General features: G+C 56.4%; 35 protein-coding genes and 1 tRNA gene (1 of these 36 only partly in view). 18 read left to right on the top strand and 18 right to left on the bottom strand.

Features of this window, described 5'->3' with window-relative positions; translation table 11 throughout:
• Window positions 1-108 precede the first annotated feature (108 nt).
• The 11 genes from BUB22_RS09575 to BUB22_RS09525 all read right to left on the bottom strand — a co-directional run bounded on the left by BUB22_RS09575 (window position 109) and on the right by BUB22_RS09525 (window position 17419).
• Window positions 109-1290 (bottom strand): hypothetical protein, encoded by a 1182-nt coding sequence (locus tag BUB22_RS09575; RefSeq protein ID WP_073114935.1) that lies wholly within the window; start codon window positions 1288-1290, stop codon window positions 109-111.
• A 71-nt stretch (window positions 1291-1361) separates the two neighbouring features.
• A complete protein-coding gene (locus BUB22_RS09570) occupies window positions 1362-2228 on the bottom strand; it encodes an NAD-dependent epimerase/dehydratase family protein (protein WP_073114934.1) in 867 nt (288 codons plus the stop codon).
• Window positions 2228-3688 carry a DnaA ATPase domain-containing protein gene (locus BUB22_RS09565; protein WP_073114937.1) on the bottom strand — a complete coding sequence of 487 codons (1461 nt, stop codon included), beginning with the start codon at window positions 3686-3688 and terminating at the stop codon, window positions 2228-2230. Before BUB22_RS09565 ends, BUB22_RS09570 begins: the two co-directional genes overlap by 1 nt.
• Window positions 3689-4075: 387 nt before the next feature.
• A complete protein-coding gene (locus tag BUB22_RS09560; RefSeq protein ID WP_073114933.1) occupies window positions 4076-5590 on the bottom strand; it encodes a hypothetical protein in 1515 nt (504 codons plus the stop codon).
• Window positions 5587-8349 (bottom strand): TIGR02171 family lipoprotein, encoded by a 2763-nt coding sequence (locus BUB22_RS09555; RefSeq protein WP_073114932.1) that lies wholly within the window; start codon window positions 8347-8349, stop codon window positions 5587-5589. Before BUB22_RS09555 ends, BUB22_RS09560 begins: the two co-directional genes overlap by 4 nt.
• Window positions 8350-8382: 33 nt before the next feature.
• Window positions 8383-11184, bottom strand: coding sequence for a TIGR02171 family lipoprotein (locus BUB22_RS09550; protein WP_073114931.1), 2802 nt, complete (start codon window positions 11182-11184; stop codon window positions 8383-8385).
• 35 nt (window positions 11185-11219) lie between these two features.
• Window positions 11220-11990, bottom strand: coding sequence for a transglutaminase family protein (locus BUB22_RS09545; protein WP_073114930.1), 771 nt, complete (start codon window positions 11988-11990; stop codon window positions 11220-11222).
• Window position 11991: 1 nt separating this feature from the next.
• On the bottom strand, window positions 11992-14004 hold the full coding sequence (locus BUB22_RS09540; RefSeq protein WP_083535485.1) for an alginate O-acetyltransferase AlgX-related protein: 2013 nt from the start codon (window positions 14002-14004) through the stop codon (window positions 11992-11994).
• 17 nt (window positions 14005-14021) lie between these two features.
• Complete coding sequence (locus BUB22_RS09535; protein ID WP_072811468.1) at window positions 14022-14474, bottom strand: hypothetical protein; 453 nt, start codon at window positions 14472-14474, stop codon at window positions 14022-14024.
• A 9-nt stretch (window positions 14475-14483) separates the two neighbouring features.
• Complete coding sequence (locus BUB22_RS09530; protein ID WP_073114929.1) at window positions 14484-15818, bottom strand: U32 family peptidase C-terminal domain-containing protein; 1335 nt, start codon at window positions 15816-15818, stop codon at window positions 14484-14486.
• 5 nt (window positions 15819-15823) lie between these two features.
• Entirely contained in the window at window positions 15824-17419 is a 1596-nt protein-coding gene (locus tag BUB22_RS09525; RefSeq protein ID WP_073114928.1) for a hypothetical protein, read from the bottom strand.
• A gap of 218 nt (window positions 17420-17637) precedes the next feature.
• Here BUB22_RS09525 and BUB22_RS09520 point away from each other — a divergent pair, with 218 nt between their 5' ends.
• The 4 genes from BUB22_RS09520 to rpsD all read left to right on the top strand — a co-directional run bounded on the left by BUB22_RS09520 (window position 17638) and on the right by rpsD (window position 25620).
• Window positions 17638-19788 carry a carbohydrate-binding domain-containing protein gene (locus BUB22_RS09520; RefSeq protein ID WP_254794706.1) on the top strand — a complete coding sequence of 717 codons (2151 nt, stop codon included), beginning with the start codon at window positions 17638-17640 and terminating at the stop codon, window positions 19786-19788.
• A gap of 291 nt (window positions 19789-20079) precedes the next feature.
• Entirely contained in the window at window positions 20080-23124 is a 3045-nt protein-coding gene (locus BUB22_RS09515; protein ID WP_175547279.1) for a glycoside hydrolase family 55 protein, read from the top strand.
• 12 nt (window positions 23125-23136) lie between these two features.
• On the top strand, window positions 23137-24843 hold the full coding sequence (locus BUB22_RS09510; RefSeq protein ID WP_073114925.1) for a hypothetical protein: 1707 nt from the start codon (window positions 23137-23139) through the stop codon (window positions 24841-24843).
• Between the two features lie 171 nt (window positions 24844-25014).
• The gene (gene rpsD / locus BUB22_RS09505) at window positions 25015-25620 is read left to right on the top strand and encodes a 30S ribosomal protein S4 (RefSeq protein WP_072811493.1); all 606 of its coding nucleotides are present in this window, start codon (window positions 25015-25017) and stop codon (window positions 25618-25620) included.
• 538 nt (window positions 25621-26158) lie between these two features.
• Here rpsD and BUB22_RS09500 read toward each other — a convergent pair.
• A tRNA-Arg gene (locus BUB22_RS09500) sits at window positions 26159-26232 on the bottom strand.
• 91 nt (window positions 26233-26323) lie between these two features.
• Here BUB22_RS09500 and BUB22_RS09495 point away from each other — a divergent pair.
• The 8 genes from BUB22_RS09495 (at window position 26324) to BUB22_RS09460 (ending at window position 34781) form a co-directional block, all read left to right on the top strand.
• Window positions 26324-28612 (top strand): penicillin-binding protein 1A, encoded by a 2289-nt coding sequence (locus tag BUB22_RS09495; RefSeq protein WP_083535483.1) that lies wholly within the window; start codon window positions 26324-26326, stop codon window positions 28610-28612.
• 150 nt (window positions 28613-28762) lie between these two features.
• Window positions 28763-29830, top strand: coding sequence for a dual-specificity RNA methyltransferase RlmN (gene rlmN, locus BUB22_RS09490; protein ID WP_072811500.1), 1068 nt, complete (start codon window positions 28763-28765; stop codon window positions 29828-29830).
• Entirely contained in the window at window positions 29830-30450 is a 621-nt protein-coding gene (locus BUB22_RS09485) for a methyltransferase (protein ID WP_072811501.1), read from the top strand. Before rlmN ends, BUB22_RS09485 begins: the two co-directional genes overlap by 1 nt.
• 162 nt (window positions 30451-30612) lie before the next feature.
• Window positions 30613-31110, top strand: a complete 498-nt coding sequence (locus tag BUB22_RS09480) for a YchJ family protein (protein WP_072811502.1) — start codon at window positions 30613-30615, stop codon at window positions 31108-31110.
• 10 nt (window positions 31111-31120) lie between these two features.
• Window positions 31121-32083, top strand: coding sequence for an N-acetyl-gamma-glutamyl-phosphate reductase (gene argC / locus BUB22_RS09475; protein ID WP_073114924.1), 963 nt, complete (start codon window positions 31121-31123; stop codon window positions 32081-32083).
• Entirely contained in the window at window positions 32083-33135 is a 1053-nt protein-coding gene (gene obgE / locus BUB22_RS09470) for a GTPase ObgE (protein WP_073114923.1), read from the top strand. The genes argC and obgE overlap by 1 nt, the downstream gene beginning before the upstream one ends.
• A 3-nt stretch (window positions 33136-33138) precedes the next feature.
• Window positions 33139-33612: an SsrA-binding protein SmpB gene (gene smpB, locus BUB22_RS09465; protein WP_072811507.1), complete on the top strand. Its 474-nt coding sequence runs from the start codon at window positions 33139-33141 to the stop codon at window positions 33610-33612.
• A gap of 17 nt (window positions 33613-33629) precedes the next feature.
• Window positions 33630-34781 (top strand): N-acetylmuramoyl-L-alanine amidase family protein, encoded by a 1152-nt coding sequence (locus BUB22_RS09460; RefSeq protein WP_073114922.1) that lies wholly within the window; start codon window positions 33630-33632, stop codon window positions 34779-34781.
• A 27-nt stretch (window positions 34782-34808) separates the two neighbouring features.
• Here BUB22_RS09460 and BUB22_RS09455 read toward each other — a convergent pair whose 3' ends face one another.
• The 4 genes from BUB22_RS09455 to BUB22_RS09440 form a co-directional block, all read right to left on the bottom strand.
• A complete protein-coding gene (locus BUB22_RS09455; protein WP_175547278.1) occupies window positions 34809-35864 on the bottom strand; it encodes a hypothetical protein in 1056 nt (351 codons plus the stop codon).
• A 195-nt stretch (window positions 35865-36059) separates the two neighbouring features.
• Window positions 36060-36806 carry a YebC/PmpR family DNA-binding transcriptional regulator gene (locus BUB22_RS09450; protein ID WP_072808032.1) on the bottom strand — a complete coding sequence of 249 codons (747 nt, stop codon included), beginning with the start codon at window positions 36804-36806 and terminating at the stop codon, window positions 36060-36062.
• 31 nt (window positions 36807-36837) lie between these two features.
• Window positions 36838-37578, bottom strand: coding sequence for a hypothetical protein (locus BUB22_RS09445; RefSeq protein WP_072808035.1), 741 nt, complete (start codon window positions 37576-37578; stop codon window positions 36838-36840).
• Between the two features lie 29 nt (window positions 37579-37607).
• Window positions 37608-39221 carry a phosphohexomutase domain-containing protein gene (locus BUB22_RS09440; protein ID WP_073114920.1) on the bottom strand — a complete coding sequence of 538 codons (1614 nt, stop codon included), beginning with the start codon at window positions 39219-39221 and terminating at the stop codon, window positions 37608-37610.
• A 305-nt stretch (window positions 39222-39526) separates the two neighbouring features.
• Between BUB22_RS09440 and dapA the strand changes: the two genes are divergently transcribed.
• Window positions 39527-40483 carry a 4-hydroxy-tetrahydrodipicolinate synthase gene (gene dapA / locus BUB22_RS09435; protein WP_073114919.1) on the top strand — a complete coding sequence of 319 codons (957 nt, stop codon included), beginning with the start codon at window positions 39527-39529 and terminating at the stop codon, window positions 40481-40483.
• Between the two features lie 121 nt (window positions 40484-40604).
• Window positions 40605-41309 carry a hypothetical protein gene (locus BUB22_RS09430; protein WP_073114918.1) on the top strand — a complete coding sequence of 235 codons (705 nt, stop codon included), beginning with the start codon at window positions 40605-40607 and terminating at the stop codon, window positions 41307-41309.
• A gap of 595 nt (window positions 41310-41904) precedes the next feature.
• On the opposite strand, the gene BUB22_RS09425 is transcribed toward BUB22_RS09430, so the two are convergent.
• The gene (locus BUB22_RS09425; RefSeq protein ID WP_073114917.1) at window positions 41905-43254 is read right to left on the bottom strand and encodes a POTRA domain-containing protein; all 1350 of its coding nucleotides are present in this window, start codon (window positions 43252-43254) and stop codon (window positions 41905-41907) included.
• A 114-nt stretch (window positions 43255-43368) separates the two neighbouring features.
• Between BUB22_RS09425 and BUB22_RS09420 the strand changes: the two genes are divergently transcribed.
• Complete coding sequence (locus BUB22_RS09420) at window positions 43369-43836, top strand: hypothetical protein (protein ID WP_073114916.1); 468 nt, start codon at window positions 43369-43371, stop codon at window positions 43834-43836.
• 67 nt (window positions 43837-43903) lie between these two features.
• Complete coding sequence (locus BUB22_RS09415) at window positions 43904-46492, top strand: ATP-dependent helicase C-terminal domain-containing protein (RefSeq protein WP_073114915.1); 2589 nt, start codon at window positions 43904-43906, stop codon at window positions 46490-46492.
• Window positions 46493-46581: 89 nt separating this feature from the next.
• On the opposite strand, the gene BUB22_RS09410 is transcribed toward BUB22_RS09415, so the two are convergent.
• Window positions 46582-49638 (bottom strand): CotH kinase family protein, encoded by a 3057-nt coding sequence (locus tag BUB22_RS09410; protein ID WP_073114914.1) that lies wholly within the window; start codon window positions 49636-49638, stop codon window positions 46582-46584.
• Window positions 49639-49779: 141 nt separating this feature from the next.
• On the opposite strand from BUB22_RS09410, the gene BUB22_RS09405 reads away from it, so the two are divergent.
• Together BUB22_RS09405 and BUB22_RS09400 are read left to right on the top strand one after the other, a co-directional pair.
• Window positions 49780-50979, top strand: coding sequence for a glycoside hydrolase family 18 protein (locus tag BUB22_RS09405; protein ID WP_073114913.1), 1200 nt, complete (start codon window positions 49780-49782; stop codon window positions 50977-50979).
• An 86-nt stretch (window positions 50980-51065) separates the two neighbouring features.
• Window positions 51066-52412: the 5' portion of a DUF4832 domain-containing protein gene (locus tag BUB22_RS09400; RefSeq protein WP_139258920.1), read on the top strand. 195 nt of this gene lie beyond the right edge of the window; only the first 1347 of its 1542 coding nucleotides appear in the window; the start codon lies at window positions 51066-51068; the stop codon falls past the right edge of the window.

Below are 52412 nucleotides of genomic sequence, written 5' to 3'. Positions count from 1 at the left end.
TGTAGTTGACTTTTGCCATTGTTTTACCTTTTTGGGGTTGCGCAATGAATATAGTAGCTTATGCTACCCTCTTATTAAACTCCTGCATGGTCCAGCTCGGCCTCTTCACTATTCGTACTCCGGAGCGATCCAGTCCTCGGGAATCGGGGGATCGTCGCGATCCGAATTGCCGTAGTTGAAGAACGAGCCGGCCTTCCATTTCGAGACGGAACCCATCACGGCCGGAGTGCACTTGCCACCCAGGCAGCCGGTCACCTTCATCAGCAGCTGGTTGCCGTAGACATCCCACGTTCCCTGCTTGAGCGCCTTGTTCTCGTTGCCCTTGAAGGCCTTCACCTCGAAGGTGCGGTCGGTGCGCAAGTCAAGAGACCAGGCGAGGCCGCCTTCATCGGACTCCCATTCGCCCTCGAGATCGGCCGCAGGCACTTCGTTATACTTCAATTCGCTCAACGTGCACGAGACATCTTCCGCTGATATAGTCAACGTCTTATAATCCGAACTTACGGAAGCCGACACCAGCGCATATACGGCACTGCTATAGAATAGCGGGCGCATCAGGAGTTTGCCGCGGTGGATGTCGTAATATCCGGCAGACCAGGATACAAGAGAATCGTTCGTTTTTTCGGCATTGCGGACAACATCGGTAGCCACATAGCGGCCCTTATAGAAGCTATAACCCGTAAAGGTATTCTCGCCGGTCTTGCAAAAGAGTTCCTTCGATGCAAGGCTGTCGCCGTTCCAGACTACCGAGGAATTCTTCTTGACGGAAGTCTCGCCAACATCCTTGTATTCCCCGCCATCCAGGGAATACTGCAGCTGGTCATCCTCGTTCACGATAAATCTCATGGAGTGGTCGGAATCCTTCTCCACCAGTTTTTCCATGGACTTAATCGCATCGTAATCTATCTTGATAGAAGTAATGGCACCCTGGCTGAATTTCAGCACGCCATCATCGAAATCGGACGGGGCGGCAAGCCATGCCGTATCGGGAATCCAGAGAGAGAACAAGCCGTGCTTCTCGCCCGTCGCTAGGTAGATGTCGCGCCCGAACAGGCCCTTGAGGGTCATATTCTTCTCGAGGTCGTCGAGGGTGGCCGCGCGTGCACCCTTGGGAATATCCTTCGAGACAGACGAAGAAGACTCGTCTTCAGTGACCGACGAAGATGATTCGGTCTTTTCGCCCGGGGAAGAAAGAATATCGTCTTCGGTATCGGACGGAGAACTGTCGCCACAGGCGAACAACGCTAACGACGCGGCGGCAACACCCGCCAACAGGAAAGAATGCTTCATATCATATCCTCTTTTACAGGGAATATACTTTCTTTTAGGGCAAAAATGCAAAAAAAAGCAAAAAAACAGGGCTAGAGAGCCTTTTCCGGGTTATAATCGAGGTCTTTTCGCGCGTTTTCGATGTCAGGAACTGCATCGTAGAGGAATCCGGCCAACGCCTGCTCGGCAGAAACGCGCCGTCCGCCAATCCAGTTCCGGAGTACCGCAAGCCTTTTCGCAATCCACCAGGGCAGCGGAACCATCAGGTGGCGTTTCCCCGCAGTTCGCAAGATGCGCGCCGCCATCCCGGCCATCGTCATGACCTCCGGGCCCGCAAGCGCATACGTATTCCCGATAGCCTCGGGAGCAAGGCCCGCGGTAGCAATGCCCTTCACGAGGTCGACACTCCGGACGGGCTTCTTGCGCGCCGTACCGCCCCCCGGGAGCGGGTAGACCGGGAACCTGCAGACAAAGTCCGCATACATCCTGAATTCCACGCCCCCGCCGTCACCAATCACGAGGGTCGGCCGCACGATGGTCCAGTCGAGCCCGGATTCCCTTACCGCAGATTCCCCCGCAAGCTTGCTTGCCCCGTAGGGCGTGAGCACCGGGTAGGTGACCGAAATGCTGGAGACATAAAGCAGGCGATGCACGCCCGAATCCTGGCAGGCAGAAACCACGTTGCGCGTTCCGCCCGCATTGATGCGTTCGAACGCGGATGCATCCCTCGAAAGGAGAATTGCCGCCAGGTGGAAAACGCAGTCCACGCCATCGAATGCGGGCCGGATGGAGGCGTAGTCGGCGACATCGCCATAAACAACTTCTACGCCTTCCGGGAGCAAATCCACGCCGGTATCGCCCGGGAGAGTCAGGACGCGCACACACACTCCGCGTGCCTGAAGTTCCCGGCAGAGCGCCTTCCCTACGACGCCTGCACCTCCCGTTACAAGGACCTTCATCAGGTTTCCAGCATGTAACGGAGGTCCTGTACCCTTCGCGCCAAAGCGGCGTCGGATTCCATCATGGATACAAGGGACCTTATGGCGGCGATTACCGTGGAATAATCGCGATTAAAAATCTTCCCCACTTCGATTTCGGTTTCGCTCGTGAGTTCGCGGCAGAGGAACATGGCCACCTTGCGCGGGATGGAGGCCCCCCTGTCCTGGCGCTTCGACGTGAGCACCACCATGTCGACATTGAACGAAGCGGCGACCGTTTCGCTGATGTTCTTCAGCGTGAGTGTCGCACCGTCATTCTGCGGAGATACAAGCAACTGCTTTACACAATACAGGCTCAGTTCCACGCCGTTCAGGCTGTGCATCGCATCGAGCCAGTTCAGCGTCCCTTCGATAAGGCGGAAGTTCGCACGCGGCGGGATGGAGAGGAACCTGCAGATTTCTTCGCGGTCGTCGCTTGCAAACGGCAAACGTTCCGACTTCTGGCGGATGACTCCCATACGCGTGTTCAGGTCGGGCTGGTCGACGCCCACCGCCACGCAGTTCTCGAGATGGTTCAGCAGGGCGGAGGTCAGCTCGGCCACGTCGGAATCGTTCGACGGGCGCGCACCTTCGGCAAGTCGCTTGAACGATGCGGGCTTGCGGTCGCTCGAGAGCAGCACCAGCTTGCCCTCGTTACGCATCTTGTTTATCGTCTTCGCGAGGAATTCCTGGCAGTAGACGCTCTTCTTGAGCAGTTGGATGTCGTCGATGACGAGCACGTCGCATTTCGAATAAAGTTGCTGGAACCTTTCGGCCAGTTTGTCGCGGAGTTCCCAGTTCTTCGCCTTCGCCGCCTCGAACACCGAAACCGTATCGCGCAGAAAATCGTACGCCTGGCGATAGACGACACGGAACTCGGGCCTATCCTGCACGAGCTTCGCCGCCACCGCCTGCAAGAGGTGGGTCTTGCCGAGGCCCGACGCACCGAAAACCAGCAGCGGGTTCATTCCCTTGTCGCCCGGGTTCTCGGCCGCGGCGAGGCATGCCTTGTATGCCGTAGAATTGCACGAGCCCACGACAAAGTTATCGAACGTATAGCGCGCATACATCGGGGAACCGAGAGCGCGGTTCTTGCGCGGGCGCGCAGGTGCAGCCGGACGCTTTACCGCAGGCTTTGCCGGCGTAAACTTCATCTCGGGAACAGGTGCGGACACAGCACGGAGGATCACGCGGTAATCGACAAACGCGCTACCCATGACGCTTGCAAACGCCTTGCGCAAAAGGGAACCATAGTGGCTATCGAGCCAGGTTTCACGGAACTTGTCAGGAACAGACAGGCAGACGATTCCATCTTCCATACCTTCGTAACTCACGGTATCGAGTATGGCCATGCCGAAATCGTTGCACTGGGAACGCACGTAGTCGAGCACGGACTGCCAGGGCGACGCTGATAAATTCAATAAGGTAACAGTATTTTCCACAATAAACCAGTAAAAACGAGAGAGGCAACTATTGGGTTGGGTCAAAAAAAATAGATAACGGCCCCTGCCGAAAAGTTCCTCTTTCGTAAGGTTTTTATAAGCCCCCCGAAAAAAGCCCAAAAACGGCATTTTGCCCCCCAAAAAAATTTATTACCGCTTCAATCCCCATTTTTGGGGTGTTTAATCACGCAGGAATCAAACTATCATCCCTACCCAAAGCACAACATATCAACAGAAAAATTTTGAACTATCCCTTGACAAAGAAAATAATGAACAAATTAGCACTATTTTGCCAAAAATCGCCATTTTTTGTCAAATTTCGGCAATTTTAAAGGTACAAAATTTCGTAACTCGTTGATATTGTTGTCGTTATGTGAGTTTAAAATATTATTTTTTGCAGAAAACGATATAGAAGTCATCCACATGGCAGGCATCCCATTCCGGGGATTCCCGGAGAACGCCCAGAAGTGCTCCCCAGCGGGCATAAAAACGCAGCGGAAACACGGCCCGGTCGACCCCCAGCGAGTCCGCGTCGCGCAGGAACGTTTCGGGCTCGCGGGCATAGCTCAGGTAGCGCGCGAAAAACTCGGCAGATTTCAGGATAAACCGACCATCCATATATACGGAGTCGCGCGGATTCACGAAGGCCAGGTAACCGCCCGCACGGTCATCGTTGAAAAGGCGACCCTCATGCGGGTGTTGCGCCATCCAGGCGGCCGCATTCACGGGCACGCGCTGGTAGGCAACCATCGTCTTGTCGTATGATGTTAGCGACTTTACCCAGAAGCCAAGCAGAATTGCAAGGATTACGATAGAAACTATTTGAGAGATCTTGGGACTAAAAGAATGTGGAATGTGGGATGTGTAATGTGAAATGCTTGGGGCGGGATGATGGATAAAGGCGGAAAGGAATACGGGGAAAAAGAGTACGAAGTTCCTTTCGGCCACAAGCGCAAGCACCGCAGTCACAAACAACGTTGTCCAAAGCACAAGCTTTTCGCGGCTACGGACTAGCCTCATGACGGCATATACCGCCCCGAAAGCAACGAGTACGACCATCAAGGCACTTGCAAGCACGTTTTCACGGGCAAGGAGGAGCGTTAGCGGGCTACGGTTCTCGGCGATTTCACTCGCAAAGATTGCGGCAGAAGGCGTGAGGCCGAGCAGGCGGTCGAGAAGCCCGAACGGGTAGAGGAAAAGCCGCAAGCCATCTTCGTGCAAGAAGGGCATCACGAACAGGAGCGCGACAAATGCGGCGGGCACAGCAACCGAGGCAACTTTCCGTGCGGGCAAGCGCGCAGGCCGGTTCCTGTACAACACATGTGCAAGGCACAGGAGCGCAAAGAGCGGGCCCAATATGTACAGCCCTTGGAACCTGCACCAGAGCCATTGCAATACGAGCAGGGCGATTGCGACAAGGCATGTCTTTGCGCATTCCGCGGCACGTTTATCGCCAGGTGTCGCCTTTTCGCCCGCAACAAGCCGGGCAAGCAGCCACGGCACCGCGTTCCAGTACACTCCAAGGAACAGCAGCGTAAATACGACCGGGCGCATCTCCATCTGGTAACGGAATACGAAGAGCAACACTGCCGAGGCTGCAACCGCGAGCGGATTACCGAATACGCGGGCATTCCTTCCCCGCCGCCCGACCGCGGGCACCAGGAACAGCGCAAAGACGCTCCCCCACAGCACCGCCTTGAAGGCGACAAGCAGCGGGGCACCGCCGACGCAGTACACGGCGTACACCACCTGCTGAAAGTATTCGTGCACGTTCACCACGGGGCCACGCACCGGCGTCCACGCGGTTACCCACTCCCGCGCGCACGCCATGTGCCACCAGATATCGGTATCGGTCAGCGGGAAAACGGCAAACAGTACCGCAAGCAGGAGCAAAAGAATCATTCAAGCGTTCCCAGGAGAGAATCCAGGCGTGCAGTCAGCTGGCTAGCCCCCTTCTTGCAAAGATGGTCCATGTTGAACGCCATATCGGGGCCGTAGTCATGGTTCCCCATCTTGTGCTCATCCATAAGGATAAAGTTGGGGTACTCTTCCTGGTACGCGGCCAGGGCATCCACAATGTTCTGCGCCTCCGCGTGGGTCAAGCCGTACCTTCCGTACGCTTCCGTCGACCTGTATTCCGGATTCTGCGGGAACACGATTCCTATTACAGTCACGTTCTTCTCCCGTGCGCTCCTGATTATCTCCACCAGACGCAGCATGTTGGCGTTCAGCAAGGCAGGGTTCAGCGAGCACCAGTTCACATCGTAATCGGTAGTGGGTTCCGCCCAGTCCTCGCATTCGACAACATGATACCCGCGAGTCGGCATATACTGCTTGTTGTAAGGTTCCGGAGCATTTTCCGTCATCTCGAGCAACCCTTCCGGGTACCCGTCACTCCAGTAATCGTGATTCTCGTCGTACACGTATCCGGGGTAGTTCCTGTATTCCTTATAGAAGAAGTTGTCGTAGTCGTTGTCGTACGTCTTGAACCACATATCAATATCGAGCGAAATCACCAGGTACTTCACCTTCTTCATGTGGAGCAACACGTAGTTTTCGAACAGGTAGTCCGAAACGAAAAGCGAGTTCGGCACGTTGGAAAGGTTCACCGCGAAGGCATTCTTTATCTGGCCGGGATCGAGACCGGCCTGCGGGCGCGAGGAACCGAGAATCACGAGGTCAGCCGAGTCACGGAACTTCCAGAGGTTTTCCATCGCGACGCGTATGCTCGCTGCCGCGGCAGAGCCCTGTGCCACGTAATACACGCCCGCACTGTCCGGAGAAAGGCCCGCATCTTCATCAATCACGCTGGTAGACTTCACCCACACGCACGGGTGCCAGATTTCTTCGCCCTTCAATATCTCGGTAACTTTCCCGCTGGAAAGGTCAACCAGCGCGACCTTCTCGTGCGCACCATTGGTATTCACGAGTGTCGCCACGAGCAGGTTCGGCGTCGAGGAGGTTCGCCCGATGGCCCATTCCGTATGGTCGAACGAATAGCCCGAAGGAGCGGCCACACTCGCGACAAGTGCACCCGTGCTGTCCATCACCAGCAGGCGTTCGTGGACCGCATACGACTCACCAACAAATTCGCGGCCTGTCGCCGATGCAAAATCGAGGAACGCCGTACGTTTCGAACCGTCCTTCGAGAGGCTCGCATTGCACGCCTGCTCGCCATTGTACCACACCGTATCGCGGGCGTCGATGTATGTGTTTGCACCCGCCTTCGCAATGTGCGCACGCAGGAGCCTTGCACCCGTAACAGCAAGCCGGCCGTCATCGCTTATGCCTCCATGATACGCGCCGTCAAAAAGTTTTTGCGGTTCGCCGAACTTGCCTCCCGAAAACTTCACCTGCCAGGTAGACTTCACTCGGAAGGATGATTCATCCTTGTTGTTGCCCGCATCGCTCACGTACACGATTGCCGTATCGCCGTTCTCGAGAACGCGCCAGCGCGGAATTGCTGCCGATTCCACATCGAGCTTCACAAGCCCCGTTCCCGAATCGTCGAGGTCGCGCACGTACAAAGCGGACTTTCCGGAAACACCCTCAAGGCCCGTGCAGAATGCAACACGCATGCCATCGGGCGATATGTCGGGGTGGTAAACCTGCATGGTGTCCGCGATTTCGTGAACCAGGTAACCCGCGACAGAATAGTCGATATACGCGAGATTCCCCGTAACGTCGTTACGGAAAGCAAACTTCGTCTTGAAAGTTCTCGTAAGCGAGCGCACCGTATTCGCCATCACGAGCGACGAAAAGCCGCCACCTACCGTAGGTTTCTCCGTCCCTTCAAACCACGTGGCAGCCGGGATATTCCCGAAGGCGAGCCTGAACCCGACATAGTTCGTCCTCGAAGCGGATGTAGTCGTATAGACATCCCCGCGCGTGACAAGCCCGACCGTCGAGGGTCCCTGCCTGTACGAGCCCCCCTTCAGCACCCGCTCCCCCAAGGGGCCGCCATCGGTAGCCCCCACATAGTTTGTCACCAGCGTGTCCTTGAAATTTCCCAGCCAGTCGTTCACCCATTCCATCGCGTTCCCCGCCATATCGCAGAGGCCCGCAGCACTTTCGGGGAGGGAGCAGACGGCGTGAAGGGTATTGCCCGCATTGCGCGACGTCCATGCATTTTCGGTATTCCATCCAATCCCTGCAGCATACACCCATTCCGCTTCCGTCGGAAGCCTGAACGCATCAACCGTCGGGTCGAACTTCAGGTCAGACAATCCCGAACAGCCTTCCTCTCCAAAAGATGCAACCGCATAGGTATAGGCGGTATCGTAGCCTTGCCGTTTCGACATCTCGTTCGCGAACAGGACTGCATCGAAATAGCTCACGTTCACTACCGGCAACGAGTCGCTTTCGCAATCCGGCAGATTAGCATAGGCGTCATAGTCCTTCAATACACTCCTGAAATCCCCGCAGGTCACCTCGTTCTTGCTGATATAGAACCTGTAATCGAGCACCACGTCCATCGAAGGCTTCTCGTTTGTTTTGGCCTTCTCGTCATCGGAACCGAGAGTCACCATCTTGTCCTTATCCGCGAAAACGACAAATTCCATCGAGCCGAACTTCTTTGTATCCGCAGAATCATCCGACACGGAATCCGCATTGGAACACGCCACCAGAGAAAGCAGGCTCGGCAAAACCAAACACAGCATCCACAACACAAGCAACTTATTTCTTTTCAACCGTTACTCCTTCCCCAACGTCTTTAGCAGTGAATCCAGGCGATGCGTCATCTGAACTGCGCCATCAAAGGCAAGATGGTCCGTATTGAGCGCCATACCGTCGGTGTAGTCATGCGCCCCCATCCTGTTTTCGTCCATCACGTAAAAAATCGGGTATTCCCCTGCAACCGCTCGCACGGAATCCAGCAGGGCACGGGCTTCGCCCCGCAACAGGCCATAGCGCCCGAACGAACCCGTTTCACTATACCGGGGGTTCTGCGGGAAAACGATTCCCACCACGGCAACGCCCTTCTCGCTTGCTGCCGCAACAAACGAGCGCAGGCGCTCCATTTGCCACCCGACAATTCCGGGCTTCGAGGAGAGCCAGGCGGAATCGATTTCTACAAGAGGTTCTCCCCAGGAGGCCGCACTGTTGTAGTGATAGCCGCGGCTCGCATAGAATACATTCCTGTTTTCCTCGCTTGCAGGGTACGACTCGTTCACGAAATCCACGAGCGATTCCGGCACGTCGGATTTCCAGAAGTCGTGATTCCTGTCGTAGGCGTAGCCGGGAGCCCCGGAAACGAGTTCATCCGTATATTCGTCCGCAATCTGCCACAGGTCAAAGTCCAGCGAGAACACGACCGCCTTCAAATTCCTCGCGTGATTGAGCGCGTAGTTGCGCGCCACGTAGAACGAGGCGTCCATCGAGTTCATCGGGTGGCCCATGTTGAGCGCAAACCCCGCAGTAAGCGAATCCGGAATCAGCCCGTCCTCGACACGCGAACTGCCCACAAAGATGTATTCGAGCCTCTCCACGTTGTTCCAGAAGAGTTCCATCTTCACGCGGAGCGCCTCGTGCGAGGCGTCGAGCCCCGGCACAAGATATGCGCCCGCACTATCTGGGTCCAGGAGAGCATCTTCAGAAGGAGAAACCCCTTGTTTCGCCCACAAGGCGGGGTGCCAGAGTTCATCGCCCTCGGCTAGTTCCACGATGGAAGAATCCGCGAGATTCACGACCGCAATCTTTTTGTGCGCACCGTCATTGTTTGCAAGTGTTGCAACGGCAAGCGCGACATTCCCGCTACCCGCCCATTCGCTATGGTCAAACGAATAGCCCGCAGGGGCGGCAACAGACTGCACCAGGTTGCCGGTAGAATCAAGCACCAGCATACGTTCGTGCGTCCCGTAGTCCTCGCCCACAAATTCATGGCCCGTCTCCCCGCCAAAATCGAGAAACAGCGTGCGTTTGCTGCCGTCCTTGGCAAGAGACGCGTTGCAGGCCTGCTCGCCATTGTACCACACCGTATCGCGGGCATCCCCGAACACCGTCGAACCGGGTGAAGCGATTCGCGCTCGCAGGAGCCTTGCGCCGCTCACCGCGAGAGTCCCGTCATCGCTTATGCCACCATGATACGCGCCGTCAAAAAGTTTCTCGGGTTCGCCAAACTTGCCGCCCTTGAAAGACACCTGCCAGGTAGATGACGCCCGGAAGGTTGCTCCGTCCTTGTTGTTGCCCGCATCGCTCACGTAGACAATCACCGTATCGCCATTCCCGAGTACGCGCCAGCGCGGTATGGCCGCAGATTCAACACGAAGTTGCACAGGGCCCAGGCCAGAGCCGCCAAGAGAACGCACATACACAGAAGACTTCCCGGAAACGCCCTCAAGCCCCGTGCAATATGCGACAAACCTTCCATCGGGAGATATGTCCGGATGGTACGCGCCGTAGGTATCCTGCAATTCGACAACGGACTGGCCTCCCGTAGAATAGTCCACATATGAAAGGAAACCCGTAACGTCGTTACGGAAAACAAGCTTGCTCCGGTATGTTCCCGTAAGCGCCCTGATTCTCGTGGAATTCGCCAGCGGAACAACTCGGCTTTCAGCCGCATAGCCATCGCGTCCGATCCAGGCGGGTTCGGGAATTGCTCCGAACGCCAGGCGGAACCCAACATAATCGGCACGGGTAGAAGACGTCACCGTATAGACATCGCCACGGGTGTATAGCGCAATCGAGGACGCAGCATTGCGGTAGCTGCCTCCCTTAACGACGCGCTGTCCAAGCGTTCCCCCGTCCGATGCGCCAACGAGATTCCTGTACCTCGACGAATTGTAGTTGCCAAGCCAGTCATTCACCCACTCCATCGCGTTCCCAGCCATGTCACAAAAACCGTCTTTTGCAACCTTCCCGCATACGGCATGCAGGCTATAACCCGAATTTTCGGCAGTCCAGCCATCCTCGGCATTCCAGCCCTGGCGCGCGGCAAGCACCCATTCGGCTTCGGTCGGGAGTCTATATGCATCTATTTCCGTGTGGAACGCAAAGCCCTCCAGATTCGTGCAATGATTCCCCGCATCAAAGCTGGCCGAGGCGTAAGTATAGGCGGTATCGAGACCTTCGGCCTTGCTGCGGGCGTTGGCAAAAAGTACCGCATCGTAGAAAGTAATGTCGGTCGCAGGAATGTCACCGTTTTCGCAGGCCAGTTCGAGACCAGCCGCTCCTTTCATCAGCGCGTTAAATTCACCACAAGTCACTTCATGACGACCCATCGAATAGTCATAAGAGAATTCTGCAATGGAAACAGGACGGTCGATCGGGCGGGAACTTTCATCCGAGCCCAAAATTACCGATGCGCCAGCAGCCCTTACACGGAGCATGCCTTCGAGAGTATCAGAGGCTATTTCGACCGATGCGGAATCTGCCGGGTCGTAGGGCATTTCCGAATTCGAACACGCACCCATGATGCAACACAGGAAAGCGCTCGCCAGGGCAAACGCACTCCGTACACCAAAAATGGCCTCGATGTTAGACACGGGTCGCATATCCCTAAAATAGATTTTTTAAAGGCGTGAGCCCACTAGAACTTGTCGGGAAGGCGGCTCTTCGCTATTTTCTGGTTCTCGGAGATTCCCGGATACTCGGGGAAAAGGTCTCCAGCCAGCCGGTACCAGCGCAGCGCGCGAGTCGGTTCCGTTTCTAGATACAAATTTCCCATGTCGAATGCGGCTAGGCCCGTAAACTGCGCAGGCGTAAGCGGTTTGAATTCAAGGCCGGTCCACCGACCCGCCTTGTACTTCTCGCGGTAATCCTCATCCGTGTAGGTATAGCCACGCCGGTTGGGTTCCAGGTTCACCGTTTTTGACGCAGATTCTGCCAGCACGCGGCCGTCATCCTTGCCGTAGCGCAAATAAACGTGCCCCGGCAGGAGAATTACCTCAAGCGGAATTCCGCGGGCTTCGGCGACCATCATCGCTAGCCACGAAAGCCCCATGCAGCCCGACTTCCGGGTTTCAAGTACCCGCAGCGGGAGTACCGCATCGTGGACGATGGACGCCTCGCCCGCCCCCGCAAATTCAATGTTCCAGAATTCCCACAGGAGAGCCTTCAGCGATGCAAGCGTATCGCCTGTTACAGACAAACTACTATCATAAAAAGCAAGACCCTCGTGCCAGTCGCGAACACTGTCAATACACGCGGGTGCACGGTTCTCGAACGTGCACGCCATCTCGGTATAGCGCACGTTTTCAGGGCGGCCCGTCCACAGCACAAGCGTGAGCGAAACCGCCAACAGCACGACTAGCAGAGGCCAGAAAAATCGGGAGAATATCGACGAGAGGCGTGCAAGCATCTTACCTTAGCGCGTCCCATTCCATCGGGGACTGCCAGAAATCGCGCGCGGTCATCATGTAGACGACAAGCCTCTTGCTCTGCATATCCTTCTTCATCTTCATCATGCGGTGGTAAACGCCCGGGCCTCCGCCCCAGCTGGTAAGCACCTGCACGTCGAGCCCCGTCGCATAGGCCAGCAGGGAACCCGGCCCGCCGCTCTTCTGGTCCACGGACTCGAACACGCCCGTAAAGGAATCCCCCATCAGGAGAATCGGCGCATTCTTGCCGCCCTTGTAGGGTTCTGTACCCTTGAAGATTTTCATCGCGGGCAACGTATCTGCAGTGTACTTCGCCTTCTCCGCATCGGGCAGGTGCGCCACCAGGTCGCCCTCGCGCATTGTCGTCGTCTCCTGCATGTTGAGCGAACCCGGCTTCGCTCCGGCATCGCCGTACCAGCTGTACTGCGTCACGCGGGCGGCAAGCTGTTCCATGGCGGCAAGCATGCCGGGGAGCGACCAGTGCGTATCGTAGCGCTGGTAGCTAAAGTGCGGGGGTTCGTCGCCCGCCTTGGCCGCCATGAGCGCCGGGTAAATGTCAAGCACGTCAAGCCCGGCGGCAAGCATCTCGCGGGTAAACTCGCGGCCCGCGGGGTTCACGCAGAGGTCGGCAGGCGTCCCTGCCACAAGGCGCTCGGCGTAAATTTCTTCCTTCACGGGAACGGGAACCACAAGCAGCTGCACCCCGATGGAATCCAGGTAGTGTTTAAGTTCCAGCAGGCGCGGGAGCGGGTTGTGCAGGCTATCCTGCCCGGTTATCTTGTCTGCAAGCAGGTAGTTTGCATTGCGGCGGAACCAGAGGAAGCTTTCCGCGGGTGTCGCTCCCGCTGTCGCCCAGGCGTTCTGCTCCTTCGGGAGTTTCGCAAGCGTATTCTCGAGCGTAGCGCGGAACTTCGCGGTTTCCGCATTCGCGGGGCAAGAGCCTTCCAGCGAGGCAAGCGTCTGCAGGCGCGCATCGGAGGTCGTGTCGAGTGCGCGGTTCACCGGCACCACCTCGCCCGCCGCAGCAAGCGAATCGGCAACAGCCTGTGCACGGAGTTGCTCTTCCGAAAGAACAAATGCTGGAACCTCGAACGCTACCCAAATGGGGCTCCCCATCGGGTTTCCTCGCATTACAGCAAAGGGGGCTTCTACGGCGGGTGAATCATTCGTCAGAGCCCAGCGCGCGCCGGGAGTATGCGGTTCCAGGTCGGTATTGAGCGTCGGGTACCAGTACGAAGAAAGCCTACGAGCCCAGTTCATCGCATCGTCAAGGTTCATCTCCGCCGTAATGTAATGGTTGAGAACCTCGGCGGTCTCTCCACGCGACACAAACTTCAACTTCGCAAAAAATACGGTACGGCCAGTCCAAATTGCCGGCAAGATTTCAGCCCACCATTCGACCGTTCCGTCACTCATCGGAATCCCCCAAAAACGGCCTACCGTCTGGAATGCGCGGAAAACATCAGGTTCTCCCCACTTAACCGCCTCCACAGCACTGAGCACCTTCGCAAGCGAATCGTCTCCGGTCTGCGCATAGAGAATCTTGGAAAAGGGTTCCCATGCCAAAGGTTGGTGGCCCGAAACAACTGCGGGTTCGGATTCCGAGAGAAGGTCCAACATGGGGAACGGGTATTCAGCCAGTTTCGCGTTCGCCATTAATCCCTTATAGTTTTCAGGCTTTTCATCCTTGCCCGCCAAACGAATGGGATTATCATAATAGGCGGCAAAATCGAGCGCAGCAAGCGTCGGTTTATCAACAACGCGCACTTCTTTACGCGCATCATCGCCAACCGCATCGGAGAGCCTCATCGAAAGTACGCTCACCGGAGCAGCAACCGCAGGAAGTACCGTCGGTCGCGACGATTGCGTTTCGGCAGTAACCTCCGTCGCAGGTTTCGGGGTATCACCCGAAGCACAGGCAAGCAGGGCAAGCGAAAAAGATGCAAACACAACGCCCGCTAAAGCGCCGTTCCTACGCAAAAAATTACGGGTCATAGGTTCTCCCGGTTACCTTATGTCTTGTTAGAATCTTCACCGTGGCCCGATTCCTTGGCCTTCAAGGATTCGATACGGCGTTCCAGAAGTTCCTGCACCTGCGGGAGGAGCGAGCCCTTCACGCGTTCAAGGTACAGGCACTGCAGCTGAATCATGCGGTCGCGATGCCTTCCCGCGTGTTCCTGAATCCAGTTGCTTACCGCCGCCTGGCGGTTTTCGAGTTGGCTTCGCAGCGTCTGCTGGATAAACGTTCTCTGGACTTCCATGTAGCGCTGCATGTTGAAAGGGAGGCGGTACGTGCGTATAAACTGCTTCAAAAGTTCCAGGAGCGAAAGCCCCTGCCCCTTGTGGGCATCGACAAACTTCTTCAAGTCATCCAGATGATCCTTGAAAAAAGGCACGATTGCCTTATCATCAATCTGGTAAAGCTCTAGTTCGTCCTGTTTCTTTGTCGCTTCGTCGACTGCCATACTTATAATTTACGTTTTCAGCGATTCCCGCGCTGTGATATTCTTTACAAAGAACCCAAAAACAGCCTTTTCTGTGTCCTTTAGCACATTTCCCTGTAAAAAAACACGCCCTTCCGTACCCGGGTTCAACCGGTCGGCGGCAGCGCCCCTGAAATCGAGCAGGCTATCCACCTCGCAGCGGCACATGCCCGAAGGGGTCATCAGTTCGAGCGTATCGTCCATGCAGAAGGGGTTCTTCACGTTCACGCGGCAGGAATTTGTCGCGGGGTCGTAATCGAGCACCTGGGCAGCAACGCACCCGCCTTCGGCAGCCACATGGGTAGACTCGTAATTCTGCGGGAGCGGTCCACGCAAAAAGCCGGGCATGAACCCGCGGCCATCCACGAACTTTATCGCCCTGCGGGATTCCTGTGGCACAAGTTCCGGTGAAGCCTCGGCACCACCTTCCAGCGACCCGTGAACGGCATCGATTGCCATGCGGTAGGCGCGTACCACCTGCGAGAGGTAATAGACCGAGCGCGTACGTCCCTCTATCTTGAAGGAATCGAGCTCGCCCTTCACCAGCTCGGGGATAACATCCAGCGCACACAGGTCGCGACTGCTCATGAAGTAGGTTCCCCAGGTATCCTCGTCGAGCGCTACCGGAGGGAGTTCCGGGCGGTCCGTGCGTTGCAGGCTGAACTCGCCCTCGTGCTCGCGGTAATCCTCGACCTGCGGGCCGGAGTTGGCATACAGGCGGTAAGGCATGCGGCAGCTGTTGTCGCAGGCACCCTGATTCGCATCGCGGTGGGTCACCCAGTTGCTGAGCATGCAACGGCCCGACATGGCCATACACACCGCCCCGTGAACGAACACTTCCAGTTCAAGGTCCGGCAACTTTTCCTTTATCTCTAAAATTTCAGACAAACGAAGTTCTCGGCTCAATATGATGCGGCGCACCCCCAAGTCGTGCCAAAACTTTGCGGCCAGGTAGTTCGTGGTATTCGCCTGCACCGAGAGGTGTATCTCCACATCGGGGCGTTCCTTCCGGAGCCAGCCCACAAAACCGGGGTCAGCAACAATGAGGGCATCGGGCTTAAGTTCTATCGCCGCAAGCAGGGCCTTCTGGAACGATTCCACCTTCACGTTACGGGGAATCACGTTGCTCGTGAGGTAAAACTTCTTCCCGAGTTTTCGCGCATACGCAATGCCTTCGGCGAGATCGTCCAGGTTCTTGAACCCGTTCTCGCGGGCACGGAGAGAAAACGCAGGCTGCCCCGCATACACGGCATCCGCGCCGTATGCATAGGCATACTTCATGCGGGTCAAATCGCCCGCAGGCGCCAACAATTCAGGCTTTTTCATCCGCACTACCACTTGAATCCGGCACGCAGGTAAACCTTGCGGTCGTCAATGAAGGTGATTTCGCCCATAAAGCTCACGTATTGCCCCTCATAGCTTATCGCGGGCGTGAGCGAGTACTGCATTTTCGCACCATCGAGGAACTTCTTGTGAATCTTCATGTGGTTGTGGTGCGGGGTCGTATCGTTCACGGCACTCCCGTAATCCGTCCCTTTCCAGAACCAGGTATTGCGAACCGATGCAAATATATGCTTGTCGAGCCGCCCGTACACGGTCCAGTCGATGGTCTGGCTATTGGGGCCACCCTGGTTCCCGAGCGGGTAACCGAGATGCGCCATCTGGGCGGTGTTCTTTATAAAATGCGAGTAAACATAAGGTTCTACACGGGCGTATTCGGCAATCGTACCGGCCTCAATCCTGTGCCCCTTGAGATAGAAGTCATGGCCCGCCTGCAAACCGGCCATCCAAGCCCACTTCGCCTCGATGTTGTCGTTTTTCACGAGGCTAATCGGGGATTCCATGTCGTCCAGGAAGAATTCCGTGTAAAGGCGCACGGTATTAAAGAGCCTGTAGTTAAAGTCCATCGCCAAGGCACCGTTGTTACTGCTCTCGGAATAGTTGCCTTTCTCCATAAAGAGCGGTACAGTCGGCACAAAGAGCCAGGGTTTCAGGTTATCGTAAAGAATCGTAAGTTCGCTGATGCCAAACGTGGCGTTCCCGACAGCAAGTTCATAGCGGTGACCGAATATATTGCGGGTTTCATCCTTGTTCTTGTCACTCATGCTGCCATAAATACGCAGGTCGCCGTAAAAACTGAATACATGGAGAGGTCCGAGCTGCAAATCCACAGAAAGCATATTGTACGGGAGCGCGAACTGGTTCAACGTCAGGTTGTTGTAATAGCCCGGACCCCAGTGCAGCACGTCGCGGGCAAGGTCCACGCGAATCCAGTCGTAATTGAACGCGAAGTGCGTACGGTAGCGAGCGTAACTCGTGTACTCCATGCCGGAATTGTTTTCTTCTTTCTGGAATTCTAGGAATTCGCGGTCCCACGATTTCGGGTACGAGGCAGAATGCCCTTCGTCATAGATGCGCGCATCGAGCACGAATTCTAGAGAATCCGCGTAGCCACGCAGGTAGACACCTCCATCGATTCCCGGCCAGATGGTATCGCCGAGAGTTTCTCCCCCGCGGTAGTCAATACCGCCAACGACGCTTGTCGCAATCGCAATCGACGGGAGTTTCGTCTGGAGTTCGTTCTTTACGCGCACGCACGCCGTATCACCGTCGTGGCACGTCATATCGATTCCGTGCCCCGATATGGCGCCGCCCCGCATGTTGTCGTAATACAGGAGCGCCTTGCCTTCCGTTTCGGCAAAGTGCCGGATAAACGAGGTATCGCGCTGCGGGTAGGCAAAGAACTGCCTGCCCTCCCCGACAGTCTGCCGGTGGTATTCCAAAAGCATCGGCGCCATCTCGAGCGTGCGCAGGTTACGGGAGTGTTCCGTACCGATTACGGGCGAACCCGCAACCGCTTGCGTAGAAAGCAACGTCGTGGCTACAAGAGCCGTAAAGGCGTATGTGCGTGATTTTACAAGAATCATAACCGCAATTTAGTTTTTTTTAAACTGTACGCAGAATGTTGTCAAAAACGCAACAGGTCTTTTTTGACCCGATTCGTTCCGAACGGAACAAAAGCCCCCGATAACTTTTTCGTATTTCAAAAAAAATCGCAAAAATTACCCCAAATTTGAATTGCAACAAGGTAATTTTTTAAGAAGACAAGCCCATCCCGGGTTGTTTGGAAAAAGGGATGTTTATCATGAAAACAAATATTAAAAATGGACTCACAATTTCTAGCCTGATTGCGTTCGGGCTCCTCGCAGGCTGCTCCGACGACAGTTCCAGCGTTCAGTCTCCCGCAACAGGCGATTCCGGAACAGATTCGGCAGAAGCTACAGCAAACATCTGCAACGCAGACGGATACACCGGCTTCTACGCCGCCGACGGCGCGACCATCATGTGCCTCGACGCAAACGGCAGTCTCGCCTTCTGGATTAACCCGGACGGCACTATCGGCACACCCGTAGAAGAGGTGCCCGCAAGTTCCGCGGCAACGGATATCCCGCAGGATCCGGGCACAACGCCGCTGCCTCCCGAAGATGCACCCGTCATTCCGTCTTCCGCATCTACCACATGCGATGCAGGCACGGCCACCTTCCTTTATAAACTCGCGAATGTTTCTTACTACCGCGACACCGATGGAGCAACGTTCTTCTTCGACAGCGATTGCAACAAGCAATTCCTGACAGAAATCGTCGTGTCGTCCTCATCCGAAGCCACAATCGAAGTTGCAAGTTCCAGCAGTACCACAGGCGACAACCCGTACAAGCCCACGTCTTCGGCAGGCACCGAAACGAGCAGTGCAAGCGTTGTCCCGGTTGTCGAGCCCTCCAACGGGAACACACCCGTGATTACCTACGCCGCTAGCGGTGCAAGCGTAGCAAACAACAACAATTGCGTCGAGGTGAACGGCGGCGAGGTCGTAATTACCTGCGCGGGCGACTACGACTTCAGCGGTTCCTACACGGGTAACGACGCTCAAATCCGCGTATACTCTCCCAAGAGCGACAGCGGCGTATACCTGAACCTGCGCGGGCTCACGCTCACGAACAATGCCGATGCCGTCATCTACGTGCAAATGGCAAGCAAGGTGTTCGTCGTCGCGAAGGCCGGCACCGAGAACACGCTCTCCGACGCAAGCACCCGCACCAAGGCATTCACCTACGTGAACGCGAACGGCGAAACGAAGGTGGATACGACCGGCGCCTGCATCTACGCGAAGGACGACCTTACCATCAAGGGCGAAGGTTCGCTGACCGTGAAGGGCAACTACAACAACGGCATCCACACGAGCAACGACCTGCGCTTCCGCGGCGAAACTACCGTAAACGTGACCGCGAAGAACAACGGCCTGAAGGGCAAGGGACTTGTTGACATCGAAAAAGGCACCATTACCGTCAAGGCGACTAGTGGCGACGGCATCAAGAGTGACGAATACGCCGTGAACGGCAACGACACGGTTATCGTCGAGGGCAAGGGCATCGTAAGCATCACCGGAGGCACGATTGACATCACCGCAGGCGACGACGGCATCCAGGCGTTCAACAACATCATCTTTGATGCCGGGACCGTGAAGGTCAACGCCTCCAACGACGGCATTCATAGCGAGCAGAACGTGCAAATGAACGGAGGAACCATCTCGGTCACCGCAGGCGACGACGGCATCCATGCAGATTCCGCACTGCACCTCGCAGGTTCTACCGTGAATGTCGAGAAGGCCGTGGAAGGCATGGAAGCCTTCTACATCTTTGCAGAAGGCGGCATCACCGCGACATACGGCACTGACGACGGCTGGAATGCGGCAGGCGGTTCTGCCGACCCGGGCACCTCCAGCGGTTCCCAGTGGGGCGGCTTCGGCGGTGGCGGCATGCAGAGCAGCAGCAAGGGCTACATCGTCATCACCGGCGGCTACCACTACATAAGCGCCTCGGGCAACGACATCGACGTGCTCGACGCGAACGGCACGGCAAAGCAGAGCGGTGGTGTAGTCATCGTAGAAATTCCTGCAAGCAGCGGCGGCATGGGTGGCGGCAGCAGGCCCGGCCAGAGCGGCAGCTCCGGATCTTGTTCCACCAATATGGCAGGCGGCCTCATCGATACCGACAACGGATTCACCATTACGGGCGGAGTGTTCCTCGGGTTCGGTAGCCAGACTGAAGAATACCCGAACTGCACAGCCACATCGTACACCGCAGGTACGGCCTACGGTAGCGCAAGCGCGGCATTCGCCCCGAAGGGTTCGGGCAGCATGATCCTCTATGGCGGTTCCGTGACCTCCGTAGCGCAAGTAAATACCAGCGGCATGCAGACGGTCGAATTCCCCAACGGGCTCAAGTACTACTACAAGTAGCGAAAGTGATTTAAATCACACCCGCAAAACTGGCGAAGCTTTTTTTGAGTAAAAGCCTTCGCTAGCCACCCCAAAATTACTATACTTGTAATACTCCAAACCAACCCCAAGGCCAGGCAATGCTCTGCACTGCCTGGCTCCTTTTTTAGGCTCAAATCAGGCCAAAAGCCTATATATTCATGTCATTTTGGTGACCATGCGTCCACACCCCATCAAAAAAAGGTAATTTAATAGTGTATGGTACCCCAGAACGAGGTCTCAATGTATTCTTATCGCATTTTTTTGAGCTTTTTGTGCTGTCTCGCACTTTCTGCGTACGCCCAGGTGGAATTCCCGATGGGTTCAGACGTTGTCAATGTGAAGGAAGAACCGTATAACGCGAAGGGCGACGGCAAGACCGACGACACCGAGGCCATCCAGAAGGCTTTGAGCGACCATCCCGACGGCGACTTCATCATCTACCTGCCCCATGGCATCTACAAGATTTCATCCGCACTTACCTGGCCCACCGCCGACAAGCCCGAAAAGGACTACCGCCGCACTATCCTCCAGGGCGAAAGCATGGGCGGTACCATCATATCGCTCCAGGACGACGTTCCCGGATTCGAGAACCCCGACTTTCCGCAGGCAGTCATCTACACGGGCGACGGCCCCAACGCACGCCAGCGCAACTCCATCCGCGACCTGACCCTCCGCACAGGCAAAAAGAACCCGGGCGCCATCGGTATCCGCTTCAACGCCTCGGTGCAGGGCACCATCAACAACGTGAAAGTCGCATCGGGCGACAGCGCAGGCGTTATCGGCATAGACCTCGGTTTTACCGAAAATATCGGGCCCCTGCTCCTCAAGAACGTAGAAGTGGACGGGTTTGACGTGGGTGTCTATACCGCGGGCAAATCGAACAGCATGACGTTTGAGCACGTGACGCTCGGTGGCCAGAAAAAATTCGGTCTCGACAATGACAACCAGATGCTCGCCATCCGCGGACTGCGTTTCAAGGGTTCGACCACGGCGGTCTACAGCCACGGGCCCGACGCCTCCATGGTATTCGTGGACGGCACCCTCGAATACGACCCCGGCAAGAAAGCGGCAAAAGGAATTACCGCCATCGTGAACGAAGGCGAGCTTTTTGCACGCGCGGTCGTCGTAAGCAAGTTCAAATCCAAGATCAAAAGTACCAAGAAGGCCTACAACGAATCCTTCAGCAACACTGAGATTGTCGAGTTTTCCACGCAAGAAAACCACCAGCTCTGCCACAGCCCCAAGCAGGCCATGAAACTCGCCGTCACCGAGACACCCAACAAGGCAGAACAGAAGTCCATGTACTGGACATCCATCACCGGCGAATACGGCGGCAAGGCAAGCGACGGTTCCGACGATTCCAAGGCAATCCAGGACGCCATTGACGACGGTGCCGAAACGATATTCTTCCCGCCGGGAGGCCGCTGGACCATCAACCGCGACATCTACCTGCGCAACCGCATCCACAGGCTTATCGGTACCGAAGGCAAAATCGACGGCAAGGGAAAGTTCATCATCGAAGACGGCGCATTCGTCGATATCACCATCGAGAGGTTCTCCACATTCGCAAGCGGCATTACCAACCGCTCCAAGCGTACCGTGGTGCTCAAGAATATGTACGTGAAATCCTACGAATCCGACGACTTCGCCACAGGCGACATCTTCCTGGAAGACGTTTCCGTCGGCACGATTCGCACGAATTTCCAGCGTCTGTGGGGCCGACAGGTCACCATGGTCGGTGACACGAAGGGCCCGAAGATTTCGAACAACGGCGGAAGCATCTGGATTCTGGGCCTTACCGCCCGGGACGGCAACACGGTCCTCCACAACTTCAACAAGGGCTTTGCAGAACTCCTGGGCGTCAACGTCATCGCAAGCGACAAGGCGAAGAACAGCCCGATGTTCATCAACGACAACTCGAGCATGTCCATTGCAGGCCTCAAGGAAACGCTTACCCGCGGGAACCCCTACTCGAAAATCGTAGAGGAATCCCGCCAGGGCTCTAAGGTCTACGCGCTCAAGAACACAGACCTGCCCCACAACGAGACGGGCGGCGTGATGATGGCGCTCTACACGGGATATGCTCCCAAGCAGGGCCAGAATGAGCCGCCGAAACCTTCGATGGACAAGGAGCACATCCTGGTACAGCCGGGCAAGCTCCACCTGCAAGGAAACGTGGAAGACGACGGTCGCGGCGACGGTCTGTGCCGCGTGCCCGTGGCATGGCGCAAGGGCGCGGGCCCCGGAAAGGTATCCTTCTCGGACTCCACCGAGTACGAGACCGACGTGACGTTCACCGCCAGCGGGCGATACAATTTGCTGTTCAACGCCAATGACGGCTACCAGGACAGGACAGATACAGGCAAGGTCTACGTGTTCGACAAGCGATACACGACGCTAGACCATTCCGGCGACAATATCCCGAGCGGGCGCGGCGCCGATGCATGGATTTCGCAGTTCGACAACTACACGCCGCACAGCACCGACGAACACCTGCGCGTGGCGAACGACCAGAACGATGCCGGAAAAATTTACCTCAAGTACGACCTGTCCGCGCTCCCGGGCCCGCTGTTCGATGCGGCCCTCAAGCTGGAATTCGACGCAGATTCCATCAAGAAGCCCGTACAACTGAACATCTTCGGCCTCAAGGAAACGAGCAAGGAGATGAATTTCGGCGAAGACAAGCTGGGTGTCGACTGGAAGAGCGACGAACTCACCTGGGAAAACGCGCCCGCGAACCTCCAGCAGGCGGGCGGGCAATTCAACATCCGCAAGAACTCCGGTGGCGGCATCGACACCAAGTACGCGGACTTTATCGGCATTATTACGATTAACCCGAAGGCACCCCTCGGCGCGTTCCTGCGTACGCCCGCCCTTACGGAATTCTTCAAGAGGAAGCACGCATCGGGACTCTACACGCTTATCCTTACCGCCGTGGAACCCGGAGAGACGTTCATCAAGTCGAGGAACGCGGGCAAGAACATGGCACCCGCGCTCTACGTGGGCTACTACGACAATTCCCGCTCCGTAGGTGGCGAGGCGATGGATGGCGGTTACACCCTCACGAAGGTGAACATCGACATCGTGAACCTGGAATGCAACTTTGACCTCACCGTGGGCTACCCGCAGTTCGTGCAGATTGAAATCCTGAACGAATCTGGCAAGCGCATGCTTACCGTCGCTGCACGTGAACTCGCCGGCGAAAAGAAGACCAACTTCAAGTTCAAGGCAAAGGCCTTCCCCACCGGCAAGTACACCCTCAAGATTATCGGCGAGGCCTTCACCGCCGAACAGAAATTCTTTATCCTCAACTAGGACCGCGCCACTATGACTATGAAAACGACAATCCTCGCTCTCGTACCGCTTGCGCTCCTTTTCGCCTGCAGCGAATCCACGCACACGAACTCGTCGTCTATTACCGACGATAACGGAAGCTATGCCGAAGATTCGTTCAATTCCAGTTCCTCCATCAGCGAACGACTCGACATCGAATACCTCGACACGATTGCTGCCGGCGATACGCTCAACTTCTACATGGAAATGGCCGACTGGGATACCGTCAAGGTCAAGCGCGACACGACCAAGGAAGATTCCAAGGATTCCTCCTACGTAAAGAAGGTCTGCCACGACGACGTCGTGTGTGTGGATAGCGCGAATTCCACCGTATCGCTGTTCCTCGGGAACTTCCCGAAGGGAACCCGCGTAAGCGTACTCGCCGCAACGAGCGGCATGGAAGGCGACACAATCCGTGTGAGAAGCGAGAAGGGCGAAAAGGCCAAGACTCTCCACCCCGTATGGAACGAAAGCAAGAAGGATTCCCTGTACAGTGACTACATGTTGCCGGGCTCGGGCGCCGACATGCTCCAGAACCAGTTCGTACTGTTCAGCGACGACTTCTATTACCTCGACCTGAAGGCAAAGTTCGACACGACGGCGCACCTGCGCGTCAAGGTTGACGTGGATACCGCCTACTACAACTACACGGGCGATTCCTCGCACGTGGATATCGACCTGCGCGATACCGTCCGCGGGATTCTCATTATCGGCAGCGCCCCGAAGAACATCGAGATTGCGTTCAACGTTAAGACCGGCTTTAGCGTGAACCTCTCGGTGCAGGGAGAAGGCATCAACAAGTACGAACTCACCGACAAGGACGGCAAGACATACTCCCCCGCCGCCGACTCGCTCGATACGCTGCTCGTGACCAACGATTCCTCGCAGTGGACGCTCAAGCTTACGCCGAGCAACGTGGTGAGCTTCCTCTCCGGCCCGTTTGCCACGTTCGAGGCGGCCACCCGCTTCCGCAGGCTGAACCAGGGCGAATACCTCGCGAAACCCGACTCCATCGTCTACCCCGGCGATACGCTCACGATTGTACGCCCCGCGAACGACTCCACCAAGTACTACCTGCGCCAGGACCACTACGTGTGGCTCGCCGACCTCAAGAAGGGCGACTCGCTCATCGTTTACCACGAAATGGAAGGCTACTGCAAGTACGGCGAATGCAAGGGCACGCCGAGAGCGTACTACGCCCTGCTCAACGCCGATGGGGATTCTGTCGGCACCATAAACAGCCTCGAGCACAGTTTCAAGGCAAAGAGCGACGGCCCCGTGTACCTGCGCTACCTGCAGCTCAATTCCAAGGCGCTCACGGACTCGAACCTCACCCTGAGGACGTTCATCCAGAGGCCGGGCTCGCTCGATTCCCTCAAGTTCTACAACGAGGAGAAAGAGAACACCTACACCTCCATGCGCGTCAAGGCGGGCGACACCGTGAAACTCGCCGACTTCGCGTTCCAGACCGTCCCCTACAAGACGAGCTACAACGTCAAGTGGTACGTGCCCTGCGAGGACCTCACTACCCTCGGGACGGCCTCCTACATCAGCCAGCTGGAAAACTGCAAGAGCGAACAGGAGATTTCCTCGTTCTACCTGATAGCGCAGCCAGATGCGGCCGACAAGGACGCCCGACTCATCGCCCAGAGCATGGCAGACCCCCTCATGAGGGACACCCTGACCGTAAACGTCCGCTAAAAAGGCGAATTTTGGGTAAATTTCGGGCAATTTTGGGGCAAAAACGCACCCGAATCGCCCCAAAACCTTGAATCCGGCAACGGATTTGCTATATTTGCCCTCACTTGCAAGTCGCGCCAAGCTCTGCCAATTTGCAAGTTTAACCAAAGAGCTTCCTCAAAGAGGTATAATATGTCCTCCTTCCGTGGACCCAAAGGCAAGGTCGCCCGTTCCCTGGGCATTGCCGTTTCTCAGAAGACTCAGAAGGCGCTCGACCGCCGCAACTTCGCTCCCGGCCAGCATGGCCAGAACCGCAAGAAGTCCGCTTCTGTGTACAAGCAGCAGTTGGTCGAAAAGCAGCGTCTCCGTTTCACCTACAACATCTCCGAAGCTCAGCTCGCCAAGGCATACAAGGAAGCTAACCGTCGTGAAGGTTCTGCTGGTGACAACCTGATGATTCTTCTCGAAACCCGTCTTGACGCTCTCGTCTACCGCATGGGTTTTGCTCGCACGATTTTCGCCGCCCGCCAGTACGTGACCCACGGTCACTTCACTGTGAACGGCGTCCGCAGCTTCTCTCCGGCCCGCCTCATCAAGGCCGGCGACGTGATTGCTATCCGCGAGCAGTCTAAGGAACACGTCCAGATCAAGGAAGCCGCTGCTAACGCTCCGGCCGCTCCGGAATATCTGGAAGTCGACACGAACAAGATCGAAGGTAAGCTCGTGAAGCTCCCGCTCCGCGAACAGATCCCGGTCAAGCTCGAAGAACAGCTCGTCGTGGAATACTACTCCAGGTAGTAGCAATCTCAGACGCAAGTTTGAAAAGCACACCGCATCTGCGGTGTGTTTTTTTGTTGCTCACGACGGCTCCAGAACCGAGTCCTAGATGCTAGTAAAACAAAAAAGACGATTTGCTTTGCGCAAATCGCCTTTTTCTGCGGGTGCCAGGACTCGAACCTGGAGCGGGGTTACGACCGCTCGTTCGTCGTTCCTAGTGCAGAACCGCCGGTTACTCACTCGCTCTCGCGTTCACGCCCGGCTTCCGCCCGGGCGCGACCTGCTCGCAAAGGCTCCCGCTTCTCGTCCCGTCGCAGGTATAAACAAAAGACCCCTCTCTTACCGAGAGGGGCCTTTTCTGCGGGTGCCAGGACTCGAACCTGGAGCGGGGTTACGACCGCTCGTTCGTCGTTCCTGGTGCAGAACCTCCGGTTACTCACTCGCTCTCGCGTTCACGCCCGGCTTCCGCCCGGGCGCGACCTGCTCGCAAAGGCTCCCGCTTCTCGTCCCGTCGCAGGTATAAACAAAAGACCCCTCTCTTACCGAGAGGGGCCTTTTCTGCGGGTGCCAGGACTCGAACCTGGAGCCTTTTGGTTCGTAGCCAAACGCTCTATCCAGTTGGGCTACATCCGCTTGAGTGACCCCAAATATAGCATTATCGGTTGAATTGTCAAGGGATTTTTCTAAATTTGTTTCATAAATTCTTCTTTTTTTTGAATCTACGATGGAAAAAGTCAAGCCCATACTCAAGTTCTGCCTTTCTTATCTCAAGAAACTGTTCACGAACAAGAAATTCGTCATTGCCCTTGCAATCCTATGCCTCCCGGTGATTGCCGGGTTCGTCACTGTCATCGTAGTCTACAACCACTACCTGCCGGAACTCCCGTCCCTCTCGCAGCTCGAACAGATCAACCCGAAACTGGTGACCAACATCTACGACATGAACGGGAAGATCGCGCACAAGTATTTCGTGGAACGCCGCGAATGGGTCAGTTTCGACTCCATCCCCGAAAACGCAATCCACGCCGTCATGGCGACCGAGGACCGCGCCTTCTACAACCACTGGGGCATGAACGTCTGGGCCATCCCGTCGGCAATCATCGAGAGCGCCCTCAGCGGCAAGCAGCTCCGCGGCGCCTCCACCCTCACCCAGCAGTTGACCAAGCTTCTGTTCCTTACGCCGGAACGATCCATCTCCCGTAAGATCAAGGAAGCGATGACCGCCATCCGCATCGAACAGACCTACACCAAGCAGGAAATCCTCGAGTTCTACATGAACGAGGTGTACCTGGGAGGCGGCAACTACGGTTTCCAGGCGGCAGGCAAATACTACTTCGGGCATGCGCTCGACAGTCTCTCCATTCCGGAATACGCAGTCCTCGCCGGTATGCTCAAGGCCCCCGAATCGTACCGCCCCGACCGCCACCCCAAGGCATCGCTCGAGCGCCGCAACACCGTCCTTTACGCGATGTACGACGCGGGCTACATCAGCAAGGAAGATTACCACAAGTACGTAGCGACCCCCATCGTGCTCGCCGAAAAGGAACCCGAGAAGGGTTCGGGCCTCTACTACTACGAAGAAATCCGCAAGTACATGGAAAAGAAGTACGGGCAGAACTCGCTCTACGCCGACGGCGTCTCCATCTACAGCACCATCGATCCCGAAATCCAGGAAGTGGCCGACAGCGTAGCAAAGGCGCTCGTCACCAAGTACCGCAACGAATTCAAGAGGAAGGCCATCAAGAACCTGAAACTCGCCGACAAGTACAGCATGGAGCCGGACAGCATCCTCGCCCACTTCGACAGCGTCTACACCCTGTTCAAGAAGGAATACCTGAGCAAGGACACCTCCTCGAACATCAAGAAATGGCGCTACCCGCCCGAAGTCCGCTACCACGACGTGGAAATGGCGATGGTCATCATCGAGAACGAGACGGGCGCAATCCGCGCGATGGTCGGTGGCAGCGACTTCAACGAATCCCGCTTCAACCGCGCCGTGCAGTCGCTCCGCCAGCCGGGTTCGAGCTTCAAGCCCATTGTCTATTCCACCGCAATGGATAACGGCGCCAGCCCCTGCGACTCGGTGAACGACGCCCCCATCACCATGACCGACGAGACCGCGGCGACCGGCATGTGGCGCCCGCACAACTCCGAAAAGAACTTCGAGGGCATGATGACGCTCCGCAAGGCGCTCTACCGCTCGAAGAACATCCCCGCAGTCCTTACCGCATCGAAGTACGGCCTGAGCAACGTGGTGAACTACGCCCGCGCGTTCGGCATCCGCAAGGCCCCGCTCGTTGCAGTCCCGAGCCTCGCCCTCGGTTCCGTGGGTGCGACGCTTCTCGAAATGACATCGGCCTACACGGTGTTCCCGAACCTCGGTACGCGAATCGAGCCCTACATGATCGAATCCATCGAAGACAAGAACGGCGAGATTATCGAGAAGAACTCGAAGGTCGAAAGCGTGGTGATGAAACCCTCTTCCGCATACCTGATGGTGGATATCCTCAAGGACGTGAACATCCGCGGTACGGGCTACAAGATTTCGGCCAGCGGGTTCAACCACCCGAGCGGCGGCAAGACCGGAACCACAAACGACTACACCGACGCCTGGTACATCGGCTTTACCAAGCACTACACCATGGGCGTGTGGGTCGGCTTTGACCAGGCTGTCTCCATGGGCGTGGGCAAGACCGGCGGCAACTACGCGCTCCCCGCATGGCTTGCGGTGATGAGCAAGATTCACAAGGGACTCCCGCAAAAATCGTTCCCCGTACCCCCTGGCGTTATCGGCAAGGGCGTCTGCAACATTACAGGCAAACTAGCAGGCGAGTTCTGCTCCGAAAAGACTTACTGCCTCTACACCACGAACAACTACCCCGACGAAGTCTGCGATGGCGACCACTACAAGGTAAAAACCAAGTCCGCCGACGACGCGACGCTGTTCAGCAACAAGGGCGCCAGGGAAACATCGCCGACGACAACACAGAAAAAGACACGCAAGATGTTCTAGGCATATTTGCTGTTTTTTTGATGTAGAAAAACGTACCGTATCAGGCAGGGCTCACTCGACAAAGTGGGCCCTATTCCTTTATTTTAAAGGGATTTCGGCCATTTTGACCCTTAACAAAAAACTGTTTTTTTTCTATCTTTACGCGGAACTATGGAATGGCCGCACAACATAAAGTCACTGACCACGGACGAGCTCAAGGCTTGGCTCAGGGACGTGAACGAGAAGCAGTACCGTGCCGACCAGATCCAGAAATGGCTCTTCTGCCAGCAGGTCCGCAGCTTCGACGAGATGGTGAACGTGCCCCCAGCACTCCGCGACAAACTCGCCGGACAGTTCTCCATGCTCGCCCTCAAGGAAGACCAGCACCTGGTCTCTACTGACGGAACGGTCAAGTGGCTCTTCGAGACCCACGACGGCCACCACATCGAGACGGTCATGATTCCCGCGAACGGGCGCTTTTCCGTATGCGTTTCCACGCAGATCGGCTGCGCCCAGAACTGCGCCTTCTGCCGCACCGCAAAGATGGGCTTCACCCGGAACCTCGAGGCGGGCGAAATTCTCGAGGAAATCCTCCACGTGAACTGGTACCTGAAGGACAACGGCATCCTCGATGCAGACGGCAAGATTGCCCAGGTGACAAACATCATCTTCATGGGCATGGGCGAACCGCTCAACAACCTGGAACAGGTCCACCGCGTGTGTTGCACGCTGCATAACCAGAGCCTGTTCAACATGGGCGCCAAGCGCATGACCGTAAGCACCTCGGGCGTCGTTCCCAAGATCAAGGAACTCGTGGACAGGAACACGCCCTGCTGCCTCGCCGTAAGCCTCAACAGCACGAACAACGAGTACCGTTCGTCGGTAATGCCGGTCAACAAGGTATGGCCCATCGAAAAGTTGCTCGAGGCGGTTGACGAATACATCAGAAGAACCGATAATTATGTGACATTCGAATTCGTACTGATCCAGGGAATCACCTGCACCCCGAAGGCCGCGAAGGAGCTTATCCGAATCTGCGCGCCCCGCCGCGTGAAGGTGAACGCCATCGTGCTGAACGACGGGGACGACCCGACGCTGCACGCGCCGACACCCGAGGAGGTGGAGGATTTCCTTGCCGCAGTACGTGCTGCCGAAATTCAAATAACGATCCGCAACCCGCGGGGTCGGGACATCCTGGCCGCCTGCGGGCAACTTGCGTACAAAAAGGAAGGTAAATAATGTTAACGCAGAACCTCCCGGAATTCTGGGACAATCTCTATGCCAACGGCAAGGATTACTGGAATTTCAAGAAGGCGACTCCTGCCCTGCTCGAATTTTTCAAGCACCCCTCCTGCCCCGCCACCGGCTCCGTGCTGATTCCCGGCGCAGGTTTCGGCTACGATGCAGAAGCCTGGGCCAAGCGTGGCCACGACGTCCTCGCCGTCGATTTCGCCGCCACCGCGGTGGATGAACTCGACCACCTGAGCCGCGCCCACAAGAACCTGCGTTCGCTCGACCTCGACCTGTTCACGCTTTCGCCGAAGGATGCGAACCGTGGCGGCCAGCAGTTCGACATCGTGTACGACTACGGCACGTTCTCCGCAATCCATCCGGGCCGCCGCGACGAATTCTTCGAAGTGTGCTACCGCATGATGAAGGATGACGGTGTCCTTATCCTGTTCCTCTACCCGCTCATGAACGGCAAGACCCTGCAGGGCCCCCCGCACCCGACGAGCGAAGGCGAGCTCATGGCACGTCTCGGCGGCGTTTTCGACGTTGTCGAACGCATCAAGCCGGTAAACAGCCTCCCCGAACGCGAGGGCAAGGAAGAAATCTGGCTGCTCAAGAAGTGCCTGTAATCTAGAACGGCTCTACAAGCATACAGACGAGAGAAAATATCTCTCGTCTTTTTTGTATACAAGCGCAACTAAACAGAGTGTATTCTCTTTCAAATTTTTCTATTTTTTCATCAAATTTTCTACGCGGCCAAGCCGCTTCAACGAAGACACAAGGATTGAATTATGACTAAAGATTTATGCCCCTGCGGATCTGGTAAAGAATACGGCGAATGCTGCGAACCCATTATCAAGGGTACAGCTCTCGCCCAGAGCCCCGAAGCCCTGATGCGTTCCCGCTACACCGCATACGCCAAGCACGAAATCGCATGGCTGAAGGATTCCCTCGAGCCCACCCAGCGCGGCGACTTTGACGAACCGAGCGTAGAGGCCTGGAGCCGTGAATCCGAATGGCTCGGCATCGAAATCAAGCAGACCAAGACCGAAGAAGAAAAGAACATCGGCTGGGTCGAATTCAACGCCCGCTTCAAGCAGGGCAACGTGACCCGCAACCACCACGAACTCGGCGAGTTCCACAAGGTGGGTGGCGCATGGTTCTTCTACGACGGCCGTGCCGTGAAGCAGGAAACCGTGCACAAGGAAGGCCCGGATGTCGGCCGTAACGACCCGTGCCCGTGCGGATCTGGCAAGAAGTACAAGAAGTGCTGCGGCGCTGGCAAGTAAGGAATAAGAGATGTTCAAAGTTTTCGTAGATGGCGAAGCAGGGACCACCGGCCTGCAGATTTATGAGAGACTCGCAAAGCGCACCGACATCGAAGTGTTGCGCATTGCCCCCGAACTCCGCAAGGACATTAACGAGCGCAAGAGGCTCATCAACGAGTCCGACGTGACGTTCCTGTGCCTGCCCGATGCTGCGGCCGTCGAAAGTGCTGCCCTCTGCGAAAATCCGAACACCCGCGTGATTGACGCCTCCACAGCGCACCGCGTGAACCCCGCGTGGACCTACGGGATGCCGGAACTCAGCCCCGCCCAGCGCGAAGCCATCGCGAAGGCCAAGCGCATAGCGAACCCCGGCTGCCACGCCTCGGGCTTTATCCTGGGCGTACACCCGCTGGTTGCCGCAGGAATCCTCCCGAAGAGCGCTAACCTCGCCGCCTACAGCATCACCGGTTATTCCGGCGGCGGCAAGAAGCTCATCGCCGAATACGAAGAAGCCGCAGCTCTTTCGCATGCTGCCGGCGAATCGAAGGCCATCATGGCTCCTGCCCCGTACGCGCTGGCACTCGCCCACAAGCACCTTCCCGAAATGAAGAAGTACTGCGAACTCGAGAACACGCCGTTCTTCAACCCGGTGCTCGGCCCCTACTACAAAGGCATGGCGGTCACGGTCGCCATTTTCGCGAACGAACTCACCAAGAAGGTCGGCCCCGAAGGCCTCACCGAAATCCTCGCCAAGCATTACGAAGGTTCCCGCTTTGTGAAGGTGATGCCCTATGAAGCAGCCCCCGTGCTGTTCAACGGCCGCCTTGACGCCACCGTCTGTAACGACACGAACAACGCCCGCATCCAGGTTTTCGGCAACGAGAACGTGATGCAGGTGACGACGATTATCGACAACCTGGGCAAAGGCGCCAGCGGCGCCGCCATCCAGAACATGAATATCGCCCTCGGGCTTGACGAAGGGATTAGCCTTTAATGTTCCTAGACGAAAAATCTATTGAAGTTCGCTCCGGCAAGGGCGGTGACGGCATCTGCAGTTTCCATCGCGAAAAGTTCGTGCCGCTCGGAGGCCCTGACGGCGGCGACGGCGGTCGCGGCGGTCACGTGATCCTGCAGGTGAACGAGCAGTACTCCACGCTCCTCGACATGGGCAACGCACGCGTGTACAAGGCGGAGAGCGGCCAGCCGGGTGGAGCGAAGCGCTGCACCGGGCGTAGCGCCGAAGACCTCATCGTCGATGTCCCGCGAGGCACCATCGTGAAGGATTCCGACGGGCGCATCCTCGCAGACCTCACGCAACCGGGCCAGAAGTGGATTGCTGCGCGCGGCGGCAAGGGCGGCATGGGCAACCAGCATTTTGCGACCCCGAAGGTGCAGGCGCCCCGCAAGTGCACGCCCGGCGAAAAGGGCGAAAGGCGCGAACTCTTCCTGGAACTGAAACTCATGGCCGACGTGGGCCTGGTCGGGTTCCCGAACGCGGGCAAGTCGAGCCTCGTGAACAAGATTTCGAGCGGACGCCCGAAAGTCGGCGACTATCCGTTTACCACCCTCGAACCGGTGCTCGGCATCGTGCAGACGAACGGCCACAGTTTCGTGGTCGCCGACATTCCCGGCCTGCTGGAAGGCGCCAGCGAGGGCAAGGGCCTCGGTCACCAGTTCCTCAAGCACATCGAGCGCACGCACACGCTGCTGTTCGTGATTGACGGTTTTGCCGAGAACGCCTACGAGCAGTTTACCGTGCTCAAGAGCGAACTCAAGGCATTCCACCCGAAGCTCGCCGAAAAGCCGTTCGTGATTGCACTCAACAAGGACGACCTCGGAATCGAGAATGCCATCAAGGAATTCAAGAAGCACCGCCAGAAGGTCATCGTGACCTCTGCCATGACGGGCGACGGCTGCAAAGAACTCGTGCAGGCTCTCGACGAGGCTGTCCCGCACGTGCAGAAGAAGAAGGTCGGCTGGGAATCGAAGTCCCTCGAAAGCAGCAAGGCCAGCGGCAAGAAGAGCGGCTGGAGCAAGAAGGCTTAGCGCATGGCAAAAAAGGAACAACAGAGCACGCCGGTCATCATGAACCGCAAGGCGAACCATCTCTATTTCGTCGACGAGACGTTCGAGGTGGGCATCATGCTCATTGGCTCCGAGGTCAAGTCCATCCGCGACGGCAAGTGCACCATCGGTGAAGCCTGGGTGGATGTCGACGACAAGAAAGACGAAATCTGGCTCATTGGCGCCCGCATCGACGAATACCTTTTCGCGAACAGGTTCAATCACTTTCCCGCCCGCAAGCGCAAGCTGCTCGCCCACGCGCACGAAATACAGAAAATGCGCAAGGCGAAGGAACTGAAGGGTTGCACCATCGTCCCGCTGAAACTATACTTTAAAAACAGACGGGCAAAACTCGAAATTGGAATATGCAGAGGCAAGGATCAACGCGACAAGCGACAGGATATAATCAACCGCGAAGCGAAGCTGGAAATGGACCGCGCCGCAAAGGCACACCGCTAGTTTTCGCCCTGTTGCTGATGGTCGGCTGGGCACTGTCCTTCGCCGATGTCACCGCGGTCGACGCCGAATCCGTATCCCAAAAGATTGGCGCCTCGTTCCACTGGTTCCCCGTCCAGAAATCGTTCATTCTCGTTACCCAAAAAGATACCGCGAAATTTGCGGTCGGCATCCCCTACGCCTCGGTGAACGGCAGTACCATAGACCTCGCGGCGAGCCCGGTTCTCGAAGATGGCCACCTGTGGATTGCCGAAGAAGACGTGGGTAAGCTGTTCCCGCCCAAGAGCGAGGCAACGGCCGCGAAGGCAACTGCCGCGAAGGCTGAACCCGCGGCAAAGGCTGAGCCCGTAGCAAAAACCGAACCCGCGAAGGCCAAGCCCGCAGCAGCGCCCGCAAAGGCAGACCAAAAGGCGGTTACCGCAACCAAGCCGAAGAACGAGACCGCGGGCACGCGCGAAGTGAAAACCATCGTAATCGACCCGGGCCACGGCGGCAAGGACTCCGGAGCGCTCGGCAAGAACGCGCAAGAAAAGGACATCGTGCTCGCCGTCGGAAAACTCCTGAAGAAGGATCTCGAGAAGGCGGGATTCAACGTGAAGATGACCCGCGACAAGGACGTGTTCATCGAGCTCGGGCAACGCGCGAACCTCGCAAACCAGTGGGACGGCGACCTGTTCATTAGCCTGCACTGCAACGCCATCGACGCGACCCCCGAACGCAAGAAGCAAATCAAGGGCTACCACGTGTACGTACTGCGCGCCCCCGAAAGCGAAGAAGACAAGGCGATTGCCCGCCGCGAAAACAAGGTGGCCACGCTCTACGGCGAAAAGAACGCGAAAGAGGAACTCTCCCCCATCGAATGGTTCAAGCTGGAAGCGCGCCTCGAAAAGTACAAGCAGAACAGCTATATGTTCACCGAGGAGATGCTCAAAGCTTTTGACGGCGGCAAAATCAAGCGCCAGGCCGGCGGTGTCGGCGGTGCAGGGTTCATGGTGCTCGTGGGCGCGCTGATGCCTGCAGTGCTGTTCGAAATCGGGTTCATCAGCAACCTCGAGGACGAGGCCTACATGATGAGCAAGGCCGGCCAGCAAGATATCGCCGAACGCATTTCGAAGGCCGTGAGCACCTACAAGGCTGCAGTGCACAGTTATCGCGAAACGCTCGGGCGATAAGCCTCCCCCCAAAATAATCCGGCTTTGCTATTCCGTTATTTCGTCAAGTTGTTTTTCGATTAGATTTAGACATTCCCAAAAGATATCTTCGTACTTTTCCCGATAGAGTTCGGTCATCTCGGGCGTTCCGTCCGCACAGGTCTTGGTCTTCGCGATGTATCCGTTAAACCAGCATTCGGAATCGTACTTCAGGCTCACGTATTCCAATCCATAATACTGCCCCATTTGATAGGGGTACAGATTCCCTCTCAGGGTCTTCTCTTCTCGATTGATGATGCTATCCAGGAACGCCCTTTTCGCTTCGGGCAGGGTATCGTTTTTATCAAGTTCCTTCACTATCTCTTCGTACAGTCCCTTCTGCACATCGACAAGGACATCTACAAACATGGCGAAGGAATCCCGCGGGCAGTTCGTGACCAAGTCTTCGGGCACGGAGCTAGAAGAACTTTCCGCCACAGAGCTGGAACTGTGCGTCTCGTAGTATTCCTTTTCTGTAACATAGGCAACGTCACCCTCTTGCGCATATAAACTGTAATTTTTGCCATCGGAACATTTTAGGTACGTGACCTGATAATGGGGGCAGACACGTGACACGACACCGTAAACTGTCACCGGCTCCTGAACGGCGCCGCACGAAAACAGTTTTTCTTCCCACTTGTTCAAAATCTTTTCCGAGACCGTGGTATCCTTTTTCAGGAACTCCTGCAAATCCATGCAAGAATAGTACGGTTCTGTAGATCCGGAGCAGCGTTCCTCCAAGAACTGGAACGTGGAGCAGGTTATGGATGGGTCCTGCGCCAACCTAAGCTGTTCGCCACTTGAAGAACTCACCCCGTCAGACGAAGAACTCTGCGCGAGCTCAAGCCCGGACGAAGATTCCGGCACCTGTTCCTCCGAAGAAGAACTTGAAGGTTGCGGGGAATCCGAAGAAACACCCCCTAGGGCATCGGACGAACTTTCCGGTTCGAGACCGGGGTTCACTCCCGTCACACCGGTCGAAGAATCAGAATCACTGCCGCAACTTGCCCAAAAAAATCCCATAACGGACAGGCAGCTCAATCGGATAACTCTACGAATATTCACACTTCCTCCTTTTTCTCCCATAAATATATTCTTTTTTCGGCTCGGTAATAATTTATTCAAAAAAAAATGTGGACAAAATGTAAAAACCGGATGCATACAGCACCCGGCTTTTACATTCTTGCTTGAAATTGCCGCGCAATGACAAAAGCCTCTTTCGTCTTTCGTCTATAGCGAGCGATGCGAGCGTTCTTTCGACTATTCCGCTGCGTCCATGTCGGCTTCGTCGATTTCGGCGTTGTGGTAAACGTCCTGGACGTCGTCGTGGTCTTCGAACTTGTCGATGAGCTTCAGGAGCTTCACGGCATCGTCGTGACCGAGCTTAACCGGGTCGTTGGCAACGTAGGTGATTTCGGCGCTCATCATCTCGATGTTCGCGGCTTCGAGAGCCTTGGAAACAGCGTCAAACGCTTCCGGAGAAGTCGAGATTTCATGCACACCGTCTTCGGTGCTCATGTCTTCGGCACCCGCTTCAATCACGAGGTCCATGACCTGTTCTTCGGGGTACTTCTCGGCATCGACGACAATCACGCCCTTGTAGGTGAATGCCCAGGACACGGAACCGGATTCACCCATGGAACCGTTGTTCTTGTTGAAGATGTTGCGGATTTCGGCAACGGTACGGACCTTGTTGTCGGTCAGGCACTGCACCATGATGGCAACACCTGCCGGGCCGCGGCCTTCGTACAGCGGTTCCGTCATTTCGGTACCGGAGTTGGCACCCGTACCCTTGGCGATGGCGCTCTCGATGTTCTTGGTCGGCAAGCTCTGGCTCTTGGACTTGAGGATTGCCGCACGCAGACGCGGGTTAGCATCGGGGTTTCCGCCGCCGAGCTTGGCAGCAATGGAGATTTCCTTGATAAGCTTGTTCCAAGCCTTCGCGCGAGCGACGTCAGTCTTGGCTTTCTTGCGTTTGGTGGTGGCCCATTTGGAGTGACCGGACATAGATTACCTCTAATATACTAGGTTGTGAAACTTACTTTTTCTTTTTCATCATGAGGCAGCGCTTCTTCTCCTTGGGAGTCAAGCCCGGATCATCGCATTCATCGCCTCTAGATGCCTTTTTCTTCTTTTTCTTCTTTGGCTGATCTTCCTCGTCAGCCATATCCTTCATGCGCTGCTTCTTCTTCTCGGAAACAGACACTTCAGATTCCTCCGATGCCGCGCTCTTCTTGCGCTTCAGAGCCTTGAGTTTGCCCTTGTCCATCGGGTCGGCAGAAGCCTTCGTGATGGCCTTCTCGTACTTGCCGCCCCAGATATTACCGAGCAGCGAACCCGAAGAGAGCGCATCGTTCAGGCCCGACTTGGACCAGTCGTCATCGACCGGCGGCAAGAGCTTGAACTTGAGGTTACGGATCGTGGTAGGTTCGTCATCATAGTAAAGCATGATGTCGAAAAGGCCCACCTGGTATTCCTCGCCGTTCACTTCCACCGGGGAATTGTCGATGTAGGCAAGCACCGCATAGAGGTCGCCCTCGAAGAGCGCCTCGCGGATGGATTCCGCATCGCCTGTCGGGGAACGGACTTCGCCAATCGCCTGGAATGCCCACGGAGCAACGTCCACCTTCAGGGAGAACTTGAGTGTACCGGGCTTATCGGTATCCTTCAGTTTCAGGAGCGCTCCGGAGAACGCCTGGAACTTCGGTTTAATCGAACCTTCCTGTGCATAGCCGGCCATGACCAGCGCTAGCACGAGCATCATGATTATCTTTTTCATAGAACCTATCCTTTTCCCCAATCCAAAAGTTAATTCTTGAAGAACAGAGCCTTGGCAGCCTCGAACATCGGGTCCTTTTCATCCGGGTTGCGGCATTCGGTGTAAATGCGCACCTTCGGTTCGGTACCCGACGGACGCACGAGCATCCAGGAGTCGTCTTCGAAGATGATCTTCACGCCGTCGAGCGTGAGGAGCTGCTTCACGGTCTTTTCGTTCTTGCCGACCATGACCTTCGCACCCGGCTTCGCGATCGTTGCGATGGCATCGACCTTGGCCTTGAGCGGGGCACCCACGAGGGACTTGTCCACTTCGAAGCCCGAGCGGGTCGGGTAGAAGCGGCCGTATTCCTCATAGAGGGCGTCGAGGTATTCACCGAGGTTCTTGCCGGTCACCGCCATAATTTCAAGAGCGATGAGGAGGCCGAACTGGGCGTCCTTCTCAAGCGTGTTGTTGAGGCCCGAGATACCGTCGGATTCTTCGAAGGCAACGAGTGCCTTCTGCTTCGCATTGCGGCTGAGCCACGGGCGGAAGTTCTTGAAGCCCACCGGAGTTTCCATCACGGGCACGCCGAGCTTTTCGGCAATGATGTTCACGAAGTTGGAGGTCGCGACGGACTTGGCCACGCAGCCCTGTTCCTTGCGCCAGGTCGCCATGTAGTGGAACGCGATGGCACCGAACTGGTTCATGTCGATTTCGCGCGTACCGTCGTAGAAGCGGATGCGGTCGCCATCTGGGTCGAAAATCGCACCCAGGCGGAATTCGCTCTTGCTTTCGTCCAAGACCTTGCGGACCTTCTCGAGGTTCTTGCTGGACGGTTCTGGAGCGATGCCGCCGAACAGGGAGTCATCCTCGTTGCGGAGCGTGATGAGGCATTCCGGATTGTCGAGCAGCGCAGCCGGACGGCGGCGGGTAGAGCCGTGCACGTGGTCGCACACGAGGGTCAAGCGGCCCTTCTTGATGAATTCCTTGATGCGGTCGAACTTGATGGTGCCCTGCTTGACGAGGAATTCCTTGTAAATCTTGAGGGAGTCGATAATTTCCCAGTCAACCTTGCCCACCGGTTCAAACTTCCAGGTGGCCATCATCTCGTTGCTGAGCTTGGTAATCACGTTCGTGATTTCCGGACCTGCAGGACCGCCGTCAGCCGGGTTGAACTTGATGCCGTTGTAGTGGCTCGGGTTGTGGCTCGGGGTCATGTTGATGGAGCAGGCGGCACCGAGCATCTCGATTGCCGCGCTGAATTCCGGAGTCGGCATTTCGCCACCGTAGTAGACCTTCACGCCGGCCTTCGCGAACTGGTCGGCAACGGCCTCGCAGAATTCGTGACCGAGCAGGCGGTTGTCGTGACCCACGACCACGCCACGCTTCTGGAGTTCGGCAAAATTCTTCACACCGAGGGCTTCGAAAAGTTCCGGAGTAGCTTCCTTATAGAGGCGCACGATAGCGGCACCCACCACCTGCAGGTTGCGGAGCGTAAATTCAGAACCAATTTCGCCGCGCCAGCCAGACGTACCAAAGCTCACCTTGGCGGGCTCCTGGGAGGTCAGGGCGACCTGCTTCACCTGTTCGACCAGACCCATGTCTGTTGCGGGGTTGAATTCCGGGGACTGAATCTTTTTCCAAATCTGCGTAATGTTTTCCATAAGGGTTCCTTTTGAGTTTTAACGCGGAAAATTTAGAAAAAAAAGTGTTTTTGCAGGACACTTCGCGAATGTTTGAGGCACATCAAAACATATTCGAAACGCCCTATTCGACCATTCAACATACTCGTAATCTATTACGTATCAATACTTTACATTTATTGTACAGCAAGCGCCAAGCCGATTTAATTTGCGCCAACGCCCAATCCATAGTTTGTATGTAGTCCCCCGACGGTAGGCCAGTTTCAGCCAAACTCCCGCCTATAACTCTCTCTTTTTCTTTCGTCTAATGCTATATTTATGACACTATGCAGATTACAAAAGCTTCTCAACTTACTGGTGTTTTCCCCGCGTTGTTCACCCCGCTGATGGACGACGATCCCAAGTGTCTCCGCAACTCCGTCGACTACAAGAAGATGGAAAAGATGATTGACGACCTTATCGCTTCCGGCGTTTCCGGCATTCTCCCTGTGGGTACCACGGGTCAGAGTGCGACAGTCACCCACAAGCAGCACCTCGACATCATCAAGTTCACGCTGGACTACGTGGATGGCCGCGTGCCCGTGATTGCCGGTGCAGGCAGCAACTGCACCCGCGAATCCGTCGAGATGATCGAAGAAGTCCTGAAGATTGCGGAAGTCCCGGTCCTCTGCGTCACGGGTTACTACAACAACCCCTCGCAGGAAGGCATCGAGAAGCACTTCAAGACGCTGAGCTCCGAAACGGGCGCTAAGATTATCATCTACAACGTGCCGGGCCGTACCGCCAGCTACGTCCACCCCGACACCCTCATCGCCCTTTCCGAAGACAAGAACATCATCGGACTCAAGCAGGCGGTCGATTTCCGCATCGGTGAAAAGTTCCACGAAGACACGAAGCGCGTGATTAACGAAACCAAGAACAACGACTTTGCCGTTCTGAGCGGCGAAGACGGATTCTTCATCGACATGCTCGAGATGGGCGGCACGGGCCTCGTGAGCGCAACGGCGAACATTCCCGAAGCGGCCAAGATTTTCGTGGACCTGTACAAGGCTTTCCAGAAGGGCGAGTTCCAGAAGTGCGACGACCTGCAGGACGCCGCTCGCGACTACGTGGAAGCGACCTTCTGCCGCAAGAACCCGATTCCTCTGGGAACCATGTTCAACAGCCCGCTCTTCCAGCCGATGACGAGCGTGAAGGATACCGCCCGCGGTGACGAAGCCGTGGCCCGCATCATGAAGCTCATCAACGAAAAGGCCGAAAGCCTGAAGAAGTACCACGTTTAGCTATTAGTCAATAGTTGTTGGTTACTAGTTGAATATTAGGCGCCTGCGGCGCGATTATAAGAACTAACGACCAATGACCAAAGACTAATGGCCACTGAAGTTTAAAATAGGAGATAATACTATGGCCAAGAAATCCATTATTGACGAAATCTGCGACTACATCAAGAAGCAGAAACTCTCCCCCATTCCTGTTCAGACCCTGAACGAGGAAGCAGAATCGACCCGCTACTTCGGCGGCGACCTCAAGGAATTCATTGCCGCGGCCAAGACGCTCGGCGCAAAGGGAATCTTCGTGGAAGAACTCTACCTCGAAGACGACGAGTTCTACTACGACAGCGGCATGGACGATGACGAGTACATGGCGCTCTACGGCAACGAGAACGTGGAATGCAAGTGCTGCGGCGAAGACTGCAAGTGCGGTGCTTCGGCAGGCTCAGCAACCGGGAAGAAGAAGGCCAAGGACGACGACAGCGATGTCGACGCCGTGTACTTTGAACCCGAGGACCTCGACGGTCTCGACCTCACGCTGTTGAAGCCGCAGATGGCGAAGTTCCTCGACCGCATCGGTGAAGCCTGCGGCGCACGCCTTACGGTTCCGGGCGTCGACCACCTCGAAGTGGAAATCTTCGCCGACTGGTACGACGAGTTCGCCGAACTCGTGGACGAGGCTTCCGAAGCTATCGAAATCGACCCGACCGACGCTCTCCGTCAAGCACAGGCCGTTTACGAAGCCGAAGAGAAGGCTGCAAAGGCCGTGAAGAAGATTGCGGCTCATCCGCCGAAGGGTAATAAGAAGACCGCAAAGTCCAAAGGCAAGAAAAAGTAATCTGGTCTAAAAACTTTGTATTAAACGGCCCGCACTGCGGGTCGTTTCTTTTTTTGCGAGCTATGCGGGCATTTTGGCCCGAATTAATGCGGGCGGACAGAGGCTTTCAGGCATTTTGGCGGTGAAATCAGGATTTTTTCAGTTTTTTTACCGCCACTTTGTTACGTTATATGTAGTAATTTGGTTCAGTGAGGAGAATTTCTGAGCGATGTGGCGGTGATTTCTCCATATTTTCTCCAATTTCACCGCCAAAGAAAGCATTTCAGCGCAACATTCCCGCACTTTTACTACATACAAAGTAATTTTTGGCGGTGAAATCAGGATATTTTTTGCAATTTCACCGCCACTTTTGCAATTTAGAGGTTTCAATGCCCGAGACGACGAACGAGCGGTATCACTGTGAGCCGGAGGCGACTCGTATTGACGAGTCGTCGAAGGCGAGAGCGAGCGAGGTGCCGGAGGTTTCAATGCCCGAGACGTCGAGCGAGCGGTCTTACTGTGAGCCGTAGGCGACTCGTATTGACGAGTCGTCGAAGGCGAGAGCGAGTGAGGAACCGGAGGTTTCAATACCCGAGACGACGAACGAGCGGTCTCATTACCTACTACGCCAACGGGAAGACGTGACCTTGTCGAACAGCCCGAAATAAAACACCGGTTCTCCCCTGTCGGGGCTGTACCCTACCTCGAAGCGAATGCGGTCAAGCGCCGGAATCACGAGATGCACTCCGCCATAGACGGCACCCTCGTAGTTATCCCAGCCGGGGCGGCCCTTGTCCCAGAGCAGGCTCCCGTCGAGGCCCGCCACAAGTTGCACACCGTAGAAGAAGTTCACACCCATCACGCTTGCGGCCCGGCGCTCCAGCAGTACAAAGCGTTCCTCGAGCGTGAGCAGAGCCTCGTGGGTCCCGAGAGAGCCCGAGTCGGCCTCGTGCCCGCGAAACGTATTGGCTCCGCCATGGTAGTAATAGTCGTAAAATTTCACGTCTCCCGGGCGGTAACGCACGAGCGCCGTCGCACCTGTTACAAAGCGCCCGAAGGTCTTGTAGGCCCGCGCATCGGTCAGGAGTTCCCAGTAGTTTTCGCCGTTATCCCTGTTGCAAAAGCGCGATTCCATTTCGACCGGTTCTTCGGATTCGATATTGGCGCCGCACGCAACATATTCTTCACCCGCGCCCACGTGCGTAAGCATATATTCGAAATACACGCCATCGCGCGTGTCGAGTTTGCTGTCACGATAATCGAAAGCAAAGCCAAGCCCCAATTCAGGAAGATTCGCAAAGTCCCTCAACCGACGGTAGGCGGCAGTCCCCAGCAGCGACAGGTGCGGCAAGAACTTGTATTCCAGATCCAGGTCAAGCAAGATGCTTTTTTCCTGGAAATCGCGGATGTTGTCGTAACTGTCGGTCAAGAGGAACTCGAAGTTCCACCCGAGCGGAAGCCCGAACAGGTAGGGGGAACTCGCATAGAAGGCCGCCTCGTTCTTGTCGAAGAACGGGTCCACCGTCGTGCGGTACTGCACCTCGAGCCGGATATCCTCGCCTGCCACATTGATGTTCGCAAGCGCGGCTCCCAACATCAGACCGTCGCGGTCGGTCTTCTTGCCCGCGGGTGCGGGAATCCAGCGGAAGATTTCCTTGAAGGAATATGTGAGTTTTACGAGACCCGGTTCGGCAGGCTCACCGGCCTTTTCGCAGGAAACGGAAACCTCGGTGAACAGGTCGAGATCCTGCAGGCGGAGCTTTTCTGCCTCGAACTTTTCGGCAGTGAACGGTTCACCCTCACGGTTCACGAGTTCGCGCTCCACCACGCGGGGGTTCGTGTGCTTCAGGCCTTCCAGCCGGATAGACTGGACAACGGTACCGTCGGTACAGGTAGCCTGGGCGGCAAGGCCAAGCGATGCCAGCAGAAGCGCGAGGGCCGATGTCTTTACATAATTTGTCACCATCTATAAAATAGAAAAAACTCGGTACCCACCGGACAGGTACGGGCTGCCAGCGCACAAGAGCTCCTGCGAAATTTTTTATATTTGCAGGCGAAAAATAGACTGTTGAGGTTCCCTATGCTAGATTTTCTTGCCAACTACTGGCCGTGGCTCATCGCCGTTACCGTTGTCGTGCTTGCCGTATTCGCGTTCCGCGGGCTCCGCAAGGCACTCAAGGAAGGCGGTGGCGCGTTCAACCTTGAAACCATCAAGCGCAACACCGACCCGAACTTTGCTGCTCTCAAGCAGAAGTCCAAGGCCCTCCTCGCCGATGCCGACATGATTTGCGAAACGAAGGAAGGCAGCAACCTCGTGATGCCCAAGAAGGAAGACATGATGTTCTTCCGCCGTGCGGTGAAGCAGAAGTACAAGCTCGCCATGTTCCTCGTGCCGGGCACCAACAAGGTCGTGTACTTCTTCTGCAAGACAGAACAGGGCCTGCGCCGCCGTATCGAGAACCTGGTCATCAACCAAAAGTTCCGCGAAGGCAAGCCGCCCTACATGGACGTGGCCACCGGCGAAAAGCTGAAGTACCCGAGGTCGTAATTAGACAAGAGACCGCTGCGCTGGTAGACGAAAGATTTTCTTTCTCGTCTAGCAAAAGCCCCGCCTCATGACGTATAACGATTTAGCATTAGCCGAAGAAGAATGCAAGCTTGAAGCGGCTCTTGCGGAGTCGCGCAACTTGTTGATAGAGGCGCCCACCGGATCGGGCAAGTCGCTGTTTATCCCCTACTTTTTAAGCAAGCACTGCAAGGGGCGCGTCGTTGTACTGCAACCGCGCAGGATTGCGGCACTTTCGCTTGCACAGTTCTCCGCAAAGTTGCACAACGAGCCCTGCGGCAAGACCGTCGGCTACCAGTTCCGGCAAGACAGTTGCAAGAGTACTGGCACGCGCATTTTATTCCAGACGTACGGAAACTTTCTGCAGGAACTTTTACACGGCAAGTGCGATGCGGAATGGATTGTGTTCGACGAATACCACGAGCGCAAGGCCGACATGGATTTGCTGTTCGCGTATTTTAGGAATACCGAACGGCCTCGTATTGCGGTGATGTCGGCGGCGCTGAACCGCTCCGAACTCGAAGCGGTTCTCGGCGTCAAGTGCCTAACGCTCGGCCATCCGCTTTACCCCGTACAGATTATCAACCAGACTCCCGCCACAGGAAACTCGCTCGTCTCGGGCGTGGGCCTTGACGCCGAAGTGGTGCGGGCGCTAAAGACGCTCTACCGCAACAACATCTGGCAAACCACGCTGGTATTTTTACCGGGAAAGGCCGAAATCGCCCGCTGCCACAGCGCCGCCGCCGAAGCGCTGGGCTCAAACTGCGCCGAATTCCTGGAACTGTACGGCGGGCAGGACCGCGAAACGCAGGATCGCATTTTCGAGGTCACGGAACGCCCGCGGGTCATTTTCACCACGAATATCGCAGAGACATCCATTACCGTCCCGAATGTTACAGGCGTAGTGGATAGCGGCATCGAGCGCGTAAGCATCTACGACGACAGCGAAAAGGTGAGCGTTCTCCGCACGCTCCCCATCTCGATGCAGAACGCCATCCAGCGTAGCGGCCGCAGCGGCCGTACGCAGAACGGCTGCGCCATCCGCCTGTGGAGCGAGGAAAGCGAGAAGCGCATGCCGCGCGGAATCATTCCCGAAGTCACACAGATTGAGCCCTCGGAACTGTTGCTGCAGAAGGCGGCACTTGAATTAGATGAAAGACGAAAGCGGACAGCACTTAGCGATTTATCGCTTAGTGCGCATGGCCACCAAGGTGGGACGATAGACGAAAGTGGTTCAAAAATTTCGCTTCCTACAGCCATTCCGGAGACACGCGAGCAGGCCGCCACCAAATTACTTGAGGGTTTCGGAATGCTCAAGGACGGTGCCATTACGGAACTTGGCCTCAGGGCCATCCGCACTCCGGTTTCGAGCATCCCGCTCGCGCTACTCCTCGCTACGGCAAACGGCCCGCAGGACCTCCCCGACCTGCTCCTCGCAGCGCTCGCGTGGATTCACTCCGGCACGGAGTACCTGCAAAAAACGAAGTACCCGCAAGATGTCTTGACTCTTGCCGCCGACACGCTTTCCAAGACCGTAAGCGCCCCGCGGGAGGTGACGTTTACTCTCCGGCAGTTGCGGGAATACCGGGACACACTTGCCGCGCACGGCAGAAGCGAGGGGGATACCTCCCCCGCCATCCGTTCACTTCTCTGCAAGCAGCTTCTCAAGGCATTCCCGGACAGGCTCGCCACCCCGAGCGGCAATGCATATAAACTTGCAAACCAGAACGTTATCCGGTTGCAGGTCAGCGAACCGCCCTACGCGATTCTCGCGCTCAGCATGCTGCGCACCGGCACCACCAAGTCGGAACTGAAGGTAAACCTGTTTGCCCCTATCGCGCAAGAAATGCTTGCCGGCAAAAGCGCGCAGGCCCGCTACGAACTGCTGTGGCGTAGCGGACAGGAGCGTTTCATCGGGGTCGAAGTTAGCGAAGCCGCAAATGCGGACGGGAGCACTACGGAACTATCGCGTAAGGAAATCCTCACGCAAGAGGCACCTCCGAAGGTTCTCGAAGAACTCAAGAAGCTTACCGTCGCCGCTTGGAAGGAAAAAATCGAGAAGGAAAACTGGAGCGGACGCTACCTCACCGAAGCCGTCCAGACACTCCTTACCAAGATGCGGCTCGCCGCAAAGCTATACCCGGAATACGGACTGCCGGAATTCAACGACGAGGACATGGAAATCATCTTCGATGAATTTGCCGACGGGAAATTCCTGCTTCGCGACATCAACGAAGACCGTTACAGGAATATCGTGGAAGATTATTTCGGCAAGTCGATGCTCGCCTGGCTCGGGAAGACATTCCCCGACCATTTCATACTCCCGAACGGCAAGCGCGCCCGCTACAGCTACCAGGAGGTCGCCACCGACGAGATGCTCGGCGGGCAGGCGGTAGAAAGTGCAGAGGGCGTCCTGGTCGAAATTTCCGCCCGCATCGAGGACTTCATGCAGTTGCGCGGCGAGCACAAAATTGCAGACGGCAAACTGAAAGTGCGCTACGACATCCTGGCACCGAACTTCCGTACCATCCAGAAGACGTGGGACCTGACCGGATTCTGGCAGAACACCTACGCCGAAGTGCGCAAGGAACTGCGCGGACGCTACCCGAAGCACCCATGGCCCGAAAAAGTTATTTAGAAAAGACAAGGGAGGGGCTCGAACGACGGCCCCTCCCTAAAAAAACGGCTCCCCTTGCGGGGAACCGTCTTGGGGTTGGTTTGGAGTCTTTACTTGAAACTTGCCGTAAGGGTGGTGACCTCGCCCGGATTGAACGTGCGTGTCGCATTCGTATTGCCGTCGCTCCAGCCGGCAAACACTGCACCCGATTTCGGGACCGCCGTCACCGTCACGGGAACATCTCTGAAGAAATTCACCGTCATGCTGGACTGGTCGAGCGGAAGGTTGTGTACCAATATCTGGCCAGAGCCCTGCACAGACAACGTTGTTTGTGCAGTTTCGCCTAGGCTAAAGTACTGCTTCATCTCGCTCATAATCGTCTGCTGGCGGCTCTGAGCGAAACTCTTTATCTTCTCCAGATTGCTAGACATCGACGAAGCATCGTAATTCCAGAACGAGGCGTCGCCCGAAATTTCGGCCTGGACCTGCGACTGCAATTCATCGATTCGCGCCAGGAGCCTGTCGGCAGCAAAGTTCATAGACAGAAGCACGCAGAAACGGTTAATGAAGGCCTTCTTGAAGTTCTCGTTTCCGAGCAAGCGAATCATGAGAATCGTATGGTCCGAAATCGAGCCGCTCTGCTGGCCACCCTGCTGACCCATGCCCGGCATCATCATGCCACCCATTCCGTTGGTGCCGTTCGGGTTAGTCACGTAGTTGAACACGTTACCGTTCTGCGTATTGTAGCCTACGCCAAAACCGAAGTCCACATCGTACAGGAACCATTTCCATTTTGTCTTCAGGCTTGCCACGCGCCATTTTTTCAGGTTATTGTGCGGCCAGTCTCCATTATTCAGGAACATTTCTGCCTGCATATAGTTCATGTAGTTGTCGACATCTATCTGGTCGGCAATCTTCTGGTAGTTCGCATCGTTTGTAAGTTCGTTGCTCTGTAGCCAGCTCAGCATATTCTTGTAATCCGTCGCCGAGCCCGCACCCGCCTCGTTACTGGCGTCAACGAGATCGATGTCGTTCGGGTCGAGCCCGTACTTGGTTTCGTAATAGTATTCGTTGTTGCGTTCACGCAGGTCGTGCAAGCCGTAGTACTTGCCGTTATAGTACACCACCACGTAGCGCCCACGCTGGTAATCTACGCCGAGCCCTTCCGTCATCGAGGTTCCCAGGCGGTCACGCACATAGTCGTCGCCGCTGTTGTTGCCAAAATTCCTGAGCGAGAATGCCTTGAATTTCTTGAGTTCCGGATTATCCGGGAACAGCGGGTACTTGAGACGCTTGCTTCCATACTCCTCGCGGAGCGTCACGGAGAAGGACTTTTTCTCCTTAGCGCGGCTATACTGGCCCGAAATCTTGTAGTCGCCCATCACGCCGAACGCGGGTGCCTTCGGCGAGCCGGGTTCAAAGAGTTCCACATACACGGGGAGTTCGCGGTTGCTCCAGAAATTCGCACCGTATTGCGGATCCATGCCGCTCGCTCCGTTACCCTTCACGTACAAGCCCGAATCCGCGCTGAACATCGAAAGCGGGTCAGTTGTCACGAACATCGTGGCAATGGACGGCATCTGCCCAAAAACATACGTGCGGATAATCTCTTCGCTCGGGTAGCTGCCATCGACGTAGGTACGGCAACGCAGCACCGTCGTAGCAGAAACATTCAGGGACTGCACCACGGGCGAACTCGCCGTCGCTTCGGCACCGCCCTGTTCGCAGCGCGTGCCCGCCGCAAACGTCACGGAAACCGCCGAGGAATAGAACCCGGAAGGAGGAATGTTCACCTCGCCAGATTCGGCCTGAGCGGCAAACACCTCGCCCACCGCGTTACCGTACGGGGACGGTGCCGCAAAGCCCCACTTGCCCGCATTGTCGCGCGACCACGACGCACCTGTCGGCACGGCGGAATAGCGCACGGAATCCAGCACGCCCGTTTCGCTCACCAGGTACAGCACGCCACCCTGGTCCTCTGCCTTGAACGTCGTGTGCGGTTCGTGCCCGCGCTTGCGCGCGATGTAAGACGTAATCTTGAGCGTCGTAGATTCGCTACCTTCCGTCTCGGTAGCAAACGTCGTGGCAGTCACGTTATTGCGCTTGATGTCGCCCGCATTGTCCGCAAGCCTTACGTAATACACCGCCGAGGAATCGCCCGTGCCGCGAAGGTTCTTGCCGGTCCACGCACTAAGCGCATCGCCCTCCTTGAAGTTCAATCGGATCTTGTGGTTCTTGGTAATGAACCCGCGGACCACGAGCTGGTCGGCATTGCCGGGCTTCGCGCTGGACTTCATCACCACGCGCGTATAGGAGCCCTTGTTCGGGGAAACCTTCACGACTGCGCCAAGTTCACTTGCACCACCCTCGCTGTAACACAGGGCCGACTTGCCCGGCAAGTTTTCTGCATTAGAGGTCGCGTTCGCGCCACCAGAACCACCCGCGCCAGCACCGCCACCGATGCCGCCGCCCATGCCACCGCCAAAATCGCCCATGCCGCCACCCCAGTCACCCATGCCGGGGAACGCGCCGAACCCGCCCGTAGAGGATTCGGAACTGCAATCCGTACCCATCATGTTCACGGAATCGGAAGGCGGGATATAGTCCGCATAGTTCTTGCCCGAAAGGAACACCACCATGTGGCCCTTCGCGGGTATCGTCGCGTCGCCGAACACCCAGCGACGCGGGAACTTGATGTCGTTACTCAGGGCAATACCCTTGAGGCTCACCGGAGCGTCGCTCGTGTTGTAGAGTTCAAGCCAGCCGGGATCGTTACCGTCGTTGTCCTTGAAGTTTGCGTTCGAAGGGGACACCTCCGAAAACACGACCGGGAAATTCCCGACAAAGGGTACCATCGTATCGACAGCGACCATCTGCTGGTCTTCGCCCGGAAGCGGGCCATCGTGAGAACCATCAGTTTTTTTTGAGGAAGAAGACGCGACAACCACACCGGAACTTGCGCCACCCTGCTGCGGAATTTCGCCAATCGACGAAGAACTCGCAATAACCGGCAGGCCATCGTCACCGATGACGAAGCCGCTGCTAGAAAGGCCTTCGGCACCCGAATCGGGAGAAACCGGGTCCGTCCCGGAGTCGTCGGAGCATGCCACCACGCATGCCAAGCCAAAACACACCATGCACCAGAAAGAAGAACTCCTGATATGCATACCCTAATTATACCCGCAAAAATGTCGTTTTTCAAGAAAAAACGCGGTTTACAAGCCTTTCGCCGGCCGCAAAAACGGAACATTTTGCCCCTTTTTACGCCACACGGGACTATTCACCCCAAAAAAGGATATATTAGGAGCATGAAGGCAATTTTTCTCCTCTTTTTGACACTCGCGGGCGCATGCGTGGCAAGCGCCGAACCGCTGTTCATCGGCTACTACCCCGACTGGGGAAAATGGCACAAGCCCGCCTACACCGTCGATAAAGTCCCGTACGAAAAGCTGACTCACGTGCTGTGGAGCTTTATCACGCCGGATACCGACGGAAGCTTGCGTGGCGATGCCGCAGACGACCCGACCGCCCTCGACGAAATGGTCGCACTCGGGCATGCCGCAGGGACGAAAGTCATCGTCTCGCTCGGCGGTGGCGGGCAGAGCGAAAACTTCGTGCCCGTCGCATCGGACGACGCGCTCCGTGGCAAGTTTATCGCGAACCTCGTGCAGTTTGTTGCCGACCACAACCTGGACGGCCTCGACATGGACTGGGAATGGGAATACAATCCCGTGCCCGATGCCGACACCATCGCCTACAACAAGCTGCTTACGGAACTCCGCGCCGCACTCCCCGAAGGCAAGACCCTCTCGGCAGCGCTCCCCTGCTCGCAATATTACGGCAAGTTCTTCACGCCCGAAGTCCTCGTGAAGAACCTGGACTGGCTCGGGTTCATGACCTACGACATCACCGGCGACTGGGATGAAAAGGCAATGTTCGATTCGCCGCTCTACCCGCACAGCGGCTACACCACCTGGTCATGGGAACAGACCCGCGACTACTGGAAAAAACGCGGCGTCCCCACCGAAAAGATGGTCTTCGGCATTCCCTCGTTCGGGTTTGAATTCAAGGGAGCGACAGGCCCCGGCACCGACTTTACCAAGGGAACCGCAAAGCAGGTCCCGTACAAGGATATCGTGACAAACCCCGAATGGGAATTCTTCTTCGACAGCGTTTCCGTGGAACCCTACGGCGTATCGAGTACCGGATACGTGACCTTCGAAGACCCGCATTCCTCCGCCGTCAAGAGCCGCTGGGTCGTGGAAAACAACTACGCGGGCATCATGGTGTGGGAAGTCTCGCACGACTACATCGAAGGCACCGGGAACCCGATTCTCGACAGCATCGCGGTAGTTTTGCGTGACGGTTCAACCGATGCAATTCCGTACGCACGCAAGGTCCGCACCACGTCGCAGCCCCGAGCGCAAGGCACCTCAGGCAAGCAAGTAGACGCCCTCGGCAAAAGCGTGAAAGGCAAACCGAAATTTATCCGTATTTTCAAACCGTAAAAGACCCGTTTTTTTTACTTGACTTTACGCAAATTCTGTATTAGATTAATAACATCGGGTCTTTTCCCGAAAGGTGTGTGGATTATATGGTGAAAAAATATCTCGCGGGCGCCGCCCCCGTTATCACAACTGCGGCATTGGCAACAGGATTGCTTGCCACAATGTCATTCGCGGCGGACCGTTCCGTCGCCCTCAACAAGGAAATCGAGACTCTCGAGCCCATGAAGGGAATCGTGTTCTGGCCCGACCAGGCCAAGAGCCAGAAGGATTTGCAAAAATCCATTTCGCTCGAATTCTCGTACTGCCTCCCCTGCGCCGTGGTGAAGGGCAAGACCGACGACAAGATTGACTACGACTGGAGCAGCTTCGAAAAGATGCTTGACGACATCGCGAGCCGCGGGCACCAGGCCATCGTGCGGTTCCGCATCGAATACCCGAGCGCAACCATCGAAAACGCATCGGGCTGCACCGAGAAGGTGAAGGGCGCCACCGCAGTCCCCAACTACATCAAGGCGAACAAGTCATACACCGAGACCTATTCCGAAAACCCGGGCGGCGACGGCCCCACCTACTACGCCGACTGGAGCAACAAGGAACTCCTGTGGTTCTACAAGCAGTTCTACACCGACTTTGCCGCGAAATACGACAACGACCCGCGCATCGCATTCGTGCAGGCGGGTTTCGGGCACTGGGGCGAATACCACATCTACGGCACCATGCTCAATTTCGGAGTCAACTTCGCTACCAAGGATTACCAGGCCGAATTCCTGACGCATCTTGATAGTTTGTTCAAAGAGACCCCATGGAGCATCTCCATCGATGCGGCAGACAACAACTACACACCCGTCGCAGGCAACAAGACCTTGCTCGGGCTCAATTTCGGGCTGTTCGACGATTCCTTCATGCACAAGGAACACGACATTTCGCAGGGCAACGGCGACAACGAGCGGAACTGGCGCGACCTGGGCACGGACCGCTGGAAAACCGCTCCCGGCGGAGGCGAAGTCAGCTACTACACCGAAAAGGACCAGCGCGAGTTTCTGAACCCGGCAGGCCTTTACGGCGTCACCTGGGAAGATGCCGCAAGCAAGTACCACATGACCTACGTGATAGGCAACGACGCGCCCGAAGGCAGTTACGCCACCAAGGAACGCGTGTACGAGGCCAGTTCCTATGCGGGCTACAAGTTCGAAATCACGGGCTATGCGGTCAACGGAATTTCTGCAGCCGTGCGCGTAAAGAACATCGGCATCGCACCGCTTTACCACAACGCCTACGTGACCGTGAACGGCGTGCGCAGCGACAAATCGCTCAAGGGCCTCCTCCCCGGCGAAGAAGCGACCTTCACCGTCGCGGGCCTCACAATCGGCGATAGCGAAACGCCCGAACTCACCATCACCGGCGACAAGCTCTTGAAGGGCGCGACCATCCCC

Origin of the sequence: Fibrobacter sp. UWCM (assembly GCF_900129735.1) — a bacterium.
GTDB lineage: Bacteria > Fibrobacterota > Fibrobacteria > Fibrobacterales > Fibrobacteraceae > Fibrobacter.
The sequence above is the reverse complement of the archived record's forward strand: the minus strand, read 5'-3'. Positions and strand labels throughout refer to the sequence as shown.

What these genes read in the sequence shown, in the direction of transcription:
- dapA (WP_073114919.1), top strand. Translation starts at nt 39,527, where the DNA reads ATGCAGATTACAAAAGCTTCTCAACTTACTGGTGTTTTCCCCGCGTTG.
- obgE (WP_073114923.1), top strand. Translation starts at nt 32,083, where the DNA reads ATGTTCCTAGACGAAAAATCTATTGAAGTTCGCTCCGGCAAGGGCGGT.
- BUB22_RS09540 (WP_083535485.1), bottom strand. Translation starts at nt 14,004, where the DNA reads ATGACCCGTAATTTTTTGCGTAGGAACGGCGCTTTAGCGGGCGTTGTG.
- BUB22_RS09425 (WP_073114917.1), bottom strand. Translation starts at nt 43,254, where the DNA reads ATGGTGACAAATTATGTAAAGACATCGGCCCTCGCGCTTCTGCTGGCA.
- BUB22_RS09525 (WP_073114928.1), bottom strand. Translation starts at nt 17,419, where the DNA reads ATGATTCTTGTAAAATCACGCACATACGCCTTTACGGCTCTTGTAGCC.
- BUB22_RS09450 (WP_072808032.1), bottom strand. Translation starts at nt 36,806, where the DNA reads ATGTCCGGTCACTCCAAATGGGCCACCACCAAACGCAAGAAAGCCAAG.
- BUB22_RS09440 (WP_073114920.1), bottom strand. Translation starts at nt 39,221, where the DNA reads ATGGAAAACATTACGCAGATTTGGAAAAAGATTCAGTCCCCGGAATTC.
- BUB22_RS09520 (WP_254794706.1), top strand. Translation starts at nt 17,638, where the DNA reads ATGAAAACAAATATTAAAAATGGACTCACAATTTCTAGCCTGATTGCG.
- BUB22_RS09555 (WP_073114932.1), bottom strand. Translation starts at nt 8,349, where the DNA reads ATGCTGTGTTTGGTTTTGCCGAGCCTGCTTTCTCTGGTGGCGTGTTCC.
- BUB22_RS09485 (WP_072811501.1), top strand. Translation starts at nt 29,830, where the DNA reads ATGTTAACGCAGAACCTCCCGGAATTCTGGGACAATCTCTATGCCAAC.
- BUB22_RS09405 (WP_073114913.1), top strand. Translation starts at nt 49,780, where the DNA reads ATGAAGGCAATTTTTCTCCTCTTTTTGACACTCGCGGGCGCATGCGTG.
- BUB22_RS09560 (WP_073114933.1), bottom strand. Translation starts at nt 5,590, where the DNA reads ATGATTCTTTTGCTCCTGCTTGCGGTACTGTTTGCCGTTTTCCCGCTG.
- BUB22_RS09545 (WP_073114930.1), bottom strand. Translation starts at nt 11,990, where the DNA reads ATGCTTGCACGCCTCTCGTCGATATTCTCCCGATTTTTCTGGCCTCTG.
- BUB22_RS09570 (WP_073114934.1), bottom strand. Translation starts at nt 2,228, where the DNA reads ATGAAGGTCCTTGTAACGGGAGGTGCAGGCGTCGTAGGGAAGGCGCTC.
- BUB22_RS09410 (WP_073114914.1), bottom strand. Translation starts at nt 49,638, where the DNA reads ATGCATATCAGGAGTTCTTCTTTCTGGTGCATGGTGTGTTTTGGCTTG.
- BUB22_RS09480 (WP_072811502.1), top strand. Translation starts at nt 30,613, where the DNA reads ATGACTAAAGATTTATGCCCCTGCGGATCTGGTAAAGAATACGGCGAA.
- argC (WP_073114924.1), top strand. Translation starts at nt 31,121, where the DNA reads ATGTTCAAAGTTTTCGTAGATGGCGAAGCAGGGACCACCGGCCTGCAG.
- BUB22_RS09415 (WP_073114915.1), top strand. Translation starts at nt 43,904, where the DNA reads ATGACGTATAACGATTTAGCATTAGCCGAAGAAGAATGCAAGCTTGAA.
- BUB22_RS09460 (WP_073114922.1), top strand. Translation starts at nt 33,630, where the DNA reads ATGGTCGGCTGGGCACTGTCCTTCGCCGATGTCACCGCGGTCGACGCC.
- BUB22_RS09530 (WP_073114929.1), bottom strand. Translation starts at nt 15,818, where the DNA reads ATGAAAAAGCCTGAATTGTTGGCGCCTGCGGGCGATTTGACCCGCATG.
- BUB22_RS09575 (WP_073114935.1), bottom strand. Translation starts at nt 1,290, where the DNA reads ATGAAGCATTCTTTCCTGTTGGCGGGTGTTGCCGCCGCGTCGTTAGCG.
- BUB22_RS09550 (WP_073114931.1), bottom strand. Translation starts at nt 11,184, where the DNA reads ATGCGACCCGTGTCTAACATCGAGGCCATTTTTGGTGTACGGAGTGCG.
- BUB22_RS09430 (WP_073114918.1), top strand. Translation starts at nt 40,605, where the DNA reads ATGGCCAAGAAATCCATTATTGACGAAATCTGCGACTACATCAAGAAG.
- smpB (WP_072811507.1), top strand. Translation starts at nt 33,139, where the DNA reads ATGGCAAAAAAGGAACAACAGAGCACGCCGGTCATCATGAACCGCAAG.
- rlmN (WP_072811500.1), top strand. Translation starts at nt 28,763, where the DNA reads ATGGAATGGCCGCACAACATAAAGTCACTGACCACGGACGAGCTCAAG.
- BUB22_RS09535 (WP_072811468.1), bottom strand. Translation starts at nt 14,474, where the DNA reads ATGGCAGTCGACGAAGCGACAAAGAAACAGGACGAACTAGAGCTTTAC.
- BUB22_RS09510 (WP_073114925.1), top strand. Translation starts at nt 23,137, where the DNA reads ATGACTATGAAAACGACAATCCTCGCTCTCGTACCGCTTGCGCTCCTT.
- BUB22_RS09420 (WP_073114916.1), top strand. Translation starts at nt 43,369, where the DNA reads ATGCTAGATTTTCTTGCCAACTACTGGCCGTGGCTCATCGCCGTTACC.
- BUB22_RS09495 (WP_083535483.1), top strand. Translation starts at nt 26,324, where the DNA reads ATGGAAAAAGTCAAGCCCATACTCAAGTTCTGCCTTTCTTATCTCAAG.
- BUB22_RS09445 (WP_072808035.1), bottom strand. Translation starts at nt 37,578, where the DNA reads ATGAAAAAGATAATCATGATGCTCGTGCTAGCGCTGGTCATGGCCGGC.
- rpsD (WP_072811493.1), top strand. Translation starts at nt 25,015, where the DNA reads ATGTCCTCCTTCCGTGGACCCAAAGGCAAGGTCGCCCGTTCCCTGGGC.